This window comes from Leifsonia sp. CL147 (assembly GCF_900114565.1).
Taxonomy (GTDB): Bacteria; Actinomycetota; Actinomycetes; order Actinomycetales; family Microbacteriaceae; genus Leifsonia.
On sequence record NZ_FOTM01000014.1, the window covers coordinates 55,071 to 102,663 of the forward strand.

Consider the following 47,593-nt stretch of genomic DNA (forward strand, 5'->3'; position numbering starts at 1 on the left):
GCCGATCCGGAGGATCCGTCGGTCGATCGGCCGTTCGGCGAGGAGGGCGAGCTGCTCGCCCGCGGTCCGCAGGTGTTCTCGGGATACTGGCGCAAGCCGGACGAGTCGTCGTCGGTGTTCACGGACGACGGCTGGTTCCGCACCGGCGACATCGTGACGATGGATGAGGACGGATTCGTCCGCATCGTCGACCGCATCAAGGAGCTCATCGTCACCGGCGGCTTCAACGTGTCGCCGACGGAGGTCGAGGAGGCGCTGCGCTCGTTCCCGGGAGTGGCCGATGTCGCGGTCGTCGGTCTCCCCCACCGCCGCGGCGGCGAGGATGTGGTGGCCGCGGTCGTGATGGAGGCCGGGGCGTCGTTCGACGAGGAGGCGATCCGCGCCTACGGCCGCGACTGTCTCACTCCCTACAAGGTGCCGAAGCACGTGGTGCAGGTGGACGAGCTGCCGCGTTCGATCGTCGGCAAGGTGATCCGCCGCAAGGTGCGGGACCAGTTGCTGGCGGCCCAGGGGGCGTGAGCGTCAGTCGCCGATCGGGAAGACGAGCAGCGATCCCGTGGCGGTCGCGACCGTCTTGCCCGCGCCATCCGTGACGACGCCGTCGGCGAAGGCCACCCGGTTCCCGGGCTTCGTCACCGTCGCCGTGCAGGTGAGCGGACCGGTGTGGGCGAACACGGGCCGCAGATAGTTGACCGTGATCTGGATGGACGTGTAGCCCTGTCCCTGCGGCAGGGTCGTCTGCACCGCGCATCCCAGTGCCGAGTCGAGCACAGTGCAGACGAAGCCGCCGTGCACCGTCCCGATCGGGTTGTAGTGCGACTCGTCCGGCTCGCAGGCGAAGGTCACCGTCCCGGGATCTGCGGAGACGAGGGTCATCCGCATCAGCGCTGTGATCGGCGGGGGCGGCAGCTCGCCGCGGATCATCGAGCGCAGGTACTCCAGCCCGGTCATCGTCGGCATCCGCGTGACTCCGGGCGCCGGATCCTCCCAGGTGACCGTCCGGGTGCGTTCGATGCGTTCGGTGGTGGCCTCATCCATACGGTCATCCTCTCGCATCGGGATCCGCCGCCGCACCCGCGAGGCGCGCCAGGCGCCGGCGGGCCGCCAGCTCCGCCTGGGTGTGCGGCCCGAGCAGGATGCGCGAGCCCCGGAGGACCGTTGCGGTGGCCGAGTGGATGGGCAGCAGCGGCTCCCAGGGCGTCCGTGGCAGCCCGAGCAGCAGCCGGTGACGGGGATCCAGCGTCGAGACGGCCGCGCGGAACACGATCCGGTACGACGGGCGCAGCACCGGCCGCAGCGGCGCCCGGCGGATGAACCGCACGATCTCGTCGACCTCGGGGCCTCCGCGCAGGTCGCCGGCGTCGGTGATCGCGTCGAGCTGGGCGCGCAGCCCGGCGGCCGTCCGCGGTGGGTCCTCGACGCCCATCAGGTCGGCCGCCGTCGCCCAGTCGGCGACATAGGCGTCCGGTCCACCGGGGATGGGGTCGCCCCAGCGTTCGTGCGCGGTCAGGAACGCGTCCGTGAACGACAGGTGCACCCAGCGCGCGAGGTCCGGGTCGCTCGCGGAGTACGGACGCTCCGCCCCGTGCCCGTCGACATACCGGCCGGTGACCCGGCGGTGCAGCACGCGGACCATGTCCGAGGCGGCGGCGGCCTGGCCGCGACTGCCGAAGGTGACCGTGTGGATCCACTGGATGGTGCCGGCCAGCCGCCCGAGCGGATCCTCCCGGTAGCGCGAGTGGTCCCGCACCCCGGCCAGCGCTCCCGGGTGCAGTGCTTGCAGCAGGAGGGCGCGGACGCCCGCGACGAGGGTCGGCATCCCGCCGTGCACGGCCCACGCCGCACTGCCGGGGGCGAAGAAGCCCGCGTCCTCGCCGTCCTCGAGGCGCAGGATCCAGGCGGGCACCTCGTCCGAGCGGCCGGCCAGGGTCTCGATCAGGCGCGAGCGGACCGGCGAGAGCACGCGGTCGACGACGGTCCCTGTCATATCGGGCCGGTCACCGAGCTGCCGTCATTGAGGTGCTCATCACGGCGCTCATCTCGGCGCCTTCATCGCGGTGTCGCGTCGAGGCCGAGGCCATCGATCAGCTGCGCACCCGGAAGCTCGGCGATCAATCGGCCGGGAAGGAGGATCTTGGAGCGGCGGACGCCCGAGCCGATGATCACCACGTCCCGCTCGGCGACCCGCCGGTCGACCAGCACCGGCCAGCCGTGGGGCAGGCCGATCGGCGTGATCCCGCCGTACTCCATCCCGGTGAGCTCGACTGCGCGGTCCATCGGGAGGAACGACGCTTTGCGCACATCCAGCAGGCGCTTCACGGTGTTGTTGACATCCGCACGCGTGGTGGAGAGGACGACGCACGCGGCGATCCGCTCCACGCCTTCGCGCTTGCCCGCGACGACGACGCAGTTCGCGAGATCGTCCGGGTCCAGGCCGAACTCGTCGCGCGTCGCGGCGGTGTCGGAGATGCCGGGGTCGATCTCCACCACCCCGACCTCGTCCAGCCGGCCGAGACCCTCGAGCATCGCCAGCGTGGAGGGAGCGAGCAGGTCGGTGCGGGAGGAAGCAGGAGCGGTCGTCAGGCCGCCGAGAGTGAACACGCCCATGCGCCTACTCTGCACACGGCGGCGGGGAATCCGCAATCCGCGAGTGGACACAGCACGCCGTCCCGCAGGGCGCGGAGACGGCGTGTCTGCGTCGACTCGTCGGTGGATGCACCGTCTACTCGGTCGCGGCAGCGCGCTCCAGGACGAGCTCGCGGACGCGGGCGGCGTCCGCCTGCCCCTTCATGGCCTTCATCACCGCGCCGATGACGGCCCCGGCGGCCTGGACCTTGCCGTCGCGGATCTTCGCCAGCACGTCCGGCTGCGCGGCCAGTGCCTCGTCGATGGCGGCGATCAGCGCGCCGTCGTCGGAGACGACCGCGAGTCCTCGGGCGTCGACGACCTCCTGCGGGCCGCCCTCGCCCGCGATGACGCCCTCGAGCACCTGCCGAGCGAGACGGTCCGTGAGCGTGCCGGCGTCCACCAGGGCGGCGAGTTCGGCGACGTGCCGCGGACTGACCAGGGTGCCGGCCGGGACGTTCTGCGCGTTCGCCAGGCGGGCGATCTCGCCGGTCCACCACTTGCGCGCGGCCGCCGGCCCCGCGCCCGCGGCGATCGTCGCCTCCACCTCGTCCAGCAGGTCGGCGTTGGCGACATCCTGGAACTCGAGCGCGGTGAATCCCCACTCGGCGGTGAGGCGCTTGCGGCGCGTGGCGGGCGGCTCGGGCAGCGTCCCGCGCAGTTCCTCCACCCACTCGCGGCTCGGCGCGACGGGCACGAGGTCGGGCTCCGGGAAGTAGCGGTAGTCGTCGGCGTCCGACTTGGGACGGCCGGCGCTGGTGGTGCCCGAGTCCTCGTGCCAGTGGCGCGTCTCCTGGACGATGGTGCCGCCGGCCTCCAGGATCGCCGCCTGACGCTGGATCTCGTAGCGCACGGCGCGCTCGATCGAGCGCAGCGAGTTGACGTTCTTCGTCTCGGTGCGCGTGCCGAGCTTCGTCGTGCCGCGAGGACGGAGGGAGATGTTGGCGTCGCAGCGCACGTTGCCCTCCTCCATCCGGGCGTTGGAGATGCCGAGTCCCTTGACGATGTCGCGGATCACCCGCACGTAGGCGCGACCGACCTCCGGCGCATCGGCCTCGGCGCCCTCGATGACCTTCGTGACGATCTCGACGAGCGGCACACCGCCGCGGTTGAAGTCCACCAGCGAGTGATCGGCGCCGTGGATGCGGCCCGTCGCGCCGCCGACGTGGGTCAGCTTGCCCGCGTCCTCCTCCATGTGGGCGCGCTCGATCGCGATGGTGATCTCGCGGCCGCTCTCCAGCTCGATCGTGATGGAGCCGTCGTGGGCGATCGGCTCGTCGTACTGGGAGGTCTGGAAGTCCTTCGCCAGATCCGGGTAGAAGTAGTTCTTCCGGGCGAACCGGCTCGACTCGGCGATCTCGCAGCCGAGCGCGAGGCCTAAGCGGATGCTGGACTCGATGGCCTTCTCGTTCACCTGCGGCATGCCGCCGGGGAGGCCGAGGCAGGTCGGGCAGGTGTTCGTGTTCGCGCCCGAGCCGAACTCGTTGGCGCAGCCGCAGAACATCTTGGTCTTCGTGTTCAGCTCGACGTGGACTTCGAAGCCGAGCACGGGCTCGAACAGCTCGAGCGCGCGGTCGTAGTCCATCAGCTGCACGTTCCGGGCAGTGCTGTTCGCCATCAGACGGCTCCCTCTTCGCTTGCGAACATCTCGGTGGCGCTCAGGTCCGGCGCCTGGCTGAGCAGTGTGTGGCCCCACTGCTCCTCCAGCAGGCGCTCCAGCGCCGAGCCGTAGGTGTAGAGGCGGGCGTCTGCGCGGGCGGGCGCCATCAGCTGCATCCCGACGGGGAGGCCGTCCTCGGGCGCGAGTCCGATCGGCAGTCCCATGCCCGGGATCCCGGCGAGGTTGGCCGGGATCGTGGTGATGTCGTTGAGGTACATCGCCATCGGGTCGTCGATCTTCTCGCCGAGCTTGAAGGCGGTGGTCGGCGCACTCGGGCTGACCAGCACATCCACCTTCTCGAAGGCCGCGGAGAAGTCGCGCTGGATGAGCGTGCGGACCTTCTGCGCGCTGCCGTAGTAGGCGTCGTAGTAGCCGGCGCTCAGGGCGTAGGTGCCGAGGATGATGCGGCGCTTGACCTCCGGGCCGAAGCCCGCGTCGCGGGTCGCCGCCATGACGCGCTCCACGGTGACGGGAGGGTCGGACGGGTTCACCCGCAGCCCGAACCGCACGGAGTCGAAGCGGGCCAGGTTGCTGGACGCCTCCGCCGGGAGGATCAGGTAGTAGGCCGACACCGCGTACTCGAAGCTGGGGGCTCCGACCTCGACGATCTCGGCTCCTGCGGACTCCAGCAGCACGAGCGCCTCGTCGAAGCGCTGCTTGACGCCCTTCTGGAAACCCTCGCCGGCGAGTTCGCGGATCACGCCGACCCGGACCCCGGACAGGGCGCCCTCGCGGCGGCCGGCGCGCGCGGCGTCGGCCATCGACGGCCAGGTGTCGCTGAGCGAGGTGGAGTCGAGCGGGTCGTGACCGCCGATGACGTCGTGCAGGAGGCCGGCATCAAGGACCGTGCGCGAGACGGGGCCCACCTGATCGAGCGAGCTGGCCAGCGCGATCGCGCCGTAGCGGCTCACACCGCCGTAGGTCGGCTTGACGCCGACCGAGCCGGTGACGGCCGCAGGCTGACGGATCGAGCCGCCGGTGTCGGAGCCCAGCGCGATCGGGGCCTCGAAGGCGGACACGGCTGCCGCCGAACCGCCGCCGGAGCCGCCCGGGATGCGTTCCAGGTCCCACGGGTTGCGGGTCGGGCCGTAGGCGGAGTGCTCGGTGGAGGACCCCATGGCGAACTCGTCCATGTTGGTCTTGCCGAGCGGGACGAGGTCGGCCTCGCGCAGGCGGCGCACGACGGTCGCGTCGTAGGGCGGGAGCCAGCCCTCGAGGATCTTGGACCCGGCGGTCGAGGGCATGTCCTCGGTGGCGAGGACGTCCTTGATCGCGATCGGGACGCCGGCGAGCGGACCGAGCCGCTCGCCCGCCGCTCGGCGGCCGTCGATCTCTGCGGCGGTGCGCAGGGCCTTGTCGCCGGCGACGTGGAGGAACGCATGGACGTCGGCGTCGACGGCCTCGATCCGGTCGAGGTGGGCGCGGACGGCCTCCTCGGAGGAGACCTCACGGCTGGCGAGCCGCTCGGCGAGGTCGGAGGCGGAGAGCCTGGTCAGATCGGTCATGCGCTTACTCCTCCTCCAGGATGGTGGCGACCGAGAAGCGGTCGCCCTCGCGCTCCGGAGCTCCGGACAGCGCCTGCTCCACCGTCAGCGACGGCCGGACCACATCCTCTCGGAAGACGTTGGTCAGGGGCAGCGGGTGGCTGGTCGCGGGAACGTCGGGACCGGCCACCTCCTGGACCTTGGCGACGGACTCGACGATCTGGCCGAGCTCCTTCGTGAGGCTCTCGAGCTCTTCCGGGCTGAGGTCGATCCTGGCGAGGTTGGCCAGGTGCGCGACCTGCTCCGCGCTGATTTCGCCTGCGCTGGTTTCAGACAAGGGTGCGTCTCCGTGGGATTCGGTGGTGAAGTGGCGGCGCTCGCGTCGCGGCCCGCCTCTCTCGATTCTAGAGCGAGCCGAACAGGCCGTGCCCCCGGGGCCGGCCTCGTGGCCAGGGTCTCAGCGCGACGCCTGCGCTGCGTTCGAGCCCGGCCCGTCCTCGGGTACGCCGTCCTTATCGAGCACGAGGTCGCCCCGATCGATGCCGATCATCGCCAGGTTGCGCATGCATTCCGTGCCTGCGGTGAAGTACGCATTGTGACCCGACGAACCGGCGAGGGTCGCGTGCGTGAGCGGGTCGACCGCGCCGCCCACACCCATCGGCTTCGCGCCGTATCCGGGCGAGCCGGGGTCGCTGCCGAAGAACGCACTGTTCACGATGGGGTCCATGGGAGCCTCACCGACGAAGACGTTGCCGCCTGCGACCGAGAGCCCGGCGACCGTCTGGGAGGCGCTTCCGGGTGAGCCCATCAGCGCCAGCGCATCCACGGTCACGGTGTGACGCTCGAGCGCCATCAGCGCAGCAGTCGAGCCGTAGGAGTGAGCGAAGACGCTGAGGAACGGCTGGTCGCCCTCGCGCAGCGCACGGATCCCCTGCAGGGTCCGCTCCAGGCTGTCGGCGCCCTGCGTGGCGAGCGCGGTGCCGCCGATGTTCGTGAGCACGGGGGTCTGGTAGCCGATCCAGGCGACCACCGCGACCCCGGGCGCCGCGGCGCCGCCGCGCGGTCCGAGGATGCGGCGGAGCACACCGGTCTGCAGGTCGTACTGCTCCTGGGCGACCTGGGCCCACGCCTCGATCTGCTCACCGACCGACATGTACATCCCGGGGACGAGCACACTCACATAGGCCGCCGTCCGGAGGTCGCCGACGACGATGGCTGCCTTGGCGTCGGGCGACGGGTCGAGCGTGACGAGCGTGCGTGTGACGCCGTCGTGCTTCGAGAGCGCCTTCTTGACGTTGTTCAGCGTCTCGAGCTGACGCTGCAGAGTCACGCGCTCCGTCCGGCCGTGCTCTGAGGAGAGGGTCTTCGTGACGCCGGCGATCGTCCGGGACAGGTCGAGGGCGTTGGCGCGGCCGCGAACCGCGTACGGCACCCCCTCCAGGTTGCCGATCACGTGCGGCGCCGCCTCGATGAGGAGCTTCTGCTTGGCGGGGTCGATGAGATTCCAGAGCCGGCTCACCTCTGCGGCGGCCGGCGCCTGGACGAGCAAGGCCTGGAGCTTCGCCCGGTTGGCGTCGAGGAAGGACGGCAGGGCCGACGCGTTGACTCCCGCGAGCGTGCTGAGAACCGCCGCGGAAGCGCTGCCGCCGACCGGTCCGGAGGGCACGTCGGAGACCGGGCCGGCGACGGATGAACTGCGGGCGGACGAAGCCGTGGAGAGATATGCCGCAGAAGAAATGGATGCGACCGGGGCCGGCGCCGCCTCCGCGGGCAGCGCAGAAGCCCCGGTCAGTCCGGAGACGACCGAGGTAATCAGTACAGCTGCAAAGCCGACCAGCACTCCGTCCGGGTCCCTCCGAGAGCGAGCGAGCTAAGCTCATGCGGGTGCGCTCGGGCCAAGCGCACGTGTCGACTCTACCCGTGAACGGGTGGCGGACGGCAACCCGTTCTACCCCCGATTCAGGGGGAGAATTCGAGTCCTGTCGGTGCAATGGAGGACCGAAAACTCACGTTTCGAGGGCTGCGGGACCCTCCTCGACCAGTTTCTTGAATTGCGCGGCGTCTATGATGCGGACCCCGAGCTCCTCCGCTTTCGCCAGCTTGGACCCCGCACCAGGACCGGCCGCCACGAAATCCGTCTTCTTGGACACGCTGGATGCCGCCTTGCCGCCCGCCGCGATGATGGCCTCCTGAGCACCCTCGCGGCTGTACCCGTCGAGCGAGCCGGTGGCGACGACCGTCAGTCCAGCGAGCACTCCGCCGGCCGCGGCGGCATGACCCGGACCCGGGTGCCCCGGGGTGCTGAACTGCACGCCGTCTGCCGCCCAGCGCTCCACGATCTCGCGGTGCCAGGCGACCTCGAACCAGGCCAGGACGGCGTCCGCGATGATGCCTCCCACGCCATCCACTGCGGCCAGCTCATCGCGCGACGCCGACCGGATGCGGTCGAGCGAACCGAAGTGATTTGCCAGGGCGCGCGCGGCGACCGGGCCGACGTGACGGATGTTCAGGGCGACCAGGATGCGCCACAGCGGCTTCTGCCGCGCCGCCGACAGATTGCTCAGCAGCTCCGTGGCGTTCTTCGACGGCACGTACAGCTCGTCGCCCGAGAACTCCGCCGCGCCGGGGTCGAACGGTCCATCCTTCTTCTGTCGCCGACGGCGGAACGGAGTGTCTACCTTTTCCTCGCCTGAGTCCGTCAGTTTGGGCAGTCCGGTCTCCGAATCCCGCACCACGACTTGGATCGGGAAGATATCGGCGAGTGAGAGCCCGAACAGTCCGGCCTCCGTCGGCAGCGGAGGCGTTTCGGGGAAGCGCGGCTGGGTGAGCGCCGCGGCCGCGACCTCGCCGAGCGCCTCGATGTCGAGCGCACCGCGCGAGCCGATGTGCTCCACCCGGCCCCGTACCTGGGCGGGACAGAACTCGGCGTTCGGGCAGCGCAGGTCGATGTCGCCCTCCTTGGCCGGAGCGAGCCTCGTCCCGCACTCCGGGCAGTTCTCGGGCATGACGAACTCGCGCTCGCTGCCGTCGCGCAGCTCCACCACGGGGCCGAGCACCTCGGGGATGACGTCCCCCGCCTTGCGCAGCACGACGGTGTCGCCGATGAGCACGCCCTTCGCCTTGACGACCTCCTGGTTGTGCAGGGTCGCCTGGCGGACCTCGGATCCGGCGACCCGCACCTTCTCCATCACGGCGAACGGGGTGGCACGGCCGGTCCGGCCGACGCTCACCACGATGTCCAGCAGCTTCGTGTTGACCTGCTCCGGCGGGTACTTGTACGCGATGGCCCAGCGCGGGGCGCGGCTGGTCGCACCCAGCTCGTCGTGCAGAGCCAGCTCATCCACTTTGATGACGATTCCGTCGATCTCGTGCTCCACGGCCCCGCGGTGGGCGCCGTAGTACTCGATGAACTCGTCGACCTTCTTCGCGTCGTCCATCACGCGGTAGTGCGACGAGGTCGGGAGTCCCCAGTCCTGGAGCAGCTCGTACACCTGGGATTGCGCGTCGACGGGCGGGTTGCGCCAGGCGCCGATGCCGTGCACGAGCATGTGGAGGCGGCGGAGACGGTTGCGCATCAACTCCAGCTGGGCCGGGTTCTTGCCCTCGGCCTTCTGGCGCAGCGATCCGCTCGCGGCGTTGCGGGCGTTGGCGAACACGCGCTCGCCCGCCTCCAGCTGGTGGGCGTTGAGCTCCTCGAACTCGGCGACCGGGAAGAAGACCTCGCCCCGCACCTCCACGAGGGCGGGCGGCCGATCGGTAGCCAGGCGGCTCGGGATGGCCGGGATCCAGCGGATGTTCTCGGTCACGTCCTCTCCCACGACCCCGTCGCCGCGGGTGGCGGCCGAGACGAGCACGCCCCGCTCGTAGCGGAGGTTGATCGCCAAGCCGTCGATCTTCAGCTCGCAGAGATAGTCGACCCGGCGCCCGGCGTCGCGCTCCACACGGGCGGCCCAGGCCTCGAACTCCTGCAGCGAGAAGACGTTGTCGAGACTGAGCATCCGCTCGGCATGCTCGACCGGGGCGAACAGCGTCGTCTGGGCGCGGCCGCCCACGGTCTGCGTGGGACTGTCCTGCGACTGCAGCTCGGGATGGAGCCGCTCGAGCTCCTCGAGCCGCCGCATCATGCGGTCGTACTCCTCATCGCTCACGAGCACCGTGTCGCGCTCGTAGTACGCGTCACGCAGCTCGAGGATGCGTGTCGTCAGCTGCTGTGCCTCGGCCCCCGCTTGCGCGAGCTGGTCGTCGGTCGTCGTCTCGATCGCCACGCGCCCAGCTTATTCGCGACCCCCGACGGTGGTGCAGGTGGGCGTCGGGGCGGGGTCAGGTCGGGCGGGCCGGGACGGGCCCGGGCCGGGACGGGCCCGGGCCGGGACGGGCCCGGGCCGGGACGGGCCCGGGCCGGGACGGGCCCGGGTTGGGCGGGCTCAGGCCGGGCGGGGACGGCTCGGGCCGGGACGGCTCAGGCCGGGACGGCTCAGGCCGGGACGGCCGACACCGTGCGGTCGATCGTGGTCTGGCCGAGCACCCGCGTGCCGACGTACACCACGGCGGTCTGCCCGGGTGCGACTCCATTGAGCGGCAGGTCCGGACGGACCACCAGCTCGCCACCGGTCACGGAGGCCACCGCCGGCACGGGATCCGCGTGCGCCCGGATCTGCACCTCGCACGCGAACGGCGTGGCCGGGTCGGCCGGCGGCATCCCCGCCCAGGTGAAGCGCGACCCGGCGATCTCGGCGATGTCCAGCGCTTCGCGCGGACCGACGACGACAGTGTTCTCCTTCGGCCGCACCTCGAGCACGAAGCGGGGGCGTCCGTCCGGCGACGGGTAGCCCACGTTCAGGCCCTTGCGCTGCCCGACCGTGTACGCGTGGGCTCCCTCGTGCGTTCCGAGGCGGTTGCCCTCCCGGTCGACGATGTCGCCGGTCGACGTGCCGACGCGGTCGGCGAGCCAGCCGCGCGTGTCCCCGTCCGGGATGAAGCAGATGTCATGGGAGTCCGGCTTGTTCGCGACGCTCAGGCCGCGCGCCGCCGCCTCCGCCCGCACCTCCGCTTTGGACGGCGTCGCACCGAGCGGGAACATCGCGTGCGCCAGCTGCTCCGCCGTCAGCACGCCGAGGACATAGGACTGGTCCTTCGCCCAGGCGCTCGCCCGGTGCAGCTCGCGGTTGCCGTCCTCATCGGTCACGATGGCCGCATAGTGCCCGGTGCAGACGGCGTCGAAACCGAGGTCGAGCGCCTTCTCCAGCAGTGCGGCGAACTTGATGCGCTCGTTGCAGCGCATGCAGGGGTTGGGGGTGCGGCCCGCGGTGTATTCGGCGATGAAGTCGTCCACCACATCCAGCTTGAAGCGCTCGGAGAAGTCCCACACGTAGTACGGGATACCGATGATGTCGGCCGCGCGCTGCGCATCCATCGAGTCCTCGATCGTGCAGCAGCCCCGGCTGCCGGTGCGCAGCGTCCCCGGCATCCGCGAGAGCGCGAGGTGCACGCCGACCACGTCGTGCCCGGCTTCGACGGCGCGCGCCGCCGCCACCGCCGAGTCGACACCACCGCTCATCGCCGCCAGAACTTTCACCCGGCGATTCTACCCGCGCTCGCCGGCCCCTCCTCCGTTCAGCCTCGACTCCGCCATCGCTCCCCTGCGCCTCCCTCCCTCCCTCCCTCCCTCCCTCCCTCCCTCCCTCCCGGCGAGATTCGTCACGAATGTGCACTTACACGCGGCGCAAGGCGACATTCGTCACGAATGCGCACTTAGGCCCGACAGGAGGGCAAGCGAGATTCGTCACGAATGTGCACTTACAGGCGGCGCAGGGCGACATTCGTCACGAATGCGCGCTTAGGCCCGACGTGAGGGCAACCGAGATTCTTGACGAATGTGCACCTAGACGCGGGGCGACATTCGTGACGAATGTGCACTTACACGCGGCGCAGGGCGACATTCGTCACGAATGCGTACTTTGGGCCGACGGGAGGGCAGGGCGAGATTCGTGACGAATGTGCACTTAGACGCGGCGCAGGCCGACATTCGTGACGAATGTGCCGGCCACGGGGCAGCGGGGCCACCGGCAGCGCCGCCGCGGGGCCGCCGCCGCGGGGCCGCCGGCCGCGGCGCCACAGAGGGACGCGGCGCTAGCGGCCGAGCCGGGGCGAGCGTTCGGCGAGCCCGGCCCGCGACGCCTGCGCGTAGGCGCCGGGGATCACCGCGAGCAGCGCATCCACATCGGCCTCGGTCGACGTGCGGCCCAGGGTGAATCGCAGCGCACTCCGCGCCTCGGTCTCGCTCCGCCCCATCGCCAGCAGCACGTGCGATGGCTCGGGGATGCCCGCCTGGCAGGCCGAGCCCGTCGACACCGACACGCCGGCCAGGTCGAGCAGGAAGAGCAGCGAGTCCCCCTGCGCACCGGGGAAGGTGAAATGGACATTGGATGCGACCCGCGCGGCGCGCGCTCCCTCAGGCTCCGGCCCGCTCAGCACAGCCTCCGGCACGGCCGCCCGCACCCCGTGGATGAGACGGTCCCGCAGCGCCGTCAGCCGTGCGGTCTCCGCCTCCCGCTCCGCCTCGGCCGCTCGCGCAGCGACCGCGAAGGACACCGCTGCCGCCACATCCTGCGTCCCGCTCCGCACCTGCCGCTGCTGCCCTCCGCCGTGGATGAGCGGCACGACCGTCGAGGTGCGGTTCAGGATGAGCGCTCCGATCCCCACCGGCCCCCCGATCTTGTGCGCGGAGACACTGAGCGCCTCCACCCCCAGCCTCGCGAAATCGAGCGGAAGGTGGCCGTACGCGGCCACCGCATCCACATGGACCGGCACGCCGGCGTCCCGTGCGACCTCGGCGAGCGCCGCCACCGGCTGCACGGTGCCGACCTCGTTGTTCACGGCGAGGAAGGTCATCAGGGCGGCATCCGACCCCTCGATGACGTCCGGGACCACGATGGCGCCTTCCGCATCGAGCGGCAACCAGGACGGCTCGGCGCCCTCAGCGCGCTCCAGCCACTCGACGGTGTCGAGCGTCGCGTGGTGCTCCCCTCCCGGGACCAGGATGCGCGGCCGCCGCGCGCCGCTGTTTCGGGCCCAGTACATCCCCTTGACGGCCAGGTTGATCGCCTCGGTCCCGCCGGAGGTGAACACGACCTCGATCGGCTCCGCCCCGAGCGTCGCGGCGATCGTCTCGCGCGCCTCCTCCAGCATCCGCCGGGCCTGCTGGCCCTGACTGTGGATGCTGGACGGGTTGCCGACCACGCCCATGGCCTCGGTGTAGGCGGCGATCGCCTCCGGGCGCATCGGCGTGGTGGCGGCGTGGTCCAGGTAGACCGGCACGATGCCCTCCGCAGTTTCATCCAGGCGTGTATCACTACTCTAGAGCGCATGACCTCGACCGATCCCCTGCGCAATCTGGGCGTCCGCCTCGGGCCGCACGGGGGCGAGCTCCGGGTGTTCTCTGCGAATGCGGACGCCATGGAACTGTGCCTGTTCGACGAGACCGACCCCAACTGGCTGGTGAAGACCGTCCCGATGACACGGGATGCGAACGGCGTCTGGATGGGTCGCTCCCGCTCGCTCGCCGTCGGCACCCGCTACACCGTCCGCGTGTCCGGCCCTGCTGCTCCCGGCAACATGTTCGACCCGGAGGCGCTGCTGCTCGACCCGTACGCCCGGGGTCTCATCCGGGTGGCGTCGGACGGCTGGCGCTCGGTCGTGGTCGCCGACGGGTTCGACTGGGGGGATGCGCACAAGCCCGCGACGCCGCTGGATCACACCGTGATCTACGAGGCTCACGTCAAGGGCATCAGCCGCCTCAACCCGGCGGTCCCCGAGGAGCTGCGCGGCAGCTACGCGGGCCTCGCGCACGAGTCGACGATCGGGTACCTGAAGGACCTCGGTGTCACCGCGGTCGAGCTGCTCCCGGTGCACGCGTTCGTGTCCGAGCAGCGCCTCATCCAGGAGGGCCTCACCAACTACTGGGGCTACAACACCCTCAACTTCTTCACCCCGCACACGCACTACGCGTCGCGCGGAGCGCAGGCGGCCGGGCCGGCGGCAGTGCTGGCCGAGTTCAAGGGCATGGTGAAGCTGCTCCATCTGGCCGGTATCGAGGTCATCCTCGACGTCGTCTACAACCACACGGCCGAGGAGGGCATCGGCGGCCCGCGCACCAGCTTCCGCGGGATCGACAACGCCACCTACTACCGGCACGACGGCACCGGCGCGTACATCGACGTGACGGGATGCGGCAACACCCTCGACTTCGGGAATCCGGTTCCGCAGCGGCTCGTGCTCGACTCCCTCCGCTACTGGGCCAACGAGATGCAGATCGACGGATTCCGCTTCGACCTGGCCGCGACGCTCGGGCGCGGGACCGACGCGTCCTACCATCGCGACCATCCACTGCTCGTCGCCGCACAGACCGACCCGGCGCTCCAGGGCGTCAAGCTCATCGCCGAACCGTGGGATGTGGGACTCGGCGGCTGGCAGACCGGCAACTTCCCCGGTCCCACGTCGGGCACCGGCGCCTCGCAGGCCGACGGCTGGTCCGAATGGAACGACCGCTACCGCGACCGCGTGCGCAACTTCTGGCTGGCGGACATCTCCGACGCCCGGCGCAACGGCCAGGCGCCGGTCGGCATCGGGGGCTTCGCGACGCGGCTCGCCGGCTCCTCGAACACCTTCTCACCGGAGCGCGGACCGCTCGCCTCCGTCAACTTCATCACCGCGCACGACGGCTTCACCATGGCCGACCTCACCGTCTACGACGTGAAGCACAACCTCGGCAACGGCGAGAACAACCGCGACGGCACCGACAACAACCGGTCGTTCAACCACGGGGTCGAAGGACCGACGACGGACGAGGCGATCCTGATGACCCGCGCCAAAGCCGTCCGGAACCTGATGGGGACGCTGCTGCTCTCGGCCGGCGTGCCCATGATCACGGCGGGCGACGAGTACGGCCGCAGCCAGCGCGGCAACAACAACGCGTACTGCCACGACAGCGAGCTCACCTGGATGGGCTGGCTGCGCACCCGCGAGCAGCGCGAGCTGTACGACACGACGAAACGTCTGCTGCAGCTGCGCCGCGACAATCCGGCGCTGCGCCCGAGCCGGTACGCGGTCGACGGCCAGACCACGCCCAACGCCAGCCACATGGACTGGTACGACGCCACCGGGCAGCGGATGGACGACGAGGACTGGAACTCCCCCGAGAACCGGACCCTCCAGTACCTCGCCGCCTCCACCCCCGACAAGGAGGAGTTCAACCGCGTCCTCCTGATCGTCCACGGGGTCGAGGACGATGTGGAGGTGTCCCTCCCCGTCGCGCCCGGCGTGACGGGCTACCGGCTGCTGTGGGACTCGGCGACCGAGGTGCCCATCCCCGAGGATGCGACCGAGGTCGCTCCGGGCGCGACTCGGCTCGTCGGCGGGACGTCGATGCAGCTGTACCGCGCGCATGGGCCGCGCGTGGAGCCGGCGGTCGCGGCGACCGGAGCGGATGCTGCCGCTGGGACCCCCGCTGCGGCGGCACACGGCTGATGGCCCGGCAGAAGGCGGCCGCCGGCACACCGGCGACGGTCGCGCTGACCGCTGCGGGCATCCCGTTCACTCTGCATCCGTACGAGCATGACCCCGCTGCGGCGTCCTACGGCCTGGAAGCGGCGGAGGCGCTCGGCGTGGAGGCGGACCGCGTGTTCAAGACGCTGCTCGCCGACACAGATCTCGGACTCGTCGTCGGCGTGGTCCCCGTGACGGGCATGCTGGACCTGAAGGCGCTCGCTGCGGCCGTCGGAGCCAAACGCGCGACTATGGCCGACCCCGCGGTCGCCGAGCGGCGCACCGGCTATGTCGTCGGCGGCATCAGCCCGGTCGGCCAGAAGACGCGCCACGTGACCGTGGTGGACGAGACCGCGCAGCTCTTCGACACGGTCTTCGTCTCGGGCGGAAAGCGCGGCCTCGACCTCGAGCTCGCGCCCGCCGACCTCCTCGCGGCAACCGCCGCCGCCTACGCCCCGATCGCCAAGTAGCCGCCCCCTCCGCCCCCTCCCGCTTCCGCCCCCTCCCGCTTCCGCCCCCTCCCGCTTCCGCCCCCTCCCGCTTCCGCCCCCTCCCGCTTCCGCCCCACCGCCGAGTCCACAAAGATTGCACACGGAAAGCGCTTTCGACGTGCAATCTGTGCGGACTCGACGGTGGGGGGTGGGGGCGCGGGGCGCGGCGAGGTGGGGCTAGGAGGCGGAGGTGACGAGGCCGAGCTCGGCGGGCGTGAGGAGCAGGTCGTTCACCGGCACGACGCGGACCGTGTAGCCGAACGAGCCGGCCCAGGCGAGGCGGACGGTGCCGACGAACTCGTGCGCCACCGACGGATCGCCGGTCCCGGGGATGCCAGAGTCGACCGCGAGCGGCTCTCGGTGCACGTCGATCAGGTCGCCGCCGTCGTGACTGCGACCGTAGACGACCTGTACCTGCACGTCCTCCGGCGTCAGGCCGTTGAGGTGCACCAGCGCGCGGACGTGCAGCTCGTCGCCGACCTGCGGCACGGCGTCCAGCCCTCCCGCGTCGACGTGCGCGACGTTGACGCCCGGCCAGGCGGCCTGCACCCGCGTCTTCCATGCGGCGAGGTCGCGGGCGGCGAGGTAGTCGTCGGCGCTGAGGCGGTCCTCGTAGCCGGCCGCCGGCAGGTACAGGCGCTCGACGTACTCGCGGACCATCCGCTCCGCCGACAGCGGCGAGGACAGCGTCGCCAGGGTGTGCCGGATGCGTGCCACCCAGCCCGTCGGCACCCCGTCGCCGTCGCGCTCGTAGAAGCGCGGCGCGATCTGGTGCTCGATCAGGTCGTACATCGCCTCGGCCTCGAGCGCGTCGCGCTCGGCGCCGTCGCCGGCCGCGTCCGCCGACGGGATCGCCCAGCCGTTCTCGCCGTCGTAGAACTCGTTCCACCAGCCGTCGAGGATGGACAGGTTCAGCCCGCCGTTCAGTGCGGCCTTCATGCCCGACGTGCCGCACGCCTCCAGGGGGCGCAGCGGGTTGTTGAGCCACACATCCGTCCCCGGGTACAGCAGCTGCGCCATGCCGATGTCGTAGTCGGGCAGGAACACCATCCGCTGCCGGATGTCGGCCTCCGACGCGAACTGCACGAGCTTCTGGATGAGGCGCTTGCCCTCGTCGTCGGCGGGATGCGACTTGCCGGCGATCACGAACTGCACCGGCCGGTGGGGGTCGGTGAGGATGCGGCGCAACCGTTCGGGGTCGTGCAGCATCAGCGTGAGCCGCTTGTAGGTGGGGACGCGCCGGGCGAAGCCGATGGTGAGGACGTTCGGGTCGAGCAGGTCCTGCATCCACGCCGGCGCGATCCCGCCCGGGTTCTGCTCCTCCCAGGCCGCCTCGAGCCGCCGCCGGGCGTCCTGCACCAGCTGCTCGCGCATCCGGGTGCGGACTCCCCACAGGTCGGCGTCGCTCACAGCGCCGGCGTTGCCCCAGTCGGCGTGCGTGGTGTCCTCGGTGCCGAGCCGTTCGAGCGCCAGCGCCCGCAGCATCGGATCCGTCCACGTGGGCGCGTGGACGCCGTTGGTGACCGAGTCGATCGGCACCTCCTGCGGATCGAACCCCGGATAGAGGCCGTTGAACATCTGGCGGGAGACCTCGCCGTGAAGCTGCGACACGCCGTTGGCGTGCTGGCCGAGCCGCAGGCCCATGACGGCCATGTTGAAGACGTCCGGCGATCCACCCGGGTAGTCCTCCGCACCGAGCGGGAGCACCTGGTCCGCGCTCACACCGGGGAGAAGGGTCGTGGAGAAGTACCGCTGGACCAGCGGCCGGTCGAACCGGTCGATGCCGGCTGGCACGGGCGTGTGCGTGGTGAACACCGTCCCGGCGCGTACGACCTGCAGCGCCTGGTCGAACGTCAGCCCCTCGCCGATCAGGTCGGAGATGCGCTCCAGTCCGAGGAACCCGGCGTGGCCCTCGTTGGTGTGGAACACCTCCGCCTCCGGCATCCCGGTCAGCTCGGTCCAGGCCTTGACGGCGCGCACGCCGCCGATGCCGAGCAGCAGCTCCTGCAGCAGCCGGTGCTCGCCTCCACCGCCGTAGAGGCGGTCGGTCACCGAGCGCAGTCGCTCCTCGTTGTCCGGGATGTCCGTGTCGAGCAGGAGCAGCGTCACCCGGCCGACCGCGGCCTGCCAGACCCGCGCACGGAGGACGCCGTCGGGCAGCGCGAGCGTGATCTGCACCGGCGATCCGTCCGGGTCGCGCAGCACGCTGAGCGGCAGGCCGTCCGGGTCGAGCACCGGGTAGCGCTCGAGCTGCCAGCCGTCGGGCGTGATCGCCTGGGAGAAGTAGCCGGAGTGGTAGAACAGGCCGGCCGCCACGAGCGGCACGCCGAGGTCGCTGGCCGCCTTCAGGTGGTCGCCGGCGAGGATGCCGAGGCCGCCGGAGTACTGCGGCAGGGTGGCCGCGATGCCGTACTCGGGCGAGAAGTAGGCGATCGTCTTGGGCGCGTCCTCGCCGAGCGACTGGTACCACCGCGGCTCGCGCAGGTACGCGTGGAGGTCGTCGCGGATGTGATTCGCCCAGTCCACGTAGCCCTGGTCGCCCGCCAGCTCGGCCAGACGCGCGGGGTCGACGGCGCCCAGCAGGGCGATGGGGTCGTGCCGCACCTGCTGCCAGAGCTCCGGCGAGATGCGGGCGAACAACTCCTTGGTCGGCTCATGCCAGGACCAGCGGAGGTTGCCTGCGATCTCCCCCAATGCGGAGAGGTTCTCGGGGAGTACGGCTCGGACGGTGAATCTTCGGATGGCCTTCACTCGGTCCACTGTAGGGGAGGCGCATGTCGGGCAGGTTAATGAGTGTACGGTCGGGGGCGTGGTGAAGAACGCAGCGACCAGGTCAGCAGCCGCAGCGACAGAGGCGGCCACGGTGAAACCGCCCGCCCGGAATGAGGCGGCGGGACCCGAGACGAACACATCCGAGAACGCGCGGAGGAGCGCGACGGAGAGAACGGGCCGGACGAACGCGCCCGAGATCGTCACCTCCGTCGCCACCGATGCGCCGGCGGGATCGTACGAACCCCTGCTCCCCCGCATCCCCATCCTGGAGCTGTCGCCCCAGGTCGACGAGGGCCTCTGGGCGGCGAGCGCGTTCAGCGGCGAGGTGATCCCGTTCCGCGCGACCGCCTTCCGGGAGGGGCACGACAAGATCGGCGTCGACCTGCTGCTGCTCGACCCTTCCGGCGTCCAGACCGAGTACCACATGCATCCCCTCACCCCGGGCACGGACCGCTGGGAAGTGGAGGTGCAGCTCGAGCAGACGGGGCTGTGGCGCTACCGTGTCCAGGCGTACGCCGACGAGTACGCGACCTGGCGGCACAACGCCGAGGTGAAGGTGCCCGCCGGGATGGATGTGGAGCTGATGCTCAGGATGGGTCACGACCTGCTGCTGCGCGCCTCCCAGGACAAGCGGCGCGGCACGGCCGAGCGACGCCACCTCTCGGAGGCGGCCAAGGTCGTCGCCGACGACAAGCGGACCGTGGATGAGCGGTTCCAGGCGTCGATCGACGACCGCATCCAGAAGGTGCTGACCGAGCGGCCCGTCGTCAGCCTCCCGTCCGTGTCCGCCACCCGGGCCGTCGTGGTGGAGCGGACCCGGGCCGGCGTCGGCAGCTGGTACGAGTTCTTCCCCCGCTCCGAGGGCGCCAGGAAGCTGCCGGACGGCTCGTGGCAGTCCGGCACCTTCCGCACTGCGGCCAAGCGTCTCCCCGAGGTCGCCGCGATGGGCTTCGACGTCGTCTACGTCCCGCCCATCCATCCCATCGGGCGCACGTTCCGCAAGGGCCCGAACAACACCCTCGAGGCCGGCGAGAACGATCCCGGCTCGCCGTGGGCCATCGGCTCCGCAGAGGGCGGGCACGACGCCATCCACCCGGACCTCGGCACGGAGAAGGACTTCACCTACTTCCTGGGCAAGGCCAAGCAGGCGGGCCTCGAGGTCGCCCTCGACCTCGCGCTGCAGGCGTCGCCGGACCACCCCTGGGTGACCGAGCACCCGGAGTGGTTCACCACCCTCCCCGATGGCACCATCGCCTACGCCGAGAACCCGCCGAAGAAGTACCAGGACATCTATCCCATCAACTTCGACAACGACTACGAGGGCCTCCGCCAGGAGGTGCTCCGCATCGTCCGTCACTGGATGTCGCTCGGGGTGCGCATCTTCCGCGTCGACAATCCGCACACCAAGCCGCTGCACTTCTGGGAGTGGCTCATCCACACCGTGAACGCCACGGACCCGGATGTGGTGTTCCTGGCGGAGGCGTTCACCCGTCCGGCCGTCATGCGCACTCTCGCCAAGGCCGGGTTCCAGCAGTCGTACTCGTACTTCACCTGGCGCAACACGAAGGAGGAGCTCGAGGAGTTCCTCGACTCGATCGCGCATGAGACGGCCGACTATCTGCGCCCGAACCTGTTCGTCAACACGCCGGACATCCTCACCGAGTACCTGCAGTTCGGCGGGCCGGCCGCCTTCAAGGTGCGCGCGGCGATCGCCGCGACGGCCGCGCCGACCTGGGGCGTCTACTCGGGCTACGAGCTGTTCGAGAACGTCGCCCGCAGCGGCGCCGAGGAGTACATCGACAACGAGAAGTTCGAGTTCCGTCCCCGCGACTACGCCAAGGCGCAGGCGCAGGGCCGCTCGCTCGCGGGCTATCTGACGATGCTGAACCGGGTGCGCAGCGAGCACCCGGCGCTCCGCCAGCTGCGCAACCTGCACCTGCAGGCCAGCGAGGACGACAGCATCCTCGTCTACTCGAAGTTTCTGGATGGGCGGTTCACCCGCACCGGCAAGCCGGACGCGGTCATCGTGGTCGCCAACGTCGACCCGCATTCCGTCCGCGAGACCATCGTCCACCTGGATGTGACGGCGTTCGGCATCCCGCTCGGAGCGCAGTTCGAGGTGAAGGATCACGTGACCGGTCAGCGCTGGACCTGGGGCGCCGACGACTACGTCCGCCTGGATGCGTTCACCGAGCCCGTCCACATCCTGTCCGTCCGTCCGCTGTGACCGCCGACCGAGACCTGAACCGAGACCTGAGGAGTTCGCGCATGTCAACGATCCGTCCGGAGTCCGACCCGCACAGCCCTGAGCCGTACAGCCCGGAGCCCAGGAACTACAGCGGTGCCGCCGTCGTCGACCTGCCCGCCGTGGACGACGCTGTGCTCGCCGCCATCGCCGCGGGCAGCCACCACGACCCCCACGCGGTGCTCGGCCAGCACGAGGTCGCTTCCCCCGGGATCGCCGACCCGGTCACCGTGATCCGCACCCTCCGGCCGCTCGCCACCGAGGTCTTCGCGATCCTCGCGAACGGCGCCCACCTGGAGCTCGGCCACATCGGGTACGGCGTCTGGCAGGGCATCGACATCGTCGGCCCCGGCGCCTACGAGATCGAGGCGCGGTACGGGGACGGCAGCGTCTGGACCGCGGACGACCCGTACCGCTTCCTGCCGACCATCGGCCAGCTCGACCTGCACCTGATCGGCGAGGGACGCCACGAGACCCTCTGGACGGCGCTGGGCGCGCACGTGCGCGACCTCGGCGGTGTCGTCGGGACCGCATTCGCCGTCTGGGCGCCGCACGCCCGCGCTGTCCGCGTGGTCGGCGACTTCAACGGCTGGGACGGCACCCTGTACGCCATGCGGAACATGGGCGCCTCGGGCGTCTGGGAGCTGTTCGTCCCCGGGCTCGCCGAGGGCCAGATCTACAAGTACGACCTCCTCGGCCAGGACGGCCGCTGGGTCCGCAAGATCGACCCGGTCGCCCAGTCCGCCGAGACCCCGCCGGCGACGGCCTCCCGGATCACCGTCAGCCGGCACGAGTGGGCCGACGACGAGTGGATGCGCGCCCGCGCCGAGCGCGACCCGCACGCGGGCCCGATGAGCGTCTACGAACTGCACCTCGGCTCCTGGCGGCCGGGGCTCGGCTACCGGGAGGCGGCCGACGAGCTCATCGACTACGTCGGCGCCCTCGGGTACACGCACATCGAGTTCCTGCCGCTGTCGGAGCACCCCTTCGGCGGTTCGTGGGGCTACCAGGTGACCGGCTACTACGCCCCGACCAGCCGGTTCGGCTCGCCCGACGACCTCAAGTATCTCATCGACCGGCTTCACCAGGCCGGCATCGGCGTCATCCTCGACTGGGTCCCCGGCCACTTCCCCAAGGACGACTGGGCGCTCGCCCGCTTCGACGGCCAGGCGCTCTATGAACACCCGGACCCGCGGCGCGGAGAGCACAGGGACTGGGGCACCTACATCTTCGACTACGGTAACTCCCAGGTGCGCAACTTCCTCGTCGCCAACGCGCTGTACTGGCTGGAGGAGTTCCACGTCGACGGGCTGCGCGTCGACGCCGTCGCCTCCATGCTCTACCTCGACTACTCGCGCGAGGACGGCGAGTGGGAGCCGAACATCCACGGCGGCCGGGAGAACCTGGAGGCGATCGGCTTCCTGCAGGAGGTCACGGCGACCGCCTACAAGCGCAACCCGGGCACGGTGATGATCGCCGAGGAGTCGACCAGCTACACCGGCGTCACCGCGCCCACCTCCTCCGGCGGCCTGGGCTTCGGCCTGAAGTGGAACATGGGCTGGATGCACGACGCGCTGCAGTACATCCACGAGAACCCGATGTACCGCAGCTACCACCACAGCGAGATCACGTTCTCGTTCGTGTACGCCTGGAGCGAGAACTTCCTGCTGCCGATCAGCCACGACGAGGTGGTGCACGGCAAGGGCTCGCTGCTGACCAAGATGCCGGGCGACCACTGGCAGCAGCTGGCGAACGTCCGGGCGTTCCTCGCGTTCATGTGGGCGCATCCCGGCAAGCAGCTGCTGTTCATGGGTCAGGAGTTCGGCCAGCCCTCCGAGTGGAGCGAGGAGCGGGGGCTGGACTGGTGGATCCTCGACCAGCCGGCGCACCGGGGCCTGTGGAAGCTCGTGGCGCAGTTGAACGCCGTCTACCGCGACAACCCGGCGCTCTGGATCTGCGACAACGAGCCGCGCGGCTTCGAATGGCTGGACGGATCGGACGCGCAGGGCAACGTCCTCGCGTTCCTGCGGAAGGACCGGGACGGCGAGCCCATCGCCGTGCTGTTCAACTTCTCCGGCAATCCGCACACCGACTACCGTGTCGGGCTGCCCTTCGCGGGCGAGTGGGAGGAGCTCCTCAACACGGATGCGGAGACCTTCGGGGGCTCCGGAGTCGGCAACTTCGGCGCGGTGACGGCCGTCGACGAGCCGTGGATGGGACGCCCGGCCTCGGCGGTGCTGAACCTGCCGCCGCTCGGAGCGCTCTGGCTCAAGCCGCGACGCTGACGGCGGACGGCCCGCGAACCGAGGGGCTGACGGGCTGACGGGCCTTTCAGGCGCCTGAGTCGAGCCAGGCGCCGTAGCGGACGCCGTCCACGGCATTCTCCGGCACCAGGTTGCGCCCGGCGCGCCAGGTGGCGCCGAGGGGACCGCCGAGCCGGACCGGCAGAATGAAGCGGCGGCTGCCCGTGGCACGCTTGCGCTGCTCGGCGAGCGCCCGGGCGGACTCCACGCGCGGGCCGCCGATGTGGATGATGGTGTCGGGTTGGGCTCTGCCCTCGCGCATGCTCTCGCCGGCGTCGACGAGGACGCGGGCGACATCGGTGACCGCGATGGGCTGGAACTTCGTCCTGGTGGGCGACAGGAACGCGCCGAAAGGCCGGCCGCGGTCGATGATGGCGGTCACGAAGTCGTGGAACTGCGTGGCCCGCACGATGCAGGTGTCGAGTGCCGAGTCCAGATAGGCCCGCTCCTGCGCGACCTTGGCCCGGTAGTAGCCGTAGGCGGAGCGATCGGCGCCCACGATGGAGAGCAGCACCGCCCGGCTCACGCCGAAGCGTGCCGCCGTGTGCACGAGATTCTGGGCACCCGTCGCGAACACGTTCGCCGCCTGCTTGCCCAGCGCGTTGCTCGTGTCGATGACGACCTCCACGCCATCCACCGCCTCCTCCAGCCCGACTCCGGTCACGAGATCCGCGGTGACGTACGACGCCCCCGGGACGTACGGATCCGCGTCGTCGTCGGGAACCCGGCGTGCGGCGACCACCACGTCGTGCCCCCGCTCGATTGCTTCAGCGGTCACGGCCCGACCGGCCAGGCCGGTGCCTCCGACGACGAGAACACGGGACATGCGCAGTCACTCCTCCATTGGGGGCGAGCCCGGAGCGGAACCCGGCCTCCCGTGGGAGGGCCGACAGCGAGACGGGCGATGGTCGGCCGTCGGCCGCTGCGCGGGGGGACGTGCAGAGGGGCGGCTCAGTACAGCAGCGAGGCCAGCCTAGCCCGCGCCTTGCCCACACGCGGGTCGTCAGCGCCGACGATCTCGAAATACTCGAGGATGCGCGTGCGCACCTCCTCCTTGCCTGCGGCGTCGAGTGCCGGGAAGAGGGTGAGGAGGCGGTCGAACGCGTCCTCGACGTGCCCACCGGAGATGTCGAGGTCGGCGACGCCGAGCTGCGCCGCAGCATCCTTGGGCGCCTCGGCCGCCGCAGCGCGCAACTCCTCCGACGTGCGGCCGCTCAGCCGTGCCAGCAGGCTCACCTGCGCAAGGCCGGCCACCGCCAGCGAATCGCGCGGATCCTGCGCGATCGCCGTGCGGTACGCCTGGATCGCCGCCTCGAAGTCGCCGCGCTCGATCGCGTCGTACGCCTCCGCATGCAGCGGCGGCAGCGGCGGTTCGGGCGCCGGCTCCACGACCGCACCCTCCGCGTCTCCCGGCGCCTCCCCGCCCTCGACCGTGACCGTGCCGGTCACGCCGTTCTGGGCGGCGAGTTCGAGCAGCTGCTCGAAGACGTCGCGGAGCTGGTCCTCGGGCGGCGCTCCGACGAACAGCTGCACAGGACGCCCGGCGACGAGGGCCGCCACGGCCGGGACCGACTGCGCCTGGAAGGCCTGCGCGAGCTGGGGATTCGCATCCACGTCGACCTTCACGATCACCAGGCGGCCGCCGAAGCCGGCGATCAGGCGGTCGAGGAGCGAGGTGAGCTGCTTCCACGGCTCCGACCATTCGGCGCCGAGGTCGACGATCACGGGCACGCGCATCGACAGGTCGATGAAGTCGTTGAAGTTCGCGTCCGTGCCCTCGAAGTACAGGCTGGGCAGCGTCAGGGCTTCGGCGGGCGGGCGGCCGGTCGCCGACTCGGCCGGCGCGCCGGCCTGGGCCTGCCGGCTGACCAGCGAGCTGAGGTCGACGGCTCCGCGCAGGTTGGTGGGCGGCGGCGGGACGTTGCTCATTGTTCCTCCAGATGCGCGCTTCGTAAGCGGTGCGGCACGAGTATCAAGGATACTCGCGTCGGGCTCCCCGGTCCGCCCCAAGCGGCCCCGGGCGGCCCGGGTGGCCCGGGTCGGCCAGGACGGCGACTGCGGCCGCGGCCGGCTCGGCTCAGCCGACCTGCTTCGCCGAGACGAGGCCCTGTGCGTAGCCGAGCAGCCGGATCTTCTCCTTGGAGCCGGCCGGCGGGACGTAGAACGCCAGCTGGTAGTCGAACACCGACTCGATGCCGGTGTTGGAGGAGGCCACGCCGCTCAGCGCCGCCGTGGTCGCACCCGCGATGACCTGGGCTCCCGCCTCGGTGACCTTGTGCAGCTGGGTCTCGCGCGGGTTCACCCACACGATGGCGCCGGAGTCGTTCGTCGCCATGGCGATCACGTCGCCGGGACCGGTGCCCGGGGTCCAGGAGAGGGACGAGGTGTTGCCGAACTGCGCGGCCAGCTGCTGCTGCTGCTTCTGCTTCCACGCCGCTCCCACCTGCGGCTGCAACTGGTCGGACGCGCTGTCGAACAGGTCCGCGTACCGGCTCTTCTCGCCGTTCATCAGGATGTCGGAATACGCACCCGCCAGCTTCCCGGGGGGAAGGGCGAGCAGCTTCGAGTCGGGCGGGACGACCGCGGAGCCGATGCTCGCCGGCGCCAGGTTCGGGACCTTGGCCTTGGGCTCGAGCGAGACGGCGTACTCCACCTGATAGTTCTCGCGCGGCGTCGCCTGCACCATCGTGAGGGCGATCGGCGCCTGGTCGTTGCCCTTGGCATCCTTCGGCGTCTGGATCACGGCCGCGACCATACGAGGCCAGGTGTCGGTCGCCTGCGGGAGCGACAGCACGATAGGGCTGGCCGGGATGGCGGGAAGAGGCGGCTCGTCGGCCTTCTTCGCGCGGATGGCGTAGTTCGCCTCGCGGAGCTGCAGCGCCGGACCGGTGAAGCGGACCTTCGCCAGGTCGGGGCTGGCCTTGGCGTCGGCCTGGGCCGCCGAATCCGAGATCCGCTTGACGATGCGCTCGAGCTGCGGGACGGTGACCGCCGGCGGCAGCTGGTCCTTCGGGTTCGGCGCCTGGGTGGTGAGCGGCGTGGCGGTCTTCGCCGGCGTGTTCGATGCGCTCGTGCCGGCCGTGCAGCCGGTCAGCGCCAAGGCTCCGGCGAGGGCGGCGGGGAGGATGACGCGGGCACGCCGCGTGGAACGGCGTCCGCGCGGGGTGGTCTCGATCATCGCCGTCGGCTTGTACTTCGGGGCTTTCGGAAGCTTGGGCATCTTCGGACCGCTCTTGCGCCGTGGGCCGCGCGCGCGGCGGTGGGTGTAGAGCCCCCACAGATACAGGACGATGCCGATCAGGAGGAGGCCGAGGCCGCCGATGATCAGCGGGAAGGCCCACGGGGTGCTGGAATCCACAGGCCAGGTCACCGTCACGTGCGAGGGCGCCGGTTGGTCGCCGTCCGAGGCGACGATCACGCTGACGTCGTTCGGGATGTTCATCCGGGTGACCTGAGCAGCCGTCCCGTCGAACTCCTCGAGCCAGAGGTCGGAGCCGGCGGGGTTCGGGCCGCCGGCCTTCGTCGTCGACCCCGTGGCGGCGGTCGCGCCGGCGGACGCGGACGACGCCGGGCCGGGGGTGGGTGCCGGCGTCTCCGTCGGCTCCGGAGTCGCCGTCCCCGTGTCGTGTTCGTCGCCCGAGGGCGCCGGCTTGGCCGTGACGTTCTTCGTCGTCAGGGTGCCTGTGGTCTTCCGGTACCCGACGGCGACGTACTTCTGGTCTTCCAGCCACGCCTTCATGTCCGCTGTACGGCCGTAAGCCACCACCTGCTTGGTGGGGTCGGGCGCACCCGTCACCCGGAGGGTCTGCTGCCCGGGATGCGCGTTCAGCACCGACCCGTCGATCACCACGAAACGCGCGTCTCCGGCGATGGACGTGCCGGCCGCGACATGGGTGGGAGGCGCGAAGACGGTACGCTGGGCGATCCCGGCCACGATCATGACCGCGGCGACGACGAACGCGACGATGGCGAGTACGAAACGCAAAAAAGCTCCTCGTGTGCCGTAGTTCGGGGGCGGGCACAGTCCCCCGACGATATCGGACCTGCCTGAGAGGCAGCTAACCCTTCCGTGCGCGCAGGCGCAGGCGGTGCGGGCGGCTACCCCTGAATTGTAGGATCGACCCGGCACGCGCGCGGCGAGTCGACCCGAAGATCCCCCAGGAGTAGCAACAGTGGCCACCGACGAATCCAACTTCACTCAGGTCTTCCGAGGCTACGACAAGGATGAGGTCGACAAGGCGCTGCAGGAGCTGCGGCGCGAACTGATCAAGTCGAACACGCAGTCTGCGGACGCCCTCAAGGAGATCAAGCGGCTGCAGGCCCGGATCGAGGACCTGAACGCCGAGATCGAGGAAGTCGGCAGCCCGACCTATTCCGGGCTCGGCACCAAGCTCGAGAACACGCTCCGGGTGGCCGAGGAGCAGTCGACGCGCCTCATCGCCCAGGCCGACATCGACGCCGAGAGGCTGCGCGCCGGCGTCGCCGCCGAGATCGAGAAGATCAAGAAGGCAGGCGCCGCCCAGGCCGAGCGGGTGCTCGCCGACGCTCAGGCCCGCGCCACCACGCTGCTCGAGGACGCTCAGATCGAGTCGGGCGAGCTCCTCGCGAAGACGCGCTCCGACAAGGAGACCCTGCTCAACGACGCCATGCGGGAGGCTGCGGCCATCCGCGGAGCGGTCGCCACGGAGGCCGCGGAGGTGCGCGCCACGAGCAAGCGCGAGGCCGCGGCTGTTCGCGCGGAGGCGGACCGAGAGGCCGCAGAGCTGAAGGCCGTCGCCTCCCGGGAGGCCGAGGCGGCGCGCGCCGAAGCAGCGGAGCTCGACCGCACCATCGCCGCGCGGCGTTCCGAGCTCGAGAACGCACTGGCGGATGACCGCGCCGCCTTCGAGCGCGAGGCGGCGCAGACCCGCCTCGAGCTCGACCGCCGCGTGGCGGAGACCGCGGATCGACTCGCGGCCCAGGAAGCCGAGACCCGCAACGCGCTCGCCGCTGAGGCCGCCCAGGCCCGGGCGGACCTCGCCGCCGAGGTCGAGGAGCAGCGGTCCGTCCTCGCCTCCGACGTCGCACAGACCCGCGCCGACCTGGAGAACGAAGAGAAGACCCGTCGCCTCGCGCTCGCCACCGAGGTCGAGCAGACCACGAAGTCCCTCGCCGCGGAGGTTCAGCAGACGAAGGCGGCGCTGGCTGCCGAGGTCACGCAGACGCGCGCTGCGCTCGAGACCGAGGTGTCCACGGCACGGCGCGCGCTGACGGACGAGGTCGAGCGGACGAAAGCGGAGCTGGCCGACGAGGTCACCCGCACCCGTTCCGCGCTGACCGAGGAGGTCACCCGGACGAAGTCCGAGCTGGAGACCGAGGTTACGACGACGCGCTTCGCCCTCGAGAACGAGGTGACCTCCACACGGGCCGCCCTCGAGAACGAGGTCACCACCACGAAGTCGGCCCTCGCCGAGGAGGTCGAGCGGACGACGAAGCGGCTCGCCGATGACACGCTCCAGACCCGCACCACCCTGGAGAAGGAGAAGACCGAGACCCGCGCCACGCTCGAGGCGGACCGCACCGCGACCGCCGCGCAGCTCGCGGCCGACCGCGAGCAGACGGCGAGCGAACTCGCCACCGAGATCGAGCAGGCCCGCGCCCGTCTTGCCGCCGAGACGGACCGCCGGCGCCGCGAACTCGATGCGGAGGCAGCCGAGCTGCGAGCACAGCTGGCCACCGAGGTCGACGCGGCGCGTACCGCCCTGGCCGACGAGATCGCCCGCGAGAGGAGCGCCGTCGGGGCCGAGCTGACCGCGGAGCGCGCCCGCCTCGCCGCCGAGGTCGAGTCCACGACCTCGGCGCTGGCCACCGAGGTCGAGCAGACGAAGTCGGCCCTCGACACCGAGGTGACGACGACCAAGGCGGCCCTCGCCGCCGAGGTCGAGCAGACGAAGTCGGCACTCGAGGCGGAGGTCACCACCACGAAGGCCGCGCTGGCCGACGAGGTCGAGCGCACCCGGACCGGACTGGCAGCCGAGGTCGAGCAGACCAAGAACGAGCTCGCCGCCGAAGTGGAGCAGACGAAGTCCGCCCTGGAGACCGAGGTCGCGACCACGAAGTCGGCTCTCGCCACCGAGGTGGAGCAGACCACGAAGGCGCTGGCGGCGGACGTCGAGAAGACGAAGGCGACCCTCGCCGCCGAGACGGAGGAGACCAGAAGCCGTCTCGCCGAGGATGTCCGGCGCACCGCGCTCGAGCTGGCGGACCAACGCGAGTCCACCGCGAACGAGCTGGCCGACCAGCGGGAGCAGCAGCGACTGGAGCTCGAGCGCGAGTCCGAGCGCCTCCGGGTGGCCTTCGCCGACGAGACGCAGCAGACCCGGGCCGCCCTCGAGAAGGAGACGGCCGAGGCGCGCGCCACCCTGGCGCGAGAGCTGGCCGAAGCGCGCACGGCGCTGGAGGCGGAGCTCGCCGAGCGCAGAGCGGCCTTCGAGGAGGAGGCCGTGAACAACCGCACGGCGCTCGACGGCGAACTCGAACAGCTGCGCACCACGACCCTGGAGGAGGTCGCTGCGCGCACCCGCGAGATCGAGCAGGCACGCATCGACCTCGACGTCGAACTGCGCGCCCGCCGCGACGAGGCCGAGAAGGAGCACCTCGCACGCCACCAGGAAGCGGTCGCCCAGACCCAGAAGTACCTCGACGAGGCCAATCTGCAGCTGGCCGACGCGGTCAAGCGGACGGCCCAGGCCCGCTCCGAGGCGGAGGCCTTCCAGACCGAGGGCCGCCGCACGGTGACGGACTCGCGCAAGCAGGCCGAGGAGATCGCCTCCGGGATCGTCCGGGACGCGGAGGAGCGGGCTGCGGCCATCCTCGAGGAGACGGAGGAGAGGACGCAACGCCTGGTCGCCGACGCGGAAGAGCGGCTCGCCCAGATTAGGATTGAGCGCGAGGCGGTGGCCGGCTACTTCGAGAACCTTCGAGGCGTACTCCAGCAGGCCGAGCAGGTGTCCGCCGACCGCGACTGACCATCCGGCGTCACCGCCGACGTCCGATCACAGCCGGCGTCCGATCACCGCCGGCGTCTCGAACCTTGGGGGATACGTGAAGATCCAGAACCCGTTCCGCGTCGGCCTGATCGGTACGCTCGGCGTCGGGCTCGGGATCCTCATCCTCAGCTCGGTCACGAGCCTCGCGACGATCATCACCTACATCGGTGCCGCGCTGTTCCTCGCCCTGGGCATCGAGCCGCTGATCGCGTTCCTCGAGCGCCGGAGCTTCCCGCGCTGGCTGGCTCTCGTCGTCTCCCTCGTCGTGATCATCGGTGCTTTCATCGGCCTGATCTGGGCCATCGTGCCGGTCGCCGTCAGCCAGGCGACCCAGCTGGTCCAGAACACCATCACGTGGGTGAACAACGGCGGAGCCGAGAACTGGTTCCTCGGCCTCCAGCATCAGTTCCCCTCGGTGGTCAACCAGCAGAACATCGACGCCGTCACGCAATGGCTGCAGCAGAACCTGCCCGACATCACGTCGAAGGTGCTGCAGACCGGCGTCGGCATCGTCCAGGGCCTGTTCGGCGTCCTCATCGTCGTCATCCTGACGATCTACTTCACGGCGTCGCTGCCGAGCATCAAGCGCTCCGCCTACCAGCTGGTCCCGGCCTCCCGCCGGGCGCGCTTCGCCGACCTCGGCGACCAGATCACCGACGCCGTCGGCAAGTACGTCATGGGGCAGGTCGCGCTGGCGTTGGTCAACGGCGTGCTGAGCGCCATCTTCCTGACCGTGATCGGCGCGAAGTTCCCGATCCTGCTCGCGTCGATCGCCTTCTTCTTCTCGCTGATCCCGCTGGTCGGGACGATCACGGGCTCGGTCATCATCGTTGCGGTCTGCTTCCTCTCCGGGCCGCCGACCGCCATCACCGCCGCCATCTACTACCTGGCCTACATGCAGGTGGAGGCGTACTTCCTCAGTCCGCGCATCATGAACCGGGCCGTCTCCGTCCCGGGCGCACTGGTCGTCGTCGCCGCCCTGGCCGGCGGCACGCTGCTCGGCATCCTCGGCGCACTCGTCGCCATCCCGTTCGCCGCGGCGATCCTGCTGATCGTCAAGCAGGTCCTCATCCCCCGGCAGAACGAGCTCTAGAGCGGAGCGCTCTCCGCCGGCGGCCAGTGCGTCGGAAGGGGCAAGGCCGACGGGTTGAGGCGTTCGACGATCTCGCTGAGCACCCGGCGGGTCTGGTTCTCCCCCACCCACAGGTGCTTGCCGCCCTCCACATCCACCAGCTCGACCTGAGGCAGCGGGGCGAAGCGCTCCTCCGCCTCGGCCGGCCGGAGGTAGTCGTCGTGTTCCGGGATGAGGGCGACGATCGGCCGCCGGTCCCCCGCCCAGGCGGCCAGGTGCTCCGGCTTCGCGCGATGCAGCGGCGGGGAGAGCAGGATGACCCCGTCCACCGGGAACCCCCGCCCGTACATGAGCGCCAGCTCGGTGCCGAAGGACCAGCCCAGGAGCCAGGGATGCGGCAGGCCGCGCTCGGCGACGAACGCCATCGCCGCCTCCAGATCGAACCGCTCGCCGATGCCCTCGTCGAAGGCGCCCTCGCTGCGGCCCCGCGGCGACGACGTCCCGCGCGTGTTGAACCGGAGCACCGCGATGTCGGCCAGCGCAGGGAGGCGTCCCGCGGCCTTCCGGAGGATGTGCGAGTCCATGAACCCGCCACCGGTCGGGAGCGGGTGGAGCGTGACCAGCGTCGCGGCCGGTTCGCGCTCAAGCGGGCTGGCGAGCTCGCCGACGAGGGTCAGGCCGTCACGCGTGCGCAGTTCGATGTCCTCGCGACGAGCGGGCAGCTCGAGGCCCCCACGGATCTCCACCGGTGCGACCGACCCGCTGGGGTCGGTACTCATGGGGTCGATGCTCATACGATCCTCCAGCAGGACTCGTGCCAGTGTCGGCGTGCCGCGAGGTCCGCCGCGTCGCCCAGGACGCCGTCGGCCCGCCAGATGACGAGATGCGCCACCCCGGGCGGGATGTCGCGGCTGCACCCCGGGCAGACGTAGCTCTTCTGGGCCTGCGCCGCAGAGACGGGTTGCACATTCCACTCGACCCCACGTCGGGTCTCGGTGCGCCGCCAGCCGCTGAGCAGGCGCTCCAGGCCGTCCGGCTCTTCGTCCCTCGGGCCGTTGTGGCGGCCTCGGGGACGATTGCTGCGCGGCATCCTCCCAGTCTATGCGCGCTCAGAACGAGTCCGGTCAGTACCAGCCCTGGGACTCCCAGACCGACCAGGCACCGCACGGCGTTCCGTAGCGACCGGCGACATAGCCCAGACCCCACGTGATCTGAACACCCGCGTCGGTCTGCCACCCCGGGCCCATCTTGCTTCCGGGGAGAGCTTGCGGGATGCCGTACGCGCCGCTCGGATTGGACGCATTGACACGCCAGCCCGACTCGTGATTCCACAGCTGCACGAGGCAGGAATACTGGTCGTCTCCCCATCCCCGGTCGTGGACCATCTGGTAGGCGATCGCCTTCGCGGTGCCGGGGTCGGGGACAGGCGCCGAGGGGGCGCCGCTTCCACCCGACGACGACTTGGTCGGCGTCGGCGCCGGAGTGGGTGTCGGTGTCGGCGTTGGCTTCTGCTTGACCACCAGGGTGTCGCGCGTCACCGTCAAGGCTGCGGACTCGGGCGCCGTCAACGTCTGGGTCGGAGCGCCGCCGTAACGCGACGATGCGGGGATGTTCTGCTGCGCCTCCGCGTAGGCCGGCGTGGTGGTCGTGCCGGAGAACGGGTCGACCACGTTCACCAGCGCGAAGCCCACGGCCGCCGTGAATGCGAATCCCCAGAGGGCGCCCCGCGACCGGATGTGCGGACGCCGGGAACGTCTGAACGCGACGCCGACCGGGTTGGCCGGAGTCAGCGGCACGATGTCTGCTGCTTCTCGTCTACCCACGATCACAGAACGATAACGGAGATTCGGTCGAAACCCAAGAATCGAGCCGGCCATTCAGCGAACGGCCAGCATGACATCGGTGACGCTGTCGAGCAGCAGATCGACCTGGACCTCGCGATATCCGCCACGCTGCTCGCGGAAAGTGACCGTCCGCACCTCCTCGACACTCATCGGCCGACCGTCCTGGAAATAGCGCACCAGACGGTTCGCGAACCGATCGACGTCGTTGCGGTTGTACCCGAGCGTGAGGACGTTCACCCGATCGAACCGGTGGCCGGGAGGGCGGTCCAGCCGGTTCAGCACGACCTGCGCCGTGGTGCGCGCCTCCTCGAACCAGCCTGCGTCACCGTGCTTCGCCCGCGTCAGCTCCCGCTCGCGCGCCGCGAAGGCGTCTTCGAGTCGCTCGAGCGCCGCATCCACGTGTGTGGTCGAATACCCGCCCTTCGCCATCGCGAAGGCCACATGGCGGATGTCATCGGCCGTCAGCTCGGGCGTGTCCTGGTCGCCGTCATAGGCGCGGCGCGCCGTCTGCAGGAACTCATCCACCTGATCGACGTTGTAGCCCCGCTTGGACTTGGGGCTTCGGGGGAAGGTGCTCACTCCCCCATTCTGTCATCGGAAGACGAGGAAGAGGACGTAGGTGGCCGCTGCCGAGGGGAGGATGGAGTCGAGCCGGTCGAGGAAGCCGCCATGCCCCGGCAGCCACGAGCTCATGTCCTTGACGCCCAGGTCGCGCTTGATGAGCGACTCCGCCAGGTCGCCGGCCGTCGCCGTCAGCAGCAGCACGACACCGAATACGATGCCGAACCACCACGATTCGCCGAGCATGAAAACGGACAGCAGGATGCCTGCAATGACCGCAGCGGCGGCCGCCCCGGCGAAGCCCTCCCAGGTCTTCTTCGGGCTGATCGTAGGGGCCATCGGGTGCTTGCCCCACGACAGGCCGCTCACGTACGCCCCGGTGTCCACCGAGACGACGAGGATGAGGAACGCCAGCACCCACCACTCCCCGCCCGGCTCCGCGAGCAGCAGGATCGTGAAGCTGGCCAGCAGGCTGACGTACAGCTGGACGAAGACGCCCCACAGGACGTCCTTGCCGACCGCTCGCGGACCGCGCCGCGAGCGCGGGACGGCCACCTCCTCCACCAGTCGCCACACGACGACGACGAAGATGCCGGCCGAAAGCGACACGAGCTGGCCGCCGGCGTGCAGGAAGAACGTCGCCGGCACGATCCCGACCGCTGCGACCACGGACGGAATCCGGGGCACCCGTCGCCCGGAGCCCCGGAACGCCTGGACGAGCTCGAAGGTGGCGAAGCCCGCCATCGTCATCCCGAACACCAGGAACAGCTCTTTGATGAAGATGAGACTGACCACCACGAGGGCACCGACCGCGAGGCCGATGATCGTCGCGAGGACGAGATTGCGTCCGGTGCGCGCGGCGATCCGCTCGTTGGTGGCATCGAGCTGCGCCTTGCGCGCCTGAACCTGCCTCTCGAAGTCCGCACGGGTGGCCTGCACCTGGGCGCGGAACTCCTCCCGCGATCTCGCCTTGCCCCGGCGGCCGGGGCTGCTGTCCTCGCTCATCGGCTAGACCTCGAGAAGTTCGGCTTCCTTGCGCTTCAACGCCTCGTCGACGGCGTCGACGTGCGTACGCGTGATGGTCTCGAGCTCCTTCTCGGCCCGTGCCAGCTCGTCCTCGCCGATCTCGCCCTTCAGCGCATCCAGCTCGTCCTTTGAGCGGCGGCGGATGTTGCGGAGAGCGACCTTGGCGTCCTCGCCCTTGCCGCGCACGATCTTGACGAACTCCTTGCGGCGATCCTCGGTGAGCTCGGGCAGCGTGACCCGGACGATCTCGCCGTCGTTGCCGACGTTCGCCGACAGGTTCGGCATGTTGACGATCGCCTTCTCGATCTCCTTGAGCGCGGACTTGTCGTACGGCGTCACCAGGAGCACCCGCGCCTCCGGGTTCTGCAGCCCGGCCAGCTGCGCGAGGGGCGTCGGCGAGCCGTAGTAGTCCACGAGCACCTTCTGGAACAGAGTCGGATTCGCCCGGCCCGCGCTCACGGTGCCGAATTCCTCCTTAGCCGCGTCCACGGTCTTGCTCATGCGCTGACGGGCGTCGGAAATCACATCCGCGATCACGGTGTCTCCTTGTTCATCGGTGGGTCGCTGTCTAGTCTATTGCGCGCCTCGCGCCGCTCAGCCGAGCAGTGTCCCGATCTCGGCGCCGAGCAGGGCGGCGGTGACGTTGCCCGCCGGCTCGATCCCGAAGATCCGCATGGGCATCCCGTTGTCCATGCACAGGCTGAGAGCGGTGGAGTCGACCGCCTTCAGGTTCTGCTGCAGCGCCTCCTGGTGCGAGATCTGCTCGATCTTGCGGGCGTCCGGATTGGTACGCGGGTCGGCGTCGTACATCCCGTCCACGCCGTTCTTGGCGACGAGGACGACATCGGCGCTGATCTCGAGCGCGCGCTGCGCGGCCACCGTGTCGGTCGAGAAGTACGGCAGGCCGGCGCCCGCGCCGAAGATCACGACGCGGCCCTTCTCGAGGTGCCGCTCTGCGCGGCGAGGGATGTACGGCTCGGCCACCTGGGTCATCGCGATCGCGGACTGGACGCGCGTCTCGGCGCCCGCCTGCTCCAGGAAGTCCTGGAGGGCCAGCGCGTTCATGACGGTCCCGAGCATCCCCATGTAGTCGGCGCGCCCGCGGTCCATGCCGCGCTGCGAGAGCTCGGCGCCGCGGAAGAAGTTGCCTCCGCCGACGACGATGGCGATCTCGACGTCCTCGGCCGCCTGCGCGATCTCACGCGCGATGCCGCTGACGACGTCCGGGTTGACGCCCAGCTGGCCGGCGCCGAACGCCTCGCCCGAGAGCTTGAGAAGGACCCTGCGTCGCTGTGCTGGATGTCTCTGAGTGGCTGCCGACATGCGTGAGGAGCGTCCTTCCGTGTGGTTCTGATTAACGCTAGTGGGTGCGCGCGGGAGCCGGAGAGCGTCCCGCGCACAGAAAAGGAGTCCGGATCGTTGTCACGATCCGGACTCCTTCATCGTCTGCTTACGCGCCGACCTTGAACCGGGCGAAGCCGGAGACGGTGAGACCCGAATCCTTCAGCACCTGGGCGATGGTCAGCTTGTTGTCGCGGGCGTACTCCTGCTCGAGCAGGGCGACCTGCTTGAAGTAGGCGCCGAGACGACCCTCGATGATCTTCGGGAGCGCGGCCTCGGGCTTGCCCTCGTTGCGCGAGATCTCCTCGACGATGCGACGCTCGTTCTCGACCTCGTCGGCCGGGACGTCCTCGCGGGTGAGGTAGGTCGGGTTGGCGAACGAGATGTGCTGCGCGATGCTGCGAGCGGTCTCCGCGTCGCCACCGGCGTAGCCGACGACGACACCGACCTGCGGCGGCAGATCCTTGGAGGTCTTGTGCAGGTAGATCGCGAAGTTCTCGCCGTTGACGACGGCGATGCGGCGGAGCTCCACCTTCTCGCCGAGGATGGCGGCCTCGTCACCGATGAGCTCGGCGACGGTCTGGCTGCCGGCGAGGGCCGCGAGGCCCTCCTCGACCGTGGCCGCGCCGGCGGCTGCGACCGCGTCGAGCACCTTCTCGGAGAGGGCGATGAACTTCTCGCCCTTCGCGACGAAGTCGGTCTCGCAGGCGAGCTCGATCATCGTGGCGGTGCCGTTGCCGTTCTCCTTGGCCGCGACGAGGCCTTCGCTCGTGGAGCGGTCGGCGCGCTTCGCGTTGCCCTTCGCACCCTTCAGGCGCAGGATCTCGGTGGCCTTCTCGATGTCGCCATCGGCCTCCTCGAGCGCCTTCTTGGTGTCGACCATGCCCGTGCCGAGCTGCTCACGGAGTGACTTGATGTCGGCGATGCTGATGTTTGCCATGTTCTGACTGGAACCTTCTTCTACTCGAAGACTTCTGGGGGACGCGATTACTCGGACTCGGCGTCCGCGTCGGCGGCGACGGCCTCGACGGCCGGCTCGACCTCGGTGACCTCGGCGGCCTCGACCTCGGTGGCGGCAGCCTCGGTGGACTCGTCCTCGACGGCCACAACCTCGGCGATGGCCTCGCCCTCGGCGACGACCTCGGCCGAATCCGCCTTGGCCTCAGCCAGGTCTGCGTCGGCCGCCTTGGTGGTCTCGGCGCTCGCCTGGACCTCGTCGGAGGTCTGCAGGAGCTCCTGCTCCCACTCGGCCAGCGGCTCGGCGGGCTCTGCGCCCTCTTCCGGCTTCTGGTGACGCTGGATGAGGCCCTCGGCCGCGGCGTCGGCCACGATGCGGGTCAGCAGGGTGACGGAGCGGATCGCGTCGTCGTTGCCCGGGATGGGGTACTGGACCTCGTCCGGGTCGCAGTTCGTGTCGAGGATGCCGATGACCGGGATGCCGAGCTTCTTGGCCTCGTCGATCGCGAGGTGCTCCTTCTTGGTGTCGACCACCCAGAGCGCGCTCGGCGTCTTGCTGAGGTTGCGGATGCCGCCCAGCGACTTGTGGAGCTTGTCCAGCTCCCGCTTCTTGATGAGCAGCTCCTTCTTGGTGAAGCCGCTCGTGGTGCCCTCGAAGTCGAGCTCCTCGAGCTCCTTCATGCGCGCGAGGCGCTTGGACACGGTCGAGAAGTTGGTCAGCAGGCCACCCAGCCAGCGCTGGTTGACGTAGGGCTGGCCGACGCGGGTCGCCTGCTCGGCGATCGCCTGCTGGGCCTGCTTCTTGGTGCCGACGAAGAGGATCGTGCCGCCGTGGGCGACGGTCTCGCGGACGAAGTCGTACGTCTTGTCGATGTACGCCAGCGACTGCTGGAGGTCGATGATGTAGCTGCCCGAGCGCTCGGTGAGGATGAAGCGCTTCATCTTCGGGTTCCAGCGGCGGGTCTGGTGTCCGAAGTGGACGCCGCTGTCGAGCAGCTGGCGCATGGTGACGACGGCCATTGCCGTTCTCCTTTTGTTGCGGTTGTCTGCGACGGCCGGCGGCCGCCACTCCTGGTGCCCCGCGCGCATCCGCATCCCTCCGCTCGCACGACTGCCGCCGTGAGAATGGGTGGGAGACCGGTGGATGCGCGCCCCACCCCGACCAGCAGAACCGGCAGGGCGTTCGGGCACGCGTAGTCACTCCGATCAGCGGAGTGCTTCAGACATCGTAGCAGGAAGCCGGACTAGGCCGAGTCGCCGCTGGAGCGCACCTGGACCCCGCGCGCGCGACCACCCGCCTCGCGGAACAGCGTCTCGGCGTGCTCCAGTGCCATCCCGTTCGTCTCCGGGATCTTGAAGAAGACGAAGAAGAACGACAGCGCGGCGAAGACGGCGTACATGCCGTACGTGAACGGCAGCGAGAAGTCGGACATCGCCGGAAAGGAGACCGTCACGAGGAAGTTGGCCACCCACTGTGCGGCGGCCGCGACCCCCAGCGCCTTCCCGCGGATCCGGGTCGGGAAGATCTCTCCCAGAAGCACCCAGACAAGCGGCCCCCAGGAGGCGCCGAAGCAGACCACGAACACGTTGGCCGCCACCAGGGCGATCGGCCCCCAGGGGCTCGGGAGGGACACGGCTCCCCCCTGCTTGACGGCGAACGCGAACGACAGGGCCATGACGCCGAGCGAGAGCGCCATCCCGACGGACCCGGTGAGCAGAATCGGCCTCCGGCCCACGCGGTCCACCAGGAGGATCGCCACGATCGTGACCAGCACGTTGGTGATGGAGGTGATCACGGTGATGAGGAGCGAATTGCTCTCGGTGAACCCCACCGCCCGCCAGAGTGTCGTGGAGTAGTAGAAGATCACGTTGATGCCGACGAACTGCTGGAACACCGACAGGATGATCCCGATCCAGACGATCGGCTTGAGGCCGAGCCGGTTTCCCGCGAGTGTGGCCTTCGCGCCCTCCTTGTCCTCCTCGATGGCGCGCTGGATGTCCCCGATCTGCCGGTCGACGTCGTCCTCCGGCACCAGGGTCGTGAAGATGCTGCGGGCCTCGTCGCGACGGCCCGTGGCGAGCAGGAACCGCGGAGACTCGGGCAGCGTCAGCGCCAGGATGCCGTAGACGACCGACGGGATGACGCCGACGAGGAACATCCACCTCCAGGCCTCGAGCCCGAGCCAGAGCTGATCGTCGGCAGAGCCCGCCACCCCGGCGAGGAGCGCGTCGGAGAGCAGCGCCACGAAGATTCCGACGGTGATCGCGAGCTGCTGCAATGAGGCGAGACGCCCACGTGCCTGCCGCGGCGAGATCTCCGCGATGTAGGCGGGCGCGACGACGGAGGCGATCCCGATGCCCAGACCGCCGACGATACGCCAGAAGCCCAGGTCCCAGGCCGAGAACGCGAGACCGGCTCCGACGGAGCTGGCCAGGAAGAGGATCGCGCCGATCAGCATGACGCGCAGGCGTCCCCAGCGATCGGCCAGCCGGCCGGCGGCGAAGGCGCCGACCGCGCAGCCCAGGAGGGCGATGGCGACGATGAAGCCGGTGACGACGGCGTTCAGCGCGAAGTTGTGCTGCACCGAGTTGACCGCGCCGTTGATGACGGACGAGTCGAAGCCGAACAGGAACCCGCCGACGGCCGCGGCGATCGCGAGTCCCGTGACCCTCCTCCGCATCGCCGGGGTCGGCCGTGGTGCGTTCTCGTCCGTCGTTACGGTTGCGTTCCTGCTCTCGTCAGCCATGTCATCCCTCTTCGCGTCGCGCCCCCGCCGTTCGCGGCGCCCGGTGTGGGCGCCGCCCGGGGCAGACGTCACGGTACGCCCCGATCTCGCACCGGAGAAGCGCCGGGGTGCCGGGGTGAAGTGGTGCTGGGGGTGGAGTGCTGCTCACAGGGCGCAGGATGCGGGAGTTGTCCACGGACTCTGGGCGAAGCGGTCGTTCGATGCCGAGGCGGAGGCAGGCTGGTCGAATCGGCCCGGGCCACGCGGGAGCGGGCGATCAAGTGGAAGGTAGGGGGCCGGGATGCGGCTGACAAGAGTGGTGGAGCGTGCCGCAGGCGGGGTGTCGACCTTCATCCTCCTCGTGTTGTCGGTCGCAGGGACGCCTGCGAGCGCCGCGGCGGAATGGCGAGACGCTGGCGCGACTGCACTGGTCGACACCGCCTCCCTCCGCTCAGCCGAGTTGCCGGACGCGGCACCGCGATGGGAGTGGCCGCTGGCATCGCCTTCGCTGACGGCTCCCTACGCCGCCCCTGCGACCCGTTACACGGCTGGGCACCGCGGCATCGATCTATCCGCTGTCAGGGGCACGCCGGTGAGTGCGCCGGACGATGCGGTGGTCCGCTTCGCCGGCGTCGTCGTCGATCGGCCGGTGCTGACCTTGGATCACGGGGGCGGCATCCTCTCGAGCTACGAGCCGGTCGTGTCGGAGCTGCCCATGGGCACCGCGGTCGCACGAGGCTCTGTCGTGGGTGCTGTCGCCGGCGGCGGGCACTGCCAGGCGGCGTGCCTGCACGTCGGCGTGCGAGTGGAGGGCGAGTACGTCTCGCCACTGCTCTTCTTCGCTCGGGTGCCGCCGGCGATCCTCCTCCCCCTCGGAAGTCGATGACAGAGCCTCACGCCCGCGGGTGCGCCAGGCGGTAGGCCTCCTTGAGGCGTTCGGTGGAGACGTGGGTGTAGATCTGCGTGGTGCCGAGGCTCGCGTGTCCGAGGAGTTCCTGCACAGCACGGAGGTCGGCTCCCCCGTCGAGGAGGTGCGTGGCAGCGGTGTGGCGGAGGGCGTGGGGTCCGGAGGGACCGCGGCCAGGGATATCGGCCAGGAGCCCGGCCACCAGCTGGTAGACCGCGCGGGTCCCCAGGCGCGCTCCCCGGGTTCCGAGGAACAGGGCAGGACCCGACGCCGGCACGGCGAAACGCGGTCGCCCTTCGCGCAGCCAGGTGCGGAGTGCTCGCAGCGCCGGGACCCCGAACGGGACCACTCGTTCCTTCGATCCTTTGCCGATCACGCGCACCGTCAGCCGATCGAGGTCGACATCGTCGACGTCGAGTCCGGTGAGCTCGGAAACGCGGATCCCGGCCGCGTAGAGCAGTTCGATCACGGCGACATCCCGCACGGATCCCGGGTCTCCATCGGCTGCCCGCGCGGCCAGCGACTCCAGGATGCCGTCCATCTGCTCGCGGTTGATCACCCGAGGGAGGGTCTTGTCCGCCTTCGGCGCCCGGAGCCGCGCGGCGGCATCCGCAGGCTCGCCGGTCCCATCGGTCGCGTCGGCGACGCGTGCCAGCCATGTGCTGAATCCCCGCGCCGACGCCGAGCGACGGGCGAGCGTCGCCTTGGCCAGTCCGCGCTGGGAGCCCTCCCACAGCCAGTCGCGATACAGGTCGAGCGTGAGTCCCGCAGGAGTCTCCACGCCCCGTTCGCTCGCGAACGCGGCGAGCGCCGCCAGGTCCGCCCGGTATGCGCGGATCGTCTGAGGCGAGTACCCCCGCTCCACCCGCAGGTGACTCTCGTACTGCTCGATGGCGGACGACAGATTCACCTGTTCAGCTTCGCCCCGCCCGTCGTCCTTATCCGTCAGCGACGCGCCCGGAGGGTTCTCCGCAGCGGGCACGGGCGATGAAGACCGCAGTATCGCGAGTAGCTACGCGCTCAGCCGCGGATAGTCCGTGTAGCCTTCTGCGCCTGCGCCATAGAACGTGGCCGGCTGGGGCTCGTTCTCGGGATGCGCGCCCTTCCAACGCTCCACCAGGTCCGGGTTCGCGATGGCGAGCCGGCCGACCGCGACGGCGTCGGCGTGCGCGCCTTCGACCAGAGCGATCGCCTCGTCGCGGGTCGTGAGACCGCCGAATCCGCTGTTGACGATGAACGGGCCGTTGAACCGCTCGCGCAGCTCCTGCACGAGCTCGCCCGTAGGATCGGCGTGCAGAACGCTCACGTACGCGAGACCCAGCGGCGCGATCCCGTCGATGACAGCGTCGTAGGTCGACTTTGCATCGTCGAAGTCCTCTTCGAGGGCACCCTGGATGTTGTGCATCGGCGAGAGCCGGATTCCCACCCGCCCGGCGCCGACCGCTTCCGCGACAGCGGTTGTCACTTCGACGACGAATCGGGCGCGGGCTTCCGGCGACCGGCCGTAAGCATCCTCACGGTGATTCGAGGCCGGCGAGAGGAACTGGTGCAGCAGGTATCCGTTGGCGCCGTGTAATTCGACCCCGTCGAGACCCGCAGCGAGGGCGTTCTTCGCCGCTGTCACGAATTGTTCCCGCACGGTCGCGAGCTCGTCGGTCAAGAGCGCGTGCGGCACCGGGAAGGCCACCTTGCCGTTCGGTCCGTGCGTCGAACCGTCGATGGCGATGGCACTCGGGGCGACGATGCGGTCGGTCCCGGTGATGTCCGTGTGCGATACCCGACCGCCGTGCATGAGCTGCATGACGATGCGTCCGCCCCTGGCGTGCACGGCGTCGGCCACGGCACGCCAGCCTTCGATCTGCTTCTCGGTGACGATCCCCGGCTGACCGGGGTATGACCGGGACTCGTGACTCGGGTACGTACCCTCGCTGATGATCATGCCGACGCTCGCCCGCTGCGCGTAGTGCTCCGCCACCAGGGGTCCCGGAACGCCGAGCGCACCGGAACGCGTCCGCGTCAGCGGCGCCATGACGACGCGGTTGGGCAGGTGCAGATCGCCGAGGGAGACGGGCGAGAACAGGTCCATGGAGAGGGTGCCTTTCGGATGCGGGATCGCGCGCGGCTGCAACGCGACCTCTTGCCGCAACTGGGAGTGCGCGGACGCTATTCCGCTTGGACCCCCTGTGACCGTGTTTCCGAGGCTTCTAGCAGAAGCAGACAGCGAGAGCCCGTCGGCGGCCGTCAAAGCCGCATCGGGCAGACCGCGAGCCTCACAAAGCGTCGACACCGCCGCACCGACGCGTTCCATGGGAACACTTCGTTGCTGCCCAACCGAACTGAGTATCAACGGCGACCACAATTTGTGCACTCATGGAATTCCGCTCCGATGCGCTGCGACGACCTACTTGTTCAGCGCTCCCCGGGGTAGGAGGTAGGAGTCACCTACCGGGGCCGCGATCTCCTTACCCCAGGTCAGCGCAATCTGTCGGATGAGGCCTTCGACGTTGCTGGATCTGACGGTCCCCGCCGTCCATCGGTGGACCTCAAAGGGGAACAGTATCTCGTCGTTCTGGCTCTGGACGCTGAATACCAGGACGTTGCTGCAGCTTGCTGCCGCCCGGGGTCTGTCCGATGAAGGGTGTTTCTGGGCCGGCGGTCATTAGGGCGTGTTCATAAACGCGGTTTTGACGCGCCATGAGTGAGGCCGGTGGTTGGATCTGTAGCGGTAGCCGCGAGCACGAACCAGCCATTCAAAAGGCCGAGCACGAAGGTCATGAGCAGAGTGATGGTCGTGTCGAGGATCGTGAGCGGGGCGACTACCGCCGGCGACGTGTTCCCCGGCTGGGCGCATTCGATGCGTTGCTGCAGCTCACGGCGAGCCTGGTGCCGCACCGGTTCCGGGGCAGACGCGTAGCGTTGGATTCGTTCGTCCATGAGGCGGAGGTCGTCGTGGACGTGGTCGATCGCGGCGCGCTGGATGGGGTCGCGTAGCGAATGTCGTGGAGCCGCGCGACGGCGTTCGAGGCGGCGTCCCCGAGGTGGCTGCGAGCATTGCTTTCCCGCCACCGGATGACGATGCTCCTCACGAGGTGGCCTCCAAGTTGACGTACGAAAGGATCCGCCAGCGGTCGGGCAGTTGCTGCTGGAGCGCGGCCTTCGCGGCCGGGTAGTTGCCCTCGCTGGTCAGCGTCTGGACTTCTTGGACGCAAATCAGGCCGGTGGCGATGACGCGGCCGCCGCACGGCATGGCGTTGTGCACCTGGATGAGTTCGTACCCGTCGGGCACCTGCGCCTCGACCAGCTCGCGCGCGCTGCCGGCCTCGGCTTCGGCCGAGATCTCCGTGACGCGGTGGACTGGATCATCGCCTGTACCCGCATACCGGGAGCGTAACCGGAGCCTCAGACGTTTCCGCGCTGCAGCGCGCAGTTCAGACCCGCGGCCGCCCGCGCGCCTCACGTCTGGCGGTAGTCACGTACCGTATCGGAAAAGGTCGTCGAGGTCGCACGCGTCGCTAGCATCGTCGGTGTTGTGCGGGCGACGCCGAGACAGGCAGTCTAGAGGCCAGACTTCACTTGCAGGGGCGGCAGTTTGGATGCGTCGATGCTCCATTGTTGGTCGCCCGGTCGCCACATGGCCGCGCCTTCGTCGATTGAGGTGATAGCCCAACTCACCAGGGTGCAAAGAGAGCGGCCTCTGAACAGGGCATGGGTGGCGGGGTCCCAGGCCTCGGGGTTCGCTCGACGAACCAGCGGAGCTTGCGATGATTGGTCATTACAATGCACGTATCTGCCCCAGTTGTCATGGCTGAGGGGTAACCATCCTTCACCGACACCGAGTGCCGGATCGTATCCCGGTGTCCCTTCGCGGCCCAACGGCAGGATAACGTCCTCATACAGGCGGAGAGCATCCTGCAAGGAGGCGTTCTCAAGGTACGGAATCGGGGCCGCGCTTGATGCGCCGTCCGCGGGAGAACGCCAGCCGTTGGCCCATTCGAACCAGGTGAGGACTTCCTCTGGTGCGCCAAGACCGGCTGCATGAAGCAGGCTAGTAGCTTCGGCCCGGTCGAGGCCAGGCAGAAGCATGTCGTTCACTGGAACCCCCGCGCCCGAGAGCGTGGCTCGCAGCCTTTCGAGAAGAACGTCAAGGGCCTCGCTGCCCGTTTGCTCCGCGCTTGGGCCATCAGGGGTGAGGTTGATGTTCATCGGCTAGCGCACATCCATGTAGTGGTGGGGATGACGGATGGCAGCGGAATCACGAGAAACTGTCTTCCGATCTGGTCTGTCTGAGGGATAGAAGCGAAGCACTGCTTTGCGAAGTTGCCGTAGCTTCCGCCCTGGGATGCGTTGTCTCCGGCGGGGATCAGCCTGAGTGAGGGGCTACCGTCGGGGTATCCCTCGTTCGTTGCGTAGTAGGGGTACTCATCGCATTGCATTCCAGCCACGGGAGCTGGGCAGCCAGGGGATCCGTACCATGAGGGGTTCCGCAGCTTTCCCGCAGCGATCTTTTCGACGCTGCTGGAATAGGTAAGTCTGAGCCAAGCGGGGTTCGAGGCGATCGCTTCGCGATCGTGTTGCGTTGCTTCTGGTGATGACCCTGCCGTGAAGAAGATCGCGGTGTTGTCGCACGAATCTTCGTCAATGTTCGCTCCGGCGTCGAGGGCTTTCGAAAGCTGATCGTTGCACTCCTCCGCGTTGTCGACATCGATCTGCGATGGACTCGAGTTCGTCCACGGCGAGGACACGTTGGGGGCGGGTGTCGGAACTTGAGGCGTAGGCGCCCCGGTCTTTGCTCGATCCTGAGCGGCCTTGGCAGCTTGGTTGGCCTCCCACGTGGGGTCCTGCCGTGACGGAGCGCTCTTAGGAGCTACCACGACGGGGCCCGTCGACGTTGGACATTGGATGCTTCGCATGTCAACCCACACGCAACCGCCCAGAAGCTGCACGTCGTAATCCAGGTTCGCGAGTTCGGGGTGCGCTGCGGTGACGGAGGCGGTCGTCGCGATGCCTGCTGCAGCGAGCATTCGTGTTACCTGGTGTCGCGTGAGTGAACTGAGGTAGGCCTTCAGGAACTCGGCGAGTGACTTTCCTCCGGCTGTCGCGGTATCGCAAGCAGCTTGCTGATCATTTACCGATCCAACGCTGTGGGTTCCGACGGGAAAGAGGGTGAAGCATGCCTCCACGAGAGGCATGCCGTCGACAGCCGCTAACGCCATGGTTAGCGCCGAGTTCAGGTCATGACCAGCATGAATGTTCTCGCTGACCGGCGTCCACTCAGCGATAAGATCCGGCTGCGGATTTGGCTGCCCTGCAACGGTAACTACCGCGCGAAGCGCGACCACCTTAGGAATCTGCTTGCCCGCGGCATAGAAGTGCAGATCTACCGGTGCCGAGTCGTTCACCTTGAGCGACTGTATGAATTGCGCGGTCCCGTCCGTTGCCTGGCCCCATAACTGAACGTAACAGTAGAACGTCCCGCCTTGGCACACTGCCCCGGTTTCGGTAACCCTGGCTGCATGGGCGGTGACGTCGTACGACAGCAGGCCATTGTTGTCGCGCATGAGCGCGTCCACCGAAAGCGACACGGCCTGCTCTTGCCATGGGTCGTCGACGTTGACCCAGTCTGTTGGGAGGTCCGGCGGTACTGGGGATGGTTGCCCGGCAGCGGTGACGACGGCCCGGACGCCGTCTATCTTTGTAAGCTGTTTGCCGGTGGCGGTGAAGTGCATATCTAGTGGAGCGGAGTCGTTAACTCTGAGGGTCTGGACGAGCTGTGAGGTACCGTCGGCCGCCGATCTCAGAAACAGTTGCACGCTGCAGTAGAACGTCCCCCACGCACAGACCGCGCCGGTCTCGGTGAGTCGTTCCACGTGCGCCGTGACGTCGTAGGACAGGAGGCCGCTGGAGTTGCGTGTGACCGAATCCACGGACAGCGACACAGTTTGAGGCTGCCATCGGTCACTGACCTGCTGCCAGTCCGTGACGACGTCGGGCGTATCGGCGCGACCCACCGTGGCGATCGCGCGGATCGCCACAATCTGTGGTGAGGAAACGATCGCCGTGAACTGTGAGGTCGAATCGCCACCACCAATCGCCTTGATGGCGAGTGTGTTTGCCTTCGCGTCGCCGACATATTGAACCTGAAGAGCGACGGCACAGTTCGACCAGTAGACGGAGCACACTCCCCCGGGTGCATTCAGGCCGGAATACGCGGCGTTGGCGTCATAGCTGAGCGATCCCGACGGCGTCCGACTGATCGCGTTGACCGTGAGGGAGACGCCTTGTCCAGCAAACGCAGGGGCGACTCCACCAAGAGTCCAAGATGTCAAAATAACCGCGATCGCGAGAATCGCCCGCAGAACCCGCTTCAAGCGATCCCCCAAAATCCGAACCCGAAGACATGTCCTCGAAGCGTATGGACGCGTGGTCAACGCTGTCTACCACCCCATTCGGGTCACGACCGACCGCGAAGCCGAATCGTGTTCCGGGCGCCACTGGCAGGCAGGAGAGGGAGGGCGCGATGAGTTCGGCATCGATCTGGACGCTAATCAACTGGACCTTCCAATTCGTTGGCTGATGCAATTCGCACCATTGTCGTCACCACATCACGGACGGCGATGTAGTCACCAGAGTCACTCTCTTCTCCGTGCGCAATTTGCCCGGTCGCGGGGCCTTGGAGGGTGCGTCTCGTAGCGTGGATGCTCCTATTGCTGTCAAGCGGCCTGCGGTGTTTCGAGTTGAGCGAGCGCGAGGTTCGCGCGTTGTTCGAGTTCGGGGTCGGCGCGGGTGCCGATCTCGAGTCGTCGTAGCCGCTGGTAGGGGACGCCGAGCGTTGCGGCGAGGACACTGATCGGTGTGCCGATCGCCTGTCGGCGTGCCCGGAGTTCGCGTCCGACCGGGTTGTCGGTGGCGGGGTTGAGCAGGGCGGCATAAACCTCGTTCGCGACGTGTCGTTTCAGGCAACGCATGATGTCGCGGTCGGTGAGTTGCTCCGCGCGGCGCCGTTCGAAG

38 protein-coding genes and 1 pseudogene (1 of these 39 running past the window's edge) are annotated in these 47,593 nt (G+C 69.5%); 8 read left to right on the top strand and 31 right to left on the bottom strand.

The window, feature by feature from the left end; translation table 11 throughout:
• Positions 1 to 519: the 3' portion of a long-chain-fatty-acid--CoA ligase gene (locus tag BM287_RS12575; protein ID WP_090040151.1), read on the top strand. The gene continues 1,194 nt to the left of window position 1, outside the view; only the last 519 of its 1,713 coding nucleotides appear in the window; the start codon falls outside the window, past its left edge; the stop codon is at positions 517 to 519.
• A gap of 3 nt (positions 520 to 522) precedes the next feature.
• On the opposite strand, the gene BM287_RS12580 is transcribed toward BM287_RS12575, so the two are convergent.
• From BM287_RS12580 to BM287_RS12625, 10 genes are all read right to left on the bottom strand, one after another.
• On the bottom strand, positions 523 to 1,038 hold the full coding sequence (locus tag BM287_RS12580; RefSeq protein ID WP_244528240.1) for a PaaI family thioesterase: 516 nt from the start codon (positions 1,036 to 1,038) through the stop codon (positions 523 to 525).
• Between the two features lie 4 nt (positions 1,039 to 1,042).
• Positions 1,043 to 1,987 (bottom strand): oxygenase MpaB family protein, encoded by a 945-nt coding sequence (locus BM287_RS12585; RefSeq protein ID WP_090040155.1) that lies wholly within the window; start codon positions 1,985 to 1,987, stop codon positions 1,043 to 1,045.
• A gap of 62 nt (positions 1,988 to 2,049) precedes the next feature.
• Complete coding sequence (locus BM287_RS12590; RefSeq protein ID WP_090040157.1) at positions 2,050 to 2,607, bottom strand: YbaK/EbsC family protein; 558 nt, start codon at positions 2,605 to 2,607, stop codon at positions 2,050 to 2,052.
• 115 nt (positions 2,608 to 2,722) lie between these two features.
• On the bottom strand, positions 2,723 to 4,243 hold the full coding sequence (gene gatB / locus BM287_RS12595) for an Asp-tRNA(Asn)/Glu-tRNA(Gln) amidotransferase subunit GatB (protein WP_090040160.1): 1,521 nt from the start codon (positions 4,241 to 4,243) through the stop codon (positions 2,723 to 2,725).
• Positions 4,243 to 5,790: an Asp-tRNA(Asn)/Glu-tRNA(Gln) amidotransferase subunit GatA gene (gene gatA / locus BM287_RS12600; RefSeq protein ID WP_090040162.1), complete on the bottom strand. Its 1,548-nt coding sequence runs from the start codon at positions 5,788 to 5,790 to the stop codon at positions 4,243 to 4,245. The genes gatB and gatA overlap by 1 nt, the downstream gene beginning before the upstream one ends.
• Before the next feature lie 4 nt (positions 5,791 to 5,794).
• Entirely contained in the window at positions 5,795 to 6,082 is a 288-nt protein-coding gene (gatC, locus tag BM287_RS12605) for an Asp-tRNA(Asn)/Glu-tRNA(Gln) amidotransferase subunit GatC (protein ID WP_211772975.1), read from the bottom strand.
• A gap of 144 nt (positions 6,083 to 6,226) precedes the next feature.
• Positions 6,227 to 7,609 carry an alpha/beta hydrolase gene (locus BM287_RS12610; RefSeq protein WP_170857539.1) on the bottom strand — a complete coding sequence of 461 codons (1,383 nt, stop codon included), beginning with the start codon at positions 7,607 to 7,609 and terminating at the stop codon, positions 6,227 to 6,229.
• Positions 7,610 to 7,775: 166 nt separating this feature from the next.
• Positions 7,776 to 10,034 carry an NAD-dependent DNA ligase LigA gene (gene ligA, locus BM287_RS12615; protein ID WP_090040167.1) on the bottom strand — a complete coding sequence of 753 codons (2,259 nt, stop codon included), beginning with the start codon at positions 10,032 to 10,034 and terminating at the stop codon, positions 7,776 to 7,778.
• A 209-nt stretch (positions 10,035 to 10,243) separates the two neighbouring features.
• A complete protein-coding gene (gene mnmA / locus BM287_RS12620) occupies positions 10,244 to 11,344 on the bottom strand; it encodes a tRNA 2-thiouridine(34) synthase MnmA (protein WP_170857540.1) in 1,101 nt (366 codons plus the stop codon).
• Positions 11,345 to 11,898: 554 nt separating this feature from the next.
• Positions 11,899 to 13,086, bottom strand: a complete 1,188-nt coding sequence (locus tag BM287_RS12625; RefSeq protein ID WP_090040169.1) for a cysteine desulfurase family protein — start codon at positions 13,084 to 13,086, stop codon at positions 11,899 to 11,901.
• A gap of 48 nt (positions 13,087 to 13,134) precedes the next feature.
• Here BM287_RS12625 and glgX point away from each other — a divergent pair, with 48 nt between their 5' ends.
• Positions 13,135 to 15,294: a glycogen debranching protein GlgX gene (glgX, locus tag BM287_RS12630; protein ID WP_244528242.1), complete on the top strand. Its 2,160-nt coding sequence runs from the start codon at positions 13,135 to 13,137 to the stop codon at positions 15,292 to 15,294.
• On the top strand, positions 15,294 to 15,782 hold the full coding sequence (ybaK, locus tag BM287_RS12635; protein ID WP_090040172.1) for a Cys-tRNA(Pro) deacylase: 489 nt from the start codon (positions 15,294 to 15,296) through the stop codon (positions 15,780 to 15,782). Before glgX ends, ybaK begins: the two co-directional genes overlap by 1 nt.
• Before the next feature lie 198 nt (positions 15,783 to 15,980).
• Here ybaK and glgP read toward each other — a convergent pair whose 3' ends face one another.
• Positions 15,981 to 18,554: an alpha-glucan family phosphorylase gene (gene glgP / locus BM287_RS12640; RefSeq protein ID WP_090040174.1), complete on the bottom strand. Its 2,574-nt coding sequence runs from the start codon at positions 18,552 to 18,554 to the stop codon at positions 15,981 to 15,983.
• A gap of 277 nt (positions 18,555 to 18,831) precedes the next feature.
• Between glgP and BM287_RS12645 the strand changes: the two genes are divergently transcribed.
• Entirely contained in the window at positions 18,832 to 20,802 is a 1,971-nt protein-coding gene (locus BM287_RS12645) for an alpha-1,4-glucan--maltose-1-phosphate maltosyltransferase (RefSeq protein ID WP_244528248.1), read from the top strand.
• A gap of 41 nt (positions 20,803 to 20,843) precedes the next feature.
• On the top strand, positions 20,844 to 23,105 hold the full coding sequence (gene glgB / locus BM287_RS12650) for a 1,4-alpha-glucan branching protein GlgB (protein ID WP_090040176.1): 2,262 nt from the start codon (positions 20,844 to 20,846) through the stop codon (positions 23,103 to 23,105).
• Positions 23,106 to 23,151: 46 nt separating this feature from the next.
• On the opposite strand, the gene BM287_RS12655 is transcribed toward glgB, so the two are convergent.
• The 3 genes from BM287_RS12655 to BM287_RS12665 form a co-directional block, all read right to left on the bottom strand.
• Positions 23,152 to 23,949 carry an SDR family oxidoreductase gene (locus tag BM287_RS12655; protein WP_090040178.1) on the bottom strand — a complete coding sequence of 266 codons (798 nt, stop codon included), beginning with the start codon at positions 23,947 to 23,949 and terminating at the stop codon, positions 23,152 to 23,154.
• A 125-nt stretch (positions 23,950 to 24,074) separates the two neighbouring features.
• Positions 24,075 to 25,052, bottom strand: coding sequence for a tetratricopeptide repeat protein (locus tag BM287_RS12660; protein ID WP_090040182.1), 978 nt, complete (start codon positions 25,050 to 25,052; stop codon positions 24,075 to 24,077).
• Positions 25,053 to 25,200: 148 nt separating this feature from the next.
• Positions 25,201 to 27,108, bottom strand: a complete 1,908-nt coding sequence (locus BM287_RS12665; RefSeq protein WP_090040185.1) for a DUF8094 domain-containing protein — start codon at positions 27,106 to 27,108, stop codon at positions 25,201 to 25,203.
• Positions 27,109 to 27,295: 187 nt separating this feature from the next.
• Between BM287_RS12665 and BM287_RS12670 the strand changes: the two genes are divergently transcribed.
• Positions 27,296 to 30,130 (top strand): DivIVA domain-containing protein, encoded by a 2,835-nt coding sequence (locus BM287_RS12670; RefSeq protein ID WP_090040188.1) that lies wholly within the window; start codon positions 27,296 to 27,298, stop codon positions 30,128 to 30,130.
• Between the two features lie 76 nt (positions 30,131 to 30,206).
• Positions 30,207 to 31,244 carry an AI-2E family transporter gene (locus BM287_RS12675; RefSeq protein ID WP_090040191.1) on the top strand — a complete coding sequence of 346 codons (1,038 nt, stop codon included), beginning with the start codon at positions 30,207 to 30,209 and terminating at the stop codon, positions 31,242 to 31,244.
• Here the strand turns inward: BM287_RS12675 and BM287_RS12680 are convergent.
• From BM287_RS12680 to BM287_RS12725, 10 genes are all read right to left on the bottom strand, one after another.
• Positions 31,241 to 32,002 carry an alpha/beta hydrolase gene (locus BM287_RS12680; protein WP_090040255.1) on the bottom strand — a complete coding sequence of 254 codons (762 nt, stop codon included), beginning with the start codon at positions 32,000 to 32,002 and terminating at the stop codon, positions 31,241 to 31,243. The two genes, BM287_RS12675 and BM287_RS12680, sit on opposite strands and share 4 nt — an antisense overlap.
• Positions 32,003 to 32,013: 11 nt before the next feature.
• A complete protein-coding gene (locus BM287_RS12685) occupies positions 32,014 to 32,313 on the bottom strand; it encodes a hypothetical protein (protein ID WP_090040193.1) in 300 nt (99 codons plus the stop codon).
• A gap of 34 nt (positions 32,314 to 32,347) precedes the next feature.
• Positions 32,348 to 33,046, bottom strand: a complete 699-nt coding sequence (locus BM287_RS12690) for an aggregation-promoting factor C-terminal-like domain-containing protein (RefSeq protein ID WP_244528244.1) — start codon at positions 33,044 to 33,046, stop codon at positions 32,348 to 32,350.
• A 54-nt stretch (positions 33,047 to 33,100) separates the two neighbouring features.
• A complete protein-coding gene (locus tag BM287_RS12695) occupies positions 33,101 to 33,646 on the bottom strand; it encodes a DivIVA domain-containing protein (RefSeq protein WP_090040199.1) in 546 nt (181 codons plus the stop codon).
• A 12-nt stretch (positions 33,647 to 33,658) separates the two neighbouring features.
• Entirely contained in the window at positions 33,659 to 34,633 is a 975-nt protein-coding gene (locus BM287_RS12700; RefSeq protein ID WP_090040201.1) for a phosphatidate cytidylyltransferase, read from the bottom strand.
• A gap of 3 nt (positions 34,634 to 34,636) precedes the next feature.
• Complete coding sequence (gene frr / locus BM287_RS12705; RefSeq protein ID WP_090040203.1) at positions 34,637 to 35,191, bottom strand: ribosome recycling factor; 555 nt, start codon at positions 35,189 to 35,191, stop codon at positions 34,637 to 34,639.
• A 57-nt stretch (positions 35,192 to 35,248) separates the two neighbouring features.
• The gene (gene pyrH, locus BM287_RS12710) at positions 35,249 to 35,977 is read right to left on the bottom strand and encodes a UMP kinase (RefSeq protein WP_090040205.1); all 729 of its coding nucleotides are present in this window, start codon (positions 35,975 to 35,977) and stop codon (positions 35,249 to 35,251) included.
• A gap of 127 nt (positions 35,978 to 36,104) precedes the next feature.
• Positions 36,105 to 36,935 (bottom strand): translation elongation factor Ts, encoded by an 831-nt coding sequence (gene tsf, locus BM287_RS12715; RefSeq protein WP_090040208.1) that lies wholly within the window; start codon positions 36,933 to 36,935, stop codon positions 36,105 to 36,107.
• Positions 36,936 to 36,982: 47 nt separating this feature from the next.
• Entirely contained in the window at positions 36,983 to 37,972 is a 990-nt protein-coding gene (rpsB, locus tag BM287_RS12720; RefSeq protein WP_090040211.1) for a 30S ribosomal protein S2, read from the bottom strand.
• A gap of 224 nt (positions 37,973 to 38,196) precedes the next feature.
• Positions 38,197 to 39,633 carry a sugar porter family MFS transporter gene (locus BM287_RS12725; protein ID WP_090040213.1) on the bottom strand — a complete coding sequence of 479 codons (1,437 nt, stop codon included), beginning with the start codon at positions 39,631 to 39,633 and terminating at the stop codon, positions 38,197 to 38,199.
• A gap of 346 nt (positions 39,634 to 39,979) precedes the next feature.
• On the opposite strand from BM287_RS12725, the gene BM287_RS12730 reads away from it, so the two are divergent.
• Entirely contained in the window at positions 39,980 to 40,564 is a 585-nt protein-coding gene (locus BM287_RS12730; protein ID WP_090040216.1) for a M23 family metallopeptidase, read from the top strand.
• Between the two features lie 7 nt (positions 40,565 to 40,571).
• Here BM287_RS12730 and BM287_RS12735 read toward each other — a convergent pair whose 3' ends face one another.
• The 7 genes and pseudogenes from BM287_RS12735 to BM287_RS17865 all read right to left on the bottom strand — a co-directional run.
• On the bottom strand, positions 40,572 to 41,495 hold the full coding sequence (locus tag BM287_RS12735) for a tyrosine recombinase XerC (protein WP_090040219.1): 924 nt from the start codon (positions 41,493 to 41,495) through the stop codon (positions 40,572 to 40,574).
• A 102-nt stretch (positions 41,496 to 41,597) separates the two neighbouring features.
• The gene (locus BM287_RS12740; RefSeq protein WP_090040221.1) at positions 41,598 to 42,671 is read right to left on the bottom strand and encodes an alkene reductase; all 1,074 of its coding nucleotides are present in this window, start codon (positions 42,669 to 42,671) and stop codon (positions 41,598 to 41,600) included.
• A gap of 584 nt (positions 42,672 to 43,255) precedes the next feature.
• Positions 43,256 to 43,519: a hypothetical protein gene (locus BM287_RS17575; protein WP_139230673.1), complete on the bottom strand. Its 264-nt coding sequence runs from the start codon at positions 43,517 to 43,519 to the stop codon at positions 43,256 to 43,258.
• Between the two features lie 148 nt (positions 43,520 to 43,667).
• Positions 43,668 to 43,871: a hypothetical protein gene (locus tag BM287_RS17580; RefSeq protein WP_139230674.1), complete on the bottom strand. Its 204-nt coding sequence runs from the start codon at positions 43,869 to 43,871 to the stop codon at positions 43,668 to 43,670.
• 269 nt (positions 43,872 to 44,140) lie between these two features.
• Positions 44,141 to 44,788: a hypothetical protein gene (locus tag BM287_RS17585; protein WP_139230675.1), complete on the bottom strand. Its 648-nt coding sequence runs from the start codon at positions 44,786 to 44,788 to the stop codon at positions 44,141 to 44,143.
• Entirely contained in the window at positions 44,785 to 46,953 is a 2,169-nt protein-coding gene (locus tag BM287_RS17590) for a NucA/NucB deoxyribonuclease domain-containing protein (RefSeq protein ID WP_139230676.1), read from the bottom strand. The genes BM287_RS17585 and BM287_RS17590 overlap by 4 nt, the downstream gene beginning before the upstream one ends.
• A 342-nt stretch (positions 46,954 to 47,295) precedes the next feature.
• Positions 47,296 to 47,593 (bottom strand): annotated as a pseudogene (locus BM287_RS17865) (hypothetical protein); the annotation flags it as partial.

Bases quoted from the DNA above. Each gene is read 5' to 3' on its own strand.
- BM287_RS12580 (WP_244528240.1), bottom strand. From the start codon at position 1,038: ATGGATGAGGCCACCACCGAACGCATCGAACGCACCCGGACGGTCACC.
- BM287_RS12585 (WP_090040155.1), bottom strand. From the start codon at position 1,987: ATGACAGGGACCGTCGTCGACCGCGTGCTCTCGCCGGTCCGCTCGCGC.
- BM287_RS12590 (WP_090040157.1), bottom strand. From the start codon at position 2,607: ATGGGCGTGTTCACTCTCGGCGGCCTGACGACCGCTCCTGCTTCCTCC.
- gatB (WP_090040160.1), bottom strand. From the start codon at position 4,243: ATGGCGAACAGCACTGCCCGGAACGTGCAGCTGATGGACTACGACCGC.
- gatA (WP_090040162.1), bottom strand. From the start codon at position 5,790: ATGACCGATCTGACCAGGCTCTCCGCCTCCGACCTCGCCGAGCGGCTC.
- glgX (WP_244528242.1), top strand. From the start codon at position 13,135: ATGACCTCGACCGATCCCCTGCGCAATCTGGGCGTCCGCCTCGGGCCG.
- ybaK (WP_090040172.1), top strand. From the start codon at position 15,294: ATGGCCCGGCAGAAGGCGGCCGCCGGCACACCGGCGACGGTCGCGCTG.
- glgB (WP_090040176.1), top strand. From the start codon at position 20,844: ATGTCAACGATCCGTCCGGAGTCCGACCCGCACAGCCCTGAGCCGTAC.
- BM287_RS12655 (WP_090040178.1), bottom strand. From the start codon at position 23,949: ATGTCCCGTGTTCTCGTCGTCGGAGGCACCGGCCTGGCCGGTCGGGCC.
- BM287_RS12660 (WP_090040182.1), bottom strand. From the start codon at position 25,052: ATGAGCAACGTCCCGCCGCCGCCCACCAACCTGCGCGGAGCCGTCGAC.
- BM287_RS12680 (WP_090040255.1), bottom strand. From the start codon at position 32,002: ATGAGTACCGACCCCAGCGGGTCGGTCGCACCGGTGGAGATCCGTGGG.
- BM287_RS12685 (WP_090040193.1), bottom strand. From the start codon at position 32,313: ATGCCGCGCAGCAATCGTCCCCGAGGCCGCCACAACGGCCCGAGGGAC.
- BM287_RS12700 (WP_090040201.1), bottom strand. From the start codon at position 34,633: ATGAGCGAGGACAGCAGCCCCGGCCGCCGGGGCAAGGCGAGATCGCGG.
- pyrH (WP_090040205.1), bottom strand. From the start codon at position 35,977: ATGTCGGCAGCCACTCAGAGACATCCAGCACAGCGACGCAGGGTCCTT.
- tsf (WP_090040208.1), bottom strand. From the start codon at position 36,935: ATGGCAAACATCAGCATCGCCGACATCAAGTCACTCCGTGAGCAGCTC.
- rpsB (WP_090040211.1), bottom strand. From the start codon at position 37,972: ATGGCCGTCGTCACCATGCGCCAGCTGCTCGACAGCGGCGTCCACTTC.
- BM287_RS12725 (WP_090040213.1), bottom strand. From the start codon at position 39,633: ATGCGGAGGAGGGTCACGGGACTCGCGATCGCCGCGGCCGTCGGCGGG.
- BM287_RS12730 (WP_090040216.1), top strand. From the start codon at position 39,980: ATGCGGCTGACAAGAGTGGTGGAGCGTGCCGCAGGCGGGGTGTCGACC.
- BM287_RS12740 (WP_090040221.1), bottom strand. From the start codon at position 42,671: ATGGACCTGTTCTCGCCCGTCTCCCTCGGCGATCTGCACCTGCCCAAC.
- BM287_RS17575 (WP_139230673.1), bottom strand. From the start codon at position 43,519: ATGGACGAACGAATCCAACGCTACGCGTCTGCCCCGGAACCGGTGCGG.
- BM287_RS17585 (WP_139230675.1), bottom strand. From the start codon at position 44,788: ATGAACATCAACCTCACCCCTGATGGCCCAAGCGCGGAGCAAACGGGC.